The organism is Flavobacterium sp. FlaQc-47, from assembly GCF_044006475.1.
Lineage (GTDB): Bacteria > Bacteroidota > Bacteroidia > Flavobacteriales > Flavobacteriaceae > Flavobacterium.
The window spans coordinates 288,357-337,273 of sequence record NZ_JBIPCQ010000006.1 but is presented as its reverse complement, the minus strand read 5'-3'; the positions used below and the strand labels follow the sequence as shown (position 1 = coordinate 337,273).

Annotated in this window: 37 protein-coding genes and 1 pseudogene (1 of these 38 only partly in view); 29 read left to right on the top strand and 9 right to left on the bottom strand. The window is 35.1% G+C overall.

The features are described from left to right. Positions 1-883 precede the first annotated feature (883 nt). From ACHRVX_RS19585 to ACHRVX_RS19570, 4 genes are all read left to right on the top strand, one after another. Positions 884-1,954: a glycoside hydrolase family protein gene (locus ACHRVX_RS19585; RefSeq protein WP_395335311.1), complete on the top strand. Its 1,071-nt coding sequence runs from the start codon at positions 884-886 to the stop codon at positions 1,952-1,954. 131 nt (positions 1,955-2,085) lie between these two features. After that, on the top strand, positions 2,086-2,415 hold the full coding sequence (gene rhaM, locus ACHRVX_RS19580) for an L-rhamnose mutarotase (RefSeq protein WP_395335309.1): 330 nt from the start codon (positions 2,086-2,088) through the stop codon (positions 2,413-2,415). Between the two features lie 1,086 nt (positions 2,416-3,501). Then, positions 3,502-4,830, top strand: a complete 1,329-nt coding sequence (locus tag ACHRVX_RS19575; protein WP_395335307.1) for a glycoside hydrolase family 28 protein — start codon at positions 3,502-3,504, stop codon at positions 4,828-4,830. Positions 4,831-5,147: 317 nt separating this feature from the next. Then, positions 5,148-5,324 carry a histone H1 gene (locus ACHRVX_RS19570; RefSeq protein WP_213294129.1) on the top strand — a complete coding sequence of 59 codons (177 nt, stop codon included), beginning with the start codon at positions 5,148-5,150 and terminating at the stop codon, positions 5,322-5,324. Between the two features lie 358 nt (positions 5,325-5,682). Here ACHRVX_RS19570 and ACHRVX_RS19565 read toward each other — a convergent pair whose 3' ends face one another. Further along, the gene (locus ACHRVX_RS19565; protein ID WP_395335305.1) at positions 5,683-7,185 is read right to left on the bottom strand and encodes a rhamnogalacturonan acetylesterase; all 1,503 of its coding nucleotides are present in this window, start codon (positions 7,183-7,185) and stop codon (positions 5,683-5,685) included. 177 nt (positions 7,186-7,362) lie between these two features. Further along, positions 7,363-10,233: a glycoside hydrolase family 2 TIM barrel-domain containing protein gene (locus tag ACHRVX_RS19560; RefSeq protein WP_395335302.1), complete on the bottom strand. Its 2,871-nt coding sequence runs from the start codon at positions 10,231-10,233 to the stop codon at positions 7,363-7,365. A 340-nt stretch (positions 10,234-10,573) separates the two neighbouring features. Here ACHRVX_RS19560 and ACHRVX_RS19555 point away from each other — a divergent pair, with 340 nt between their 5' ends. The 3 genes from ACHRVX_RS19555 to ACHRVX_RS19545 all read left to right on the top strand — a co-directional run bounded on the left by ACHRVX_RS19555 (position 10,574) and on the right by ACHRVX_RS19545 (position 18,894). After that, the gene (locus tag ACHRVX_RS19555) at positions 10,574-13,927 is read left to right on the top strand and encodes a DUF4450 domain-containing protein (protein WP_395335300.1); all 3,354 of its coding nucleotides are present in this window, start codon (positions 10,574-10,576) and stop codon (positions 13,925-13,927) included. Positions 13,928-14,430: 503 nt separating this feature from the next. Then, on the top strand, positions 14,431-16,557 hold the full coding sequence (locus tag ACHRVX_RS19550) for a hypothetical protein (protein WP_395335298.1): 2,127 nt from the start codon (positions 14,431-14,433) through the stop codon (positions 16,555-16,557). 486 nt (positions 16,558-17,043) lie between these two features. Further along, a complete protein-coding gene (locus ACHRVX_RS19545; RefSeq protein ID WP_395335295.1) occupies positions 17,044-18,894 on the top strand; it encodes a rhamnogalacturonan lyase in 1,851 nt (616 codons plus the stop codon). A 46-nt stretch (positions 18,895-18,940) separates the two neighbouring features. On the opposite strand, the pseudogene ACHRVX_RS19540 reads toward ACHRVX_RS19545, so the two are convergent. From ACHRVX_RS19540 to ACHRVX_RS19525, 4 genes and pseudogenes are all read right to left on the bottom strand, one after another. After that, positions 18,941-19,390, bottom strand: a pseudogene (locus ACHRVX_RS19540) (transposase); the annotation flags it as partial. Positions 19,391-19,505: 115 nt separating this feature from the next. Further along, entirely contained in the window at positions 19,506-19,883 is a 378-nt protein-coding gene (locus ACHRVX_RS19535; RefSeq protein ID WP_395335294.1) for a hypothetical protein, read from the bottom strand. Between the two features lie 308 nt (positions 19,884-20,191). Then, complete coding sequence (locus ACHRVX_RS19530) at positions 20,192-20,596, bottom strand: helix-turn-helix domain-containing protein (RefSeq protein ID WP_395335292.1); 405 nt, start codon at positions 20,594-20,596, stop codon at positions 20,192-20,194. Between the two features lie 82 nt (positions 20,597-20,678). Beyond that, positions 20,679-21,719 carry a GntR family transcriptional regulator gene (locus ACHRVX_RS19525; RefSeq protein WP_395335290.1) on the bottom strand — a complete coding sequence of 347 codons (1,041 nt, stop codon included), beginning with the start codon at positions 21,717-21,719 and terminating at the stop codon, positions 20,679-20,681. A 387-nt stretch (positions 21,720-22,106) separates the two neighbouring features. On the opposite strand from ACHRVX_RS19525, the gene rhaT reads away from it, so the two are divergent. The 10 genes from rhaT (at position 22,107) to ACHRVX_RS19475 (ending at position 34,948) form a co-directional block, all read left to right on the top strand. Next, on the top strand, positions 22,107-23,156 hold the full coding sequence (rhaT, locus tag ACHRVX_RS19520; protein ID WP_395335288.1) for an L-rhamnose/proton symporter RhaT: 1,050 nt from the start codon (positions 22,107-22,109) through the stop codon (positions 23,154-23,156). Between the two features lie 21 nt (positions 23,157-23,177). After that, the gene (locus ACHRVX_RS19515; protein ID WP_395335286.1) at positions 23,178-25,319 is read left to right on the top strand and encodes a bifunctional aldolase/short-chain dehydrogenase; all 2,142 of its coding nucleotides are present in this window, start codon (positions 23,178-23,180) and stop codon (positions 25,317-25,319) included. A 398-nt stretch (positions 25,320-25,717) separates the two neighbouring features. Beyond that, positions 25,718-26,992 (top strand): TIM barrel protein, encoded by a 1,275-nt coding sequence (locus ACHRVX_RS19510; protein WP_395335284.1) that lies wholly within the window; start codon positions 25,718-25,720, stop codon positions 26,990-26,992. A 352-nt stretch (positions 26,993-27,344) separates the two neighbouring features. Continuing rightward, positions 27,345-28,706 (top strand): FGGY-family carbohydrate kinase, encoded by a 1,362-nt coding sequence (locus ACHRVX_RS19505; protein ID WP_395335282.1) that lies wholly within the window; start codon positions 27,345-27,347, stop codon positions 28,704-28,706. A gap of 315 nt (positions 28,707-29,021) precedes the next feature. Beyond that, complete coding sequence (locus tag ACHRVX_RS19500) at positions 29,022-29,762, top strand: (Fe-S)-binding protein (protein WP_395335279.1); 741 nt, start codon at positions 29,022-29,024, stop codon at positions 29,760-29,762. Positions 29,763-29,910: 148 nt separating this feature from the next. Further along, positions 29,911-31,311, top strand: a complete 1,401-nt coding sequence (locus tag ACHRVX_RS19495) for a lactate utilization protein B (protein WP_395335277.1) — start codon at positions 29,911-29,913, stop codon at positions 31,309-31,311. Beyond that, on the top strand, positions 31,304-31,891 hold the full coding sequence (locus tag ACHRVX_RS19490) for a lactate utilization protein C (RefSeq protein WP_395335276.1): 588 nt from the start codon (positions 31,304-31,306) through the stop codon (positions 31,889-31,891). Before ACHRVX_RS19495 ends, ACHRVX_RS19490 begins: the two co-directional genes overlap by 8 nt. Before the next feature lie 817 nt (positions 31,892-32,708). After that, positions 32,709-33,605 (top strand): carbohydrate kinase, encoded by an 897-nt coding sequence (locus ACHRVX_RS19485; protein ID WP_395335274.1) that lies wholly within the window; start codon positions 32,709-32,711, stop codon positions 33,603-33,605. Between the two features lie 323 nt (positions 33,606-33,928). Next, the gene (locus ACHRVX_RS19480; protein WP_395335272.1) at positions 33,929-34,381 is read left to right on the top strand and encodes a hypothetical protein; all 453 of its coding nucleotides are present in this window, start codon (positions 33,929-33,931) and stop codon (positions 34,379-34,381) included. Between the two features lie 180 nt (positions 34,382-34,561). After that, positions 34,562-34,948 (top strand): helix-turn-helix transcriptional regulator, encoded by a 387-nt coding sequence (locus ACHRVX_RS19475; protein ID WP_395335269.1) that lies wholly within the window; start codon positions 34,562-34,564, stop codon positions 34,946-34,948. A gap of 74 nt (positions 34,949-35,022) precedes the next feature. On the opposite strand, the gene ACHRVX_RS19470 is transcribed toward ACHRVX_RS19475, so the two are convergent. Then, positions 35,023-35,355, bottom strand: a complete 333-nt coding sequence (locus tag ACHRVX_RS19470) for a YegP family protein (protein ID WP_395335267.1) — start codon at positions 35,353-35,355, stop codon at positions 35,023-35,025. Between the two features lie 237 nt (positions 35,356-35,592). On the opposite strand from ACHRVX_RS19470, the gene ACHRVX_RS19465 reads away from it, so the two are divergent. Further along, positions 35,593-36,075 (top strand): copper resistance protein NlpE, encoded by a 483-nt coding sequence (locus ACHRVX_RS19465; protein WP_395335264.1) that lies wholly within the window; start codon positions 35,593-35,595, stop codon positions 36,073-36,075. Positions 36,076-36,093: 18 nt separating this feature from the next. On the opposite strand, the gene ACHRVX_RS19460 is transcribed toward ACHRVX_RS19465, so the two are convergent. Then, on the bottom strand, positions 36,094-36,972 hold the full coding sequence (locus ACHRVX_RS19460; RefSeq protein ID WP_395335262.1) for an AraC family transcriptional regulator: 879 nt from the start codon (positions 36,970-36,972) through the stop codon (positions 36,094-36,096). 185 nt (positions 36,973-37,157) lie between these two features. On the opposite strand from ACHRVX_RS19460, the gene ACHRVX_RS19455 reads away from it, so the two are divergent. The 8 genes from ACHRVX_RS19455 (at position 37,158) to ACHRVX_RS19420 (ending at position 44,863) form a co-directional block, all read left to right on the top strand. After that, positions 37,158-37,850 carry an RraA family protein gene (locus ACHRVX_RS19455; protein WP_395335260.1) on the top strand — a complete coding sequence of 231 codons (693 nt, stop codon included), beginning with the start codon at positions 37,158-37,160 and terminating at the stop codon, positions 37,848-37,850. A gap of 80 nt (positions 37,851-37,930) precedes the next feature. Continuing rightward, positions 37,931-39,097, top strand: a complete 1,167-nt coding sequence (locus ACHRVX_RS19450) for a mandelate racemase/muconate lactonizing enzyme family protein (RefSeq protein ID WP_395335257.1) — start codon at positions 37,931-37,933, stop codon at positions 39,095-39,097. Positions 39,098-39,194: 97 nt separating this feature from the next. After that, positions 39,195-39,968, top strand: a complete 774-nt coding sequence (locus ACHRVX_RS19445; protein WP_395335255.1) for an SDR family NAD(P)-dependent oxidoreductase — start codon at positions 39,195-39,197, stop codon at positions 39,966-39,968. Further along, complete coding sequence (locus tag ACHRVX_RS19440) at positions 39,969-40,859, top strand: SMP-30/gluconolactonase/LRE family protein (protein WP_395335253.1); 891 nt, start codon at positions 39,969-39,971, stop codon at positions 40,857-40,859. It abuts the gene before it with no gap. Between the two features lie 178 nt (positions 40,860-41,037). Further along, a complete protein-coding gene (locus tag ACHRVX_RS19435) occupies positions 41,038-42,690 on the top strand; it encodes a sodium:solute symporter family protein (protein WP_395335251.1) in 1,653 nt (550 codons plus the stop codon). A 10-nt stretch (positions 42,691-42,700) separates the two neighbouring features. Then, complete coding sequence (locus ACHRVX_RS19430; RefSeq protein ID WP_395335250.1) at positions 42,701-42,886, top strand: hypothetical protein; 186 nt, start codon at positions 42,701-42,703, stop codon at positions 42,884-42,886. Between the two features lie 263 nt (positions 42,887-43,149). After that, on the top strand, positions 43,150-44,271 hold the full coding sequence (locus tag ACHRVX_RS19425; protein WP_395335248.1) for an XdhC family protein: 1,122 nt from the start codon (positions 43,150-43,152) through the stop codon (positions 44,269-44,271). 1 nt (position 44,272) lies between these two features. Next, positions 44,273-44,863: an NTP transferase domain-containing protein gene (locus ACHRVX_RS19420; RefSeq protein ID WP_395335247.1), complete on the top strand. Its 591-nt coding sequence runs from the start codon at positions 44,273-44,275 to the stop codon at positions 44,861-44,863. 468 nt (positions 44,864-45,331) lie between these two features. On the opposite strand, the gene ACHRVX_RS19415 is transcribed toward ACHRVX_RS19420, so the two are convergent. Continuing rightward, positions 45,332-46,468 carry a cysteine desulfurase family protein gene (locus ACHRVX_RS19415; RefSeq protein WP_395335245.1) on the bottom strand — a complete coding sequence of 379 codons (1,137 nt, stop codon included), beginning with the start codon at positions 46,466-46,468 and terminating at the stop codon, positions 45,332-45,334. A 175-nt stretch (positions 46,469-46,643) separates the two neighbouring features. On the opposite strand from ACHRVX_RS19415, the gene ACHRVX_RS19410 reads away from it, so the two are divergent. The 3 genes in view from ACHRVX_RS19410 to ACHRVX_RS19400 are tightly spaced (at most 8 nt apart) and all read left to right on the top strand, a layout consistent with a single transcriptional unit that may run on beyond the window. Then, on the top strand, positions 46,644-47,285 hold the full coding sequence (locus tag ACHRVX_RS19410; protein ID WP_395335244.1) for a (2Fe-2S)-binding protein: 642 nt from the start codon (positions 46,644-46,646) through the stop codon (positions 47,283-47,285). Continuing rightward, a complete protein-coding gene (locus ACHRVX_RS19405; protein ID WP_395335241.1) occupies positions 47,282-48,262 on the top strand; it encodes an FAD binding domain-containing protein in 981 nt (326 codons plus the stop codon). Before ACHRVX_RS19410 ends, ACHRVX_RS19405 begins: the two co-directional genes overlap by 4 nt. An 8-nt stretch (positions 48,263-48,270) precedes the next feature. Next, positions 48,271-48,917, top strand: the beginning of a protein-coding gene (locus ACHRVX_RS19400) for a xanthine dehydrogenase family protein molybdopterin-binding subunit (RefSeq protein WP_395335239.1). 1,564 nt of this gene lie beyond the right edge of the window; only the first 647 of its 2,211 coding nucleotides appear in the window; the start codon lies at positions 48,271-48,273; its stop codon lies beyond the right edge, outside the window.

Below are 48,917 nucleotides of genomic sequence, written 5' to 3'. Positions count from 1 at the left end.
AAAGTAAAAAACATTGCGATTATTTAAACACATAGAAACATAGCTTATAGAACTTTTAAAAAAAGGCATTTCATTTATTTTTAATTCACATAGCTATGTGAAAGAAATGAGTTTCTTTTAAATACTCCTTAAATCAAACATAAAATCTATGTTTCTATGTGTTTAAATTTTTATCTTCAAATAAATCTCAATTGAATTAAAACTAATATGAATAGAAGAAAATTTATAATTGAAAATTAAAACAGACAAAAAGTAAAAAACATTGCGATTATTTAAACACATAGAAACATAGCTTATAGAACTTTTAAAAAAAGGCATTTCATTTATTTTTAATTCACATAGCTATGTGAAAGAAATGAGTTTCTTTTAAATACTCTTTAAGTCAAACAAAAAATCTATGTTTCTATGTGTTTAAATTTTCACCCATATTTTTTAAACTTTGCGTCTTAGCGCCTTTGCGAGATTAATTTTATTTTAATCCTTAGAATCTTTGGCAAAAAAAATAACACATAGTTATCTTCAAATAAATCTCAATTGAATTAAAAATAACATGAATAGAAGACAATTTATAATTGAAAATTAAAACAGAGAAAAAGTAAAAAACATTGCGATTATTTAAACACATAGAGGCATGGCTACAGGACTTTAAAAAAAGGCATTTCATTTATTTTTAATTCACATAACTATGTGAAAGAAATGAGTTTCTTTTTAATACTCTTTAAGTCAAACAAAAAATCTATGTTTCTATGTGTTTAAATTTTTCACCCATATTTTTTAAACTTTGCGTCTTAGCGCCTTTGCGAGATTAATTTTATTTTAATCTTTGGCAAAAAAAACAACACACAGTTATCTTCAAATAAATCTTAATTGAATTAAAACTAACATGAATAGAAGACAATTTATAATCGGAAATTCTCTTGCTGTTATGGCGCTGTGTCTTCCATTTTCGGCGAAAGCCATTAATTTATTGGATGATCCAAAGCTTTCTGATTTCGAAAAAAAACTTCGGCCAGTAGGACGCGCTTTAGAATTTGAAGATTATTACGTTTGGTGCAACAGTCCAATAGAGGGCCCTGACGGAAAAATTCACGTATTTTTTTCAAGATGGCCAAAAGCAAAAGGAATGAGCGGATGGATCAATAGCTCAGAGATTGCCCACGCCGTCGCCAATAATCCCGAAGGGCCGTATGAATATATCAGTACGATTTTAGCGCCAAGAAGCGAAGGTTTCTGGGATGCCACAACTTGCCATAATCCCAGTATTCATTTTGTAGACGGAAAATATGCCCTGTTTTTCATGGGAAATTCAAACGGCAAAATGAACACAAAACGAATTGGTTTAGCGACTTCGGATTCACTTTACGGACCATGGGAACGACCGGATCAACCGTTGTTATTGCCTGGAAAAGAAGGTTCCTGGGATGATCTTTTAACCACAAATCCGTCATTTTTAAAACATCCAAACGGCGAATACTGGCTGTACTATAAATCATTAGATACAGAAAATTATGAGCATCCAAAATTTCCCGTAAAAGGCAACAGGAAATATGGACTGGCAATTGCAAAATCACTTCACGGACCTTATGAAAAATACGAACACAATCCTGTAATTGATTTCTCGAAATTAGGAAATAACAAACAATGTGAAGACTCTTTTGTATGGTACGAAAATAAGAAATTCAAAATGCTGGCAAGGGATATGGGCGTTTTTGGGATCGATTACGGTTTGTATATGGATTCTGACGACGGCAAACATTGGAGTAATCCCCAAATTGCTTATCAGCCCTTAAACAAATATATTAGTCAGCCCGAAGCACCAAAACATTTAAACAGATACGGAAGAGTTGAGCGTCCGCAATTATTGTTTCAAAACGGAAAACCAACGTATTTGTTTACTGCTTCGCAGGGTGGGAAATATGAAACGGCTTCGGCATTTATTTTTAAAATAGTTTGAAAGAGGTGCAGAGGGACAAAGGGACAAAGCTATTTGAATTTAAATCAGTGAAACGCCTTTTTTGAGATCCAATAAACTATGTCTCTATGTGTTAAATAAATTACGCCAACAATAATAAATTCATTTTAAATATGGAAAATAATAATACAATTAGAAATGCTTTTACAATGAAGTTAAAACCCGGTTTTGAAACCGAATACAAAATTCGGCACGATCAAATCTGGGCGGAATTACAAACATTACTTTCAGAAAGCGGTATACAGGATTATAGTATTTTTTTAGATGAAGCAACGTTGACGCTTTTCGCAATCCAGAAAGTAAGTAAAGATTTTGATCCGGATCTTTTGCCCAATCATCCCATTGTAAAAAAATGGTGGAGTTATATGGCTGATATTATGGAAACAAATCCGGATAATTCACCCGTAACAATTCCGCTGAAAGAAGTTTTTCATTTAGATTAAATGATTAAATTGTTTTAAAAATAGAAAAACAGAAACAGATGAAAACCAGAATCCAAGAAATACGTTGATGCGCCGCAGGTACGCAACAAATGATAACTATTGCGTACCTACTGCACACTGGATTTATTCTGATTTATAATTAATTACCAATATTTAATCTCTCAGAGATAAGTCGTAAAGTTGCTATTTAGGAGTTACATATTGGCAGAAAAATTAGAGTAATGCGAATCCAAATTTGAAATGTGCCGTTAGGCACTAAACATTGGTAGTTAATGTAGATTTAGAAATACGTTGGCGTGCCGTAGGTACGCAACAAATGATAACTATTGCGTAACTACTGCACACTGGATTTATTCTGATTTATAATTAATTACCAATATTTAATCTCTCAGAGATAAGTTGTAAAGTTACTATTTAGGACTTACATGTTGGCAGAAAAATTAGAGCAATACGAACCCATATTTGAAATGTGCCGTTAGGCACTAAATATTGGTAGTTAATGTAGATTTAGAAATATGTTGGCGTGCCGTAGGTACGAAGCAAAATCATAACTATTGCTTACCTACTGCACACTGGATTTATTCTGATTTATAATTAATTACCAATATTTAATCTCTCCGAGATAAGTCGTAAAGTTGCTATTTAGGAGTTACATATTGGCAGAAAAATTAGAGCAATGCGAATCCAAATATGAAATGTGCCGTTAGGTACTAAATATTGGTAGTTATTATAGATTAGAAATATGTTGGCGTGCCGTAGGTACGCAACAAAATGATAACTATTGCGTACCTACGGCACGCTTTCTTTATTATGATTCAATTAACTACCAATATTTAATCTCTCAGAGATAAGTCGTAAAGTTGCTATTTAGGACTTACATGTTGGCAGAAAAATTAGAGTAATGCGAATCCAAATATGAAATGTGCCGTTAGGCACTAAATATTGGTAGCCTAACGGCACAAATTGGAGAAATGAGACCCAAGCAATTGCGAACAGAAGAAGTTAATCCAACAAAAAATACCGAAAATGATTGACCGCAAATTATTGTACAAAACAAAGCAACAACTATACTAACAGAAACCAAAAATGAAAAATATCTTAAAAATTTTAATCTGCGTCTTCACTATTTCGCAATCCACATTTTCGCAGGATTACAAAAATGACAAATTCCCTGACGGAACTGAAATCACCAGCTGGTTCAAGGATTATTCTAAAATTCAATTGAAAGATCTGGGCAAAAAATACACCATAACAGATTTTGGAATAGTAAAAGACAGTACTAAAATCCAAACCGTTGCCATCCAGAAAGTAATTGATAAAGCTGCTGCAAATGGAGGAGGAGTCATTGTGATTCCAAAAGGAGTTTTCCTGAGCGGAGCCTTATTTTTTAAACCCAAAACGACTTTATATGTTTCTGAAGGCGGAGTTTTAAAAGGTTCAGATAATATTGCCGATTTCCCAATCATGCCATCAAGAATGGAAGGGCAAAATTTAGATTATTTTCCTGCATTAGTAAACGCTTACGGAGTTGATAATTTTTCGATTTCGGGAAAAGGAACCATCAACGGAAACGGAAGAAAATATTGGGAAGCCTTCTGGCAGCGCCGCAAAGAAAATCCAAAATGTACCAATCTCGAAGTTTCAAGACCAAGATTGATTTTTGTATGGAACTCTAATAATGTGCAGTTTCAGGACGTAAAACTGATTAATTCAGGATTCTGGACCAATCATTTTTATAAATGCAATAATGTAAAACTGCTTGATCTCTATATTTTCTCCCCACATATTAGCATAAAAGCCCCAAGTACAGATGCTATTGATATTGATATTTGCACCAATTTTTTGGTTAAAGGCTGTTATATGTCTGTTAACGATGATGCGATTGCCTTAAAAGGAGGAAAAGGACCCTACGCAGATCAGGATCCCAACAACGGGCCTAATGCCAATGTCATTATAGAAGACTGCAATTTTGGATTTTGTCATTCTGCACTAACAAACGGAAGCGAATCTATCCACAACAGAAACGTAATAATGCGCAATTGCAAGATTGATGGCGCGTCGAGATTATTGTGGTTGAAAATGCGACCTGATACACCACAGCGATACGAATATATAAGAGTAGAGGATATCAAAGGCGAAGCAAAAACGGGTCTGGCAATTTTTGCCTGGAAACAATTTTTTGATATGAAAGGTCGCCCTGATGTGCCATTATCTTATGGAGACAATGTGACCTTAAAAAATATCGATTTAAAATGTGATACTTTTTACGGAGTAGAAAATGATCCTAATGTGCGCTTATCGAATTTTACATTTGAGAATTTAAAAATTGAAACTGTGAAACCAAATATTGATAAAAGCTTAATAACGAACGTAAATTTTAAAAATGTATACATAAATAAGCAAAAAGTGGAATGATTTTTTAGCATGTTTTCAGCTAATCTCTTCTTTTCTCCCGTTCAAAGTGTAAAATTTCTGACTGTTTTTGATGATTTAAAAAAATATAACAAATTATTTTTCATCTCTGTCTATACGTTCTAAAGGCATGTTATTTTATAAATTAAAAAATAAGTAGTTGATTAGTAGCGGATTGGTTCTTTTATTGAAGGAGAAAAAAAGTGAGGTAAATTTAATGTTAAATCAAACGTTAAAAAACGCCGATAATTTTAACGTCAAATATGTTGTAACTATCATTCAAACTTTTATTTTTGCGCCTTAATTTAATAATTATAAGCATGAAAGATCTATTAGTAAAAATCAACGCCGAAATTGAAACATTTAAAACAGAAGCTGACTCTTTAACAGAAAAAGGTGTTAAAGCTGCTGGAGCAAGAGCTCGTAAAGCTACTTTAGAAATTGAAAAACTTTTAAAAGAGTTTAGAAAAGTTTCTATCGAAGAATCAAAAAAATAATATTTTTAGTCAAAATAAAACCTCGTTTAATTCATTTTAAACGAGGTTTTTTTTATTTGTAAGAATGATGAGGAAAGAAGCAAAGATGTAAGAAGCAAGATGTTAGAAGCAAGATATGAGAAGCAAGATATGAGAAGCAAGATATGAGAAGCAAAGATGTAAGAAGCAAGATATGAGAATCAAGATATGAGAAGCAAGATGTTAGAAGCAAGATATGAGAAGCAAGATATGAGAAGCAAGATATGAGAAGCAAGATGAAAGAGTATAGAGTTAAGGTTACAGACTTTTTGGGACAGTGTCTTAAAATTTGCAATCAAACATCTTGCTTCTCACATCTTTCATCTTACCTCTATCCTCTTTACTCTATCCTCAAGTAACTCTTAAGCTCACAATCCTTCAGTTTCTTGATACTTTCCGCGACAGTTTTTGCATTAAAATCAGCGCCTTCTGTACCTGTATGTGTGTGGTCTTTTGGGAAAAACGCTTTTACTTTTTCTTTGCCTAATTTTTCATATTCCATCGCAACGATTTCATTAAGATCAATATAAAAGGTATTTTGTTTCTCAGCGGCTTCTTTTGACCATTTTCCGTAGGTATCGCTTCGTCGTTCTACTTTTTCGTTTGGCCATTCGTTTCTGGGTGTCTGACTTAAAACAATTGGGATAGCACCTTTTTCTTTCGCCTGACCAATAAACTTTTCCAGATACCAGCCAAAAGTATGTACCGTTTCTTTAGAGCCGTCAGCCAGGGTTACTTCCTGAGTTTCATCGCCATTTCCTTTAATAGAACCTCTGAATTTTTCTTTGTCAATTGCTCCGGCATCATTATGTCCAAACTGAATCAATATAAAATCTCCCGCTTGCAATTGATTTTTAACTTCCTCCCAAACACCTTCATGGTCAAAAGTTCTGGAGCTTCGACCACTTCTGGCTTTATTAATTACCTCAATGCGTGTTGTGTCGCAATAAGCAGGAAATGCAACTCCCCAGCCCACAGCATTTACATCGTTGTTATTAGCCATAGTCGAATCGCCAATTAAGTAAACTTTTTTCTTTTTAGGAAGTACAATTTCAGGATCTTTTAAAATGAAATTTTTCAAAGAGTTTTGGCTCTCTTTCAATTGATTGATAATGACCGAAGCCGAAAGCACAGCACCTTTTGATGATGTATGCGTATGGTCTTTTTTATAAAAATAAGTTCCCGTTACTTTTTGTTCGCCCAAATTTTCCATTTCAAGGCTCATTTCATCATTCAAATTAATAAAAGTCACCTTTTCCTTGTGCGCAATCTGTTTCGCCCACAAACCATACGATTTGTCGTTACGAGGCACTTTTCCATCTTTCCAGTCGTTTCTGGGAATCGGTGAACAAACAATCGGAATCGCGCCTTTAGATTTTGCTTCACGAATTATTTTCTGAATGTACCAGCCGTAAGTATGAACAATTTCGTGCTTTTTAGTTAAGATATTATCTATTTCCTGGGTTTCTTTTCCAATGCCTTTAATCGTTCCGCGTGCGCGAAGACTGTCGTTTAAAGGTCCGTTATCATTATGACCAAACTGAATCAGAACATAATCCCCTTTTTTGAGTTTATTCAAAACAACATTCCACAAACCTTTATCCTGAAAAGTACGACTGCTTGTTCCGCCCAAAGCATGATTTTCAATATTTACTTTTGTAGTGTCCAGGAACTGACCAATAAAATCTCCCCAACCCCAAAGCCCACCCGAACCATCGCCTTTGCCATTTTTTACAGTCGAATCACCCACCATAAAAACAGTGGGTTTAAAATCTTGTTTTATTGTGAAATTGAAAAACAGTAAGCCTAATAAAAGGGCTGAAAATATTTTAATTGATTTCATATTTTTGATGTAATTATCAAGCTATATTAAAGTTTAAAAAGAAATAAATCTGCGAGAAATTAAAAAGCTAATCCGAAAGTATTTTAATTGATTTCATATTTCTGATGTAAAATATCAAGCTTTGTTAAAGTTTAAAACCTGGGAAACCTCAAACCTGAAACAAAATAAAACCTGAAACTAAATTCCACCCCTAAAATCAAACCACAAATTCATTTCAATCCCGTCGTCACCGCTTTTAATCCTGATATTCGTGGGCTGACTCTGCGGACCTTGCTGTTCAAGGGGTTTAAAATCCCTCATTGCCGGAATTTCATACATAAACGAAATATCACCTTCCGGAAAACCAGGTTGCGGATAACTTCCCGCGAAAGCATTTTTAGGCAAATCAGGCGTGAATAATCTCAGGAATAAATGATCATTTTCGCTGAAAACCTTAAATGATGAGGTTCCCGCTTTTAGATTTGCGCATAATAAATTCGCATGGTAACCTTTAAATTCCGGATAAATCAAATTCTCAAAACTTTCACCCGTAATAGTGTTGTTATAATCCTTTTCCCAAAAGCCGAAAGTAGTTCCTTTAATGCGGTTTTTCCAGACATGATAAGGACCTCTTCCAAACCATTTAATACCTGTAACTTCCTTTTCCGGAAAACTAAAAGTAATGCCGAAAGCGTTGATTTTATCTTCAAAAAAAGCACCATCAAAACCGGCACCGCCAGAAGCATTTTTAAGCGCCAGCAATTCCATTTTAAAACGTCCGTCGGGTTCCATAATCCATTTTATAGAAGATAATCCGCCTGAATAATTGACCTTACAAACCGCTTTTTCACCTTCTTGCGAAATCTGGATATCCTTTAATTGGGCTTTCATTCCAATAGGTCGCGGACCATTTGTAAGCGGGATTATCGAAGTCGCATTTTTAACAGATATAATTTCTCCAGTCGTAATGTCTAAAGTTACCATGACATTATTTCCCTTCAAAATGATTTCATTGGCCGTTTTTGTAACCGAAGCTTTTACTTTAATGTCCTGAACAGTTAAAAATTTAGCAGCATAATATTTCGCTTTATGAATGGGCCATGTCCATGTATAAATTTCTTTATCAAAGCGATCAAAAGCCGAAATTGATAAAATATCCCCTTCAGAAAAATTATCGGGAACAGCCAATTTGATTTTACGGGTTTCCCCGGGATCAATACTTGGAATCTCAATTTTTCCTGAACTTATTGCAGTAGAATTTCCACTTGTATACAAAATAGTAGCATCAGCTTTCAAAACTTTAAAATCCATTTTACAGGAATTCAAATTACTAAACAAATAATCATTGGTAATCAAAAATGATCCGTCAAAATCTTCAGTAACTTGTTTCGGCTGAAACTGAATTGGCGCCCAAACCTCCTTAACCGTATAATAACTTCCTTCCCTTTCACGATGAGGTCCAAGAATTCCATCCGCAGCAAGCGAACCTTTCGAATCAAATTTTACATCACCCGTCCAGTCAGATCGTTTTACCGCTTCGTCAAGCATCGCCCACATAAAACCACCCGCAAAAAGCGGACTTTCCTTATAACGGTTCCAGAAATCTTCTAAAGCTGCGCCATGTCCGTTATCGTAAGTTCCGTGCATAAATTCAGTTGGAAAAAATACATTTTCACCCGAATTAAAACGATGCATTCCCGTTAAATAAGTCGGATAATGATGCGTATCCCAACCGTTAAAATCAGCCCACGGATGAATCACAATTCTTTTTTGCGGATCATTCTCGCTAAAAACTTTATCTACATTATAATTCCAGCCGCCTTCATTGCCATTGTCCCAAATTATTACCGATGGATGATTGACGTCTCGCGTCACCATTTCCTCTACCAGTTTGGTTCCCGTTTCAGTATCATACGAGTTTTGCCAGCCCGCCAGTTCATTCAAAACAAAAAGACCTAAAGAATCACAGACATCCAGAAAGTGATCGTCAGGCGGATAATGCCCGCGAACCGCATTCATATTCATATCCTTCAATAATTTCCCGTCTAATTCACTGATCCTTTTGCTCGTACTTCTTCCGCCTTCCGGCCAAAACGAGTGACGATTAATTCCCTTCATGATAATTTTGGTACCATTTACATAAATGCCGTCCTGTTTTTTAAATTCCAAAGTTCTAAAACCAATTCGTTTATTGTATTGATGAAGTACAATCCCATTTTGTTTTAAGATTAATTCTAATTCATACAAATTTGGCGTTTCAGGATTCCAGGGTTTTACATTTTTCCATTTCGCCGCAATTGATGCTACAGTAGTTTTAGCTTTAAGCGGAAAACTAAATACTTCAAAATTTTCTCCGTTCAAACCTTTAAGTTTTGCTTCGAGAATACTATTTTTAGGAATATCTTTAAGATTCAGATCAACCGTAATCGATCCGTCCATTTTAGCATTTACGGCAATATTTTCAATATGGGTTTTAGGCGAAACCTCTAACCAAACCGGACGATAAATGCCGCCAAACAGCCACCAGTCCGCACGTCGTTCAGCCGCATTTACTGATTTATTAGCAGAATGTTTCCAGACATGCACTTCTAAAATATTCTTAACACCAAACTTTAATAAAGAAGAGATATCATATTTAAATTCATAAAAACCACCCTGATGAATCGCCCCCGCTACCTTGCCATTGACTTTCACTTTAGTATCCGTCATCGCGCCGCCAAACGCAATTAGAACCTCTTTATTTTTATAATCTGCCGGAATTTCAAATTCATATTTGTACAAACCTTCTTCCTTACTCGGTTCTTTTTGATTCAGTTCCTTGTACCATCGACCATAAGTATATTCGCCAAAACCCTCTAATTCCCATTGCGACGGCACATTGATTTTAGACCAGACTTTGCTTTTATTTCCGCCCGTGCAATAAAAATCCCATTGTACAGGATGTTCAAAATCTTTTCCGGACAAATAGACTTTCTCAGTTTGTTGCGCATTGCTTTTTTGTAAAAACAAAGCAAAGGCAATAATCATATATTTTTGAAGAATGTTTTTGAATGTCATAGTTAATTTCATGTTATTTCAAAACTAACAGTTCTGTTTTTATATAGTATCCTGTACTATGATGTTAAAATATTGAAAGATTATAAATTATCATTTTGATAAAATCAGGTAGGTACAGGATACTATACCACTAAAAAACAAAGAAATTGCATCTGTATTAAGGAATTAATAAATAATACAGAATAATTGTACCGTTAATAAAATGTAACAAATACATAGAAACATAGATTTAAAACCTATGTTTTTAGGTGAGTTGCATTTTAAAATTTAAAGAATAATTCATTTTTACATTAATATGAAAATTAAAAAACAAACTATTCAAATTCTCATTGGCATATTTTTAATTTGTTCAATGGCAACATTTGGACAGGAAAATAAGGCCATCCGTAAAATACATTATGTGCCCGAAGGAAATAGTTTTGTTTTGAAAAACGGTACCCGAAAATTCAACAGAGCCTTATATGGTTCTAATACAGGATTTAGGGTTGAAACTGGCGATTTGCCTGAATTTGCAATGTATATGCCCGGAATGGGAGGGAATTTTAAGTTAGGTTTAGTAAACGAAAAAGAAAGCAAATGGATTACCGAAACCAGCAAAATTGATACGAGATATGTTTTAGGAACAATGCAGTACACAATTGAAGATCCAATATTAGGAAACGGAAAGTTGTTTGTTGATGTTGTAGCTTTAAAAGAAAGTGAAGGTTTTATTGTAAAAGTGTACGGAAAAAATATCTCAAAAACTACTGATTTAATTTGGGTTTTTGGCGGAGCAACCGGAAAAAAGTTCAGTCGCGACGGAGACATTGGCGCAGATCCTGAATCGGTTTTTTATTTGCAGCCGGAATATTGTACCAATAATAAATACACGATAAAAAAGGAATCATTTGTATTAGAATACGGTTCAGAAAGCAACAAACAAAAAACAGGAAATAATAAAAATATTAGCGGATTTTTCCCCGAATCAGTTCCTCATTTAGCCAATGCAAAGAAGCAAAACAAACCATTGGAACTTTTTAATTCAAATCCCGAATCACTGCCTTTAATTACAGGAAAAATAAAATCAATTACAGAAAAAGCCTCTTATTGGCTGTTCCTTCCTGAAGATTCCAAAGCCAGTTACAACCAAAAAAATATCGCACAACTTTATGAAAAATCAGTTCAGGAAACAACACTTTTAGCGCAGCGCGTTAAAGTTTCAACTCCTGATCCGTACATCAATACTTTAGCTGCTGCACTTTCAATCGCAGCCGATGGAATTTGGGAAAGTCCTGCTTATCTACACGGGGCAATTGCCTGGAGAATGTATCTAAATGCCTGGCGTGGTGCTTATACCGCTGATCCTTTAGGCTGGCATGATCGTGCTAAAACTCATTTTACGAGTTATAGCAACTCTCAGGTTACAAGTCCTGAAACGGGTCCTGTTGTATTGGATGAAGAACGAAATTTAGCCCGACAAAAAGAAGAAATTGGAACCTCAATGTTCAGCAGCGGTTACATTAGCCGAAGTCCAAACAAAAATACTGTCGCACATCATTATGACATGAATTTGGTTTTTATTGATCAAATGTTACGACATTTTAAATGGACCGGCGATACAACTTTTATCAAAGAAATGTGGCCCACAATCCAGCGACATTTAAAATGGGAAAAAAGAAATTTTGATCCTGACAATGATGGATTGTACGATGCTTATGCGTCAATATGGGCGAGCGATGCTTTGCAATATAGTGGTGGAGGAGTCATACATTCATCAGCTTATAATTATTATGCGAATAAAACGGTGGCAGAGATTGCAAAGAAAATTAATGAAGACCAAAACCCGTTTGCAAAAGAAGCAGATAAAATCCTGAAAGCCACAAATAACCAACTTTGGGTCGCCAATAAAGGAATTTTTGCGGAATATAAAGATGCTTTAGGAAACAGATTATTACACGATACACCCGGAATATGGAGTATTTATCACACGATAGATTCTGAATTATCAAATCCTTTTGAGAGTTATCAAATGCTGGATTACGTGAATAATCAGATTCCGCATATCCCAATTTCAGCCGAAGGACTGGACAAAAAAGACCTTTACGTAATTAGTACCACAAACTGGCAGCCTTATACGTGGTCGACAAATAATGTAGCTTTAGCCGAGCAATTGCATACTTCATTAGCTTTTTGGCAAGGCGGACAATCTGAAAACGCGTTTAAAATGTGGGAAAGTGCCTTGGTCGAAAGTATGTATTTGGGCGCTTCGCCGGGAGGTTTTGAGCAGCTTTTGTATCAGGATGCCATGCGTGGCGAATTGTATCGTGATTTCGCTGATCCAATTGGTATGGCTTCCCGAACTTTAGTCGAAGGACTTTTTGGGATTCAGCCCGATGCTTTGGCAGAAGTTTTAACCATTAAACCCGGTTTTCCTGAAAAATGGAATCAGGCTTCTTTAGAAATTCCCGATATTTCAATTGATTTTAAAAGAGAAAATAAAGAAGAAAAATATGTGATCAAAAATCAGTTTTCGGCTAAAATGAACTTGAAATTAGTTCTGAATTCTTCCTTTGAAACTATAGAAAATGTTACTGTAAACGGAAAATCGGTTTCCTGGAAAATTGTTCCCGAAAACATTGGAAAACCCAAAATAAGTATCGAAGTTCCATACAATTCCAGTTATGATATTTCAATTAAATGGAAGGGAAATGCTGTTGAAAAAATGGAATCAAAAGAAAATTATACATCAAATGAAATTTTGGATTTGAAAACTCTTAAAGCCAAAATAATTTCGGTTTATGATCCGCAATTGATTTTAAGTGAAATTTCAAAAACGGATAATTCACTCAGGGCAAAAGTGAATTCGGCAGGAAATAAACTCTTTTTTATCGAATTAAAACAAGGCGAATTATCCTGGTGGCAGCCCATTCACATTAATGTAAAATCTGAAATTGAATCAAATGCAAGTGTTACAAATTGGGATATTCCGCTGGATAAATCTGCTCGTGCAGAACCAATTCCGCTTTCGTCATTTTTTAATTCAAAAGTAACAGATATTTTCAATTATGAATATCTTTCACCAAGACCGCAAACGGTGACATTGCAACTTCCGAAACAAGGAATCGGTAATTGGTGTTATCCTGTTATTTCGGTAAAAATTGATGATTCTGGCTTACGCGAAAAAGCAAAATCAAACGGGCAAATTATAACGCCAAACGGAATCCCGTTTCAAACACCTTCAGAGGTAAATCAAAAGAATATTATTTTTACATCAATGTGGGATAATTTTCCGGAAAGTATTACTATTCCGTTAAACGGAAAAGCTTCGCACGCTTATTTTATGCTCGCAGGAACCACAAACCCAATGCAAAGCCGAATCACAAACGGAGAAATAATGGTAAATTACACTGATGGATCATCGGATATTCTGCCTTTGAAAAATCCGGAAAACTGGTGGCCAATCGAACAGGATTATTTTATTGACGGTCTTGCTTTTACAACCAACGCGCCAAAACCGCCAAGAGTCTATTTTAAAACAGGAGAAATTTCAAGAGATTTTAAGGATTTTAAAACCATAAAAGGATTCACGAGTTATGGAATTGATGGCGGCGCAGGAACGATTTTAGATTTGACCTTGAATAATAATAAAACGCTAAAAAGCCTGACGCTTAAAACTATTGCTAATGATGTTGTGATTGGGTTGATGAGTTTGACTTTGGTGAGATGATTTTAGAAGCAAGAAGCAAGAATAAAGAGAATATAATAAAGAGAATAGAATAAAGAGAATATAATAAAGAAGCAAGATAATAGAAGCAAGATTATAGAGCAAAGAGAATAGAAGCAAGAGAATATAATAAAAGAAGCAAGATTAAAGAAGCAAGATTAGAGAGCAAAGAGAATAGGAAAAAAGGTAAGATGCTCCGTTAGGAGCTAAATATTGGTAGTAAAAAAAAATCAATTCCCACATTTCAGAGTCCTGTGGGGACGGCATATAAATCGGGCAATAAGAAAATTAGATAACCTATTAAATAAAAACATGAAACCGATTAAAATTTTACCGCAAAGCACACAAAGTTTTTTATTCTTGCGTGTTGTATGACAAAACAAAGTTCGCAAAGCTTTGTATTGATAAAGCTTTGCGAACTTAATGATTTATATATAATTAGATAAGAAAACCTTGCGCACTTTGCGGTTAAATTTTTATCTCAACCTGAAACTAAATTTAACCAAATGAAAAAATATCAATTAATTACTGGATTTCTGTTTACCATATCCATTTTTGCTCAACAGAAAATTGATCGAAAAGCATTAGTAACCAGACATAATGTCCAAATTACGGCTATAGATACTTTGGCTTCTTTAACTGTTGGTAATGGTGCATTTGCTTTTACGGTTGATGCGACGGGATTGCAGACATTTCCTAAAAAATACGAAAACGGAATTCCGTTGGGAACGCAGTCAGAGTGGGGTTGGGACAGTTATAAAAACACCAATAATTATAAATTCTCTGAAACCCTGAGAGATTATAAGCAATACGGCAGGGATATTTCGTACACGGTTCAGATCAAAGAACCAGCGAGAAAAGTCGAGGCTGTAAACTGGTTTCGACAAAATCCGCATTTATTGCAATTGGGAAATTTGGGTTTTGAGATTACCAAGAAAGACGGAAGCATCGCAAAACCGGAAGACATAAAATCGATTGCTCAAAAATTGAATCTTTGGACAGGAGAAATTGAAAGTTATTTTGAAGTAGAAGGAATTCCGGTTACAGTTTTGACCGTTTCACATCAGGAAAAAGACGCGATTGGCGTAAAAGTAAAGTCGGATTTACTGCAGCAAAAACGCTTAAAAATCAGTTTAAGAATTCCGTTTCCAACCGGCGATTGGGCAGATATGGGAACAAAGTGGGAAGGAAAACAAGATTATAAAAGCACATTGATTGAAAAGTCAAAAACAGAAGCGGTTGTAATGCATGTAATGGATAGTATTTCATATAATGTCAATTTGAATTGGAAAGGAAATGCGCAGATTAAAAAAGTTTCAGATCATTATTTTGTGGTAGAAGCATCCAATACCAACACTTTAGAATTAAGTTGTCTTTTTGCTTTAGCAGATAAAAAAATACCGAATTCATCATTTGCAGATATTGAAAACAGCAGTATAAAAGGCTGGGAACAATTCTGGAAAAGTGGGGCAGCAGTAGATTTTTCAGGAAGTACAGATTCTCGCGCCAAAGAATTAGAGCGAAGAGTAATTTTGTCGCAATATTTGACCAAAGTGCAATGTACAGGAAAAGTTCCGCCTCAGGAAACAGGTTTGACCTATAATAGCTGGTACGGAAAACCGCATCTGGAAATGCATTGGTGGCACGGCGTTCATTTTGCACTCTGGAACCGACCTGAATTGTTAGAGAAAAGTCTTCCGTGGTATCAAAAGGTTTTTGATAAAGCCAAAAATATTGCCAAAAGACAAGGTTTTGAAGGTGCAAGATGGCAAAAAATGACAGATCCGGATGGTAATGAAAGTCCGTCATCTGTAGGATCATTTTTGCTTTGGCAACAGCCCCATTTTATTACCTATGCCGAATTAATTTACCGTGCCAAACCAACAACAGCAACTTTAAATTTATACAGCGAACGTGTTTTTGAAACCGCTAATTTCATGGCTTCGTTTGCGAATTACGACGCTAAAAATGATCGTTATGTTTTAGGACCGGGCGTGATTCCGGCGCAGGAACGCTTTAAAGCGATGGAAACTTTTAACCCCACGTACGAATTGGCGTATTGGAACTGGGCTTTGAAAACCGCGATTGCATGGAAGAAAAAATTAAACCAGAAAGTACCTGAAAAATGGGAAACCGTTTTGGCTAAATTATCTCCGTTACCAATTGCAGATCAGGTTTATCTGGCTACAGAAAGCGCAAAGGATTCATACACAAATCCTGAATTCAAAACAGATCATCCGTCGGTTCTGGGAACATTTGGGATGCTTCCGGAAACGTCTCTTTTAGATAAAAAAATCATGAAAAATACGTTTGATCTGGTTTGGAAAACGTGGTCGTGGGATAAAACCTGGGGATGGGATTTCCCGATGACCGCAATGTCTGCAGCACGTTTAAATATGCCCGAAAAAGCCGTTGATGCGTTATTTATGAATGTAACGACAAATACCTATTTAAAAAACGGACACAATTATCAGTCAGACAGATTAACGCTTTACCTTCCCGGAAACGGAGGATTATTAACCGCCGTTGCCATGATGTGCGCAGGTTGGGACGGAACCACAGAACAAAATCCGGGTTTTCCAAAAGATGGGACTTGGAAAGTGAAAAGTGAGGGATTTGCGAAGATGTTTTGATGCGATATTGCCCACGGATGATACGGGTTTTGACGGGTATACACAGGTTTGTTTTTTTGTCATCGATCAAGGGAGAAATCACACAAGAAAAGATTGCCCACGGATGATGCGGGTTTTGACGGGTTAACACAGGATTCTTTTTTTTGTCATTTCGAGCGAAAGGAGAAATTACACAAGAAAAGATTGCCCACGGATGATACGGGTTTTGACGGGTTAACACAGGATTCTTTTTTTTGTCATTTCGATCGAAGGGAGAAATCGCACAAGAAATTCCGTATAGAATTTCGCCAATCTTAGTAGAGTTGCGAGTGTGATTTCTCCCTTCGGTCGAAATGACAAACTTGTCCTAAAACAAATCAAATCAAAACCAAACCAACCTAAAAACTTTGCGCCTCTGCGACTTTGCCGACATAAAATAAAACCAGCGAGAAACCGTCCAAAACCCGTATAATCCGTGTGCCATGACAATCCCTAAAAACAACAATTATGAAAAATAAAATGTTACTATTATTTCTTTTATCCAGTTTATTTTCATTCCCACAAAGACAAATGGAAAATCTTGACCGAGGCGTTATTGCAGTAAAAAACAACAATCAGTTTTTTGTAGGTTGGCGTGTTTTAGGAACAGATTCTGATGATTTGGCTTTTAATTTATATCGAAAAAGCGGTACTAAAAAAGCAGTTAAACTAAATGATAAACCCATTTTTGGCGCAACAAAGTTTATTGATACAAAGGCCAGTACTCAGGAAGAAAATACTTGGTTTGTAAAAACAGTTTTAAAAGGAAAAGAAACCGATGCAAGAGGAAGTTTTACGATTCCTGCACAAAGTCCGGATAAAGATTATTTGTCTATAAAACTAAAACCAGTTGCAGGATATATCCCGAATGATCTTTCGGTTGGCGATTTAGACGGTGACGGGCGATATGACCTGATTGTTCATATGACAGGAAAAAGTCTTGATAATTCTTTTAAAGGAATTACAGATCCGCCTATATTTCAGGCGTATACATTAGACGGTACTTTTTTATGGCAAATTAATTTAGGAAAAAACATCCGCGAAGGCGCACATTATACCCAATTTATGGTGTACGATTTAGATGGCAACGGCATTTCGGAATTGGTGTGTAAAACTGCCGATGGTACAACAGACAGTCAGAACAATGTTGTTGGCGATGCTACAAAAGACTGGCGCGACGTCGATCCTGATTCTCCTACTTATGGTAAAATTTTAAAAGGTCCTGAATATCTTTCTGTTTTTAACGGAAGAACAGGAAAGCTGATTACGACCACTGAATATATTCCGGAACGAGGCGATCTTGCAGGCTGGGGCGGAAGAGGAGGAAGCGGAGGAAATGACACAAAAGGAAACCGAGTAGATCGTTTTACGGCTTGTGTTGCGTATTTAGACGGAATTCATCCCAGCGTTGTAATGTGCCGTGGATATTACGGAAGAACCGTTTTGGCGGCTTGGGATTTCAAAAATGATCAATTAATTTCGAGATGGGTTTTTGACAGTAAAGATGCTGAGAATCCGTATTCCGGAATGGGAAATCACGGACTTACGGTTGCAGATGTAGATAACGACGGAAAAGACGAAATCATTTACGGCGCCATGTGTGTCGACGATGACGGAAACGGATTGTATACAACTGGTTTCAGGCATGGCGACGCTTTGCATGTTTCTGATCTTGATCCTGATATTCCGGGCTTGGAAGTTTTTGGAATTCATGAAATAGAAAACGGAACAACGGGTCCGGGAGTTACTTTATTTTCTGCTGCTGATGGAAAAGTTTTATTTACCGGTTCTCTTAACGAAGATGTGGGTCGTGGCGTTGCAGATAATATCGATCCAACCCGAAAGGGCGCACAATGCTGGTGGTCAGGATCGCCGTATTTGCATGATATGAAGGGAAATGAAATTGGGAAAGCACCCACGTCGACTAATTTTTTGATTTATTGGGATGGAGATTCTTCCAGAGAATTGCTGAACTCTAATTATATCGATAAATACAATGCAGGCAGATTATTTACGGCAACAGGAGCAGTATCTAATAATGGAACAAAATCCACGCCGGCACTTTCTGCCGATATTTTAGGAGATTGGCGAGAGGAATTAATTTTAAGATCTGAGGATAATACTGAATTACGAATTTATTCTACCACAATTCCTACCGAAATCAGGCAATATACTTTAATGCACGATCCGCAATACAGGTTAAGTATCGTTTGGCAAAATGTAGGTTATAACCAGCCTCCACATACCAGTTTTTATATGGGAACAGGCATGAAATTGGCTCCTAAACCTAATATTGTTCTGGTTGAAGTAAAAAAGTAATTAAAGATTTTGAAAAGGAAATAATTTAAATTTCAATACTATCCAATTCCTTATTTTTAGTAAAAGTGAGTTTTCCTATTTCGTTCAAAAATTCAGAATCAAATTCAGTATAAGCGCGTAAAGTATATTTTTGATCTCTTTTGTACATGACAAAACGAATTTTCTGAACCATTAACCAGATCGGTTCGTATCGTTTGTGTCCTAATAAGTATTGAATTTGCAGTATAGAAAACCTTCTTTTTGAGAGTGTCATTAATTCGATACAAATCATCCAGTATTTTATGGGTAAATTTGAGTTTTCCATAACGGTACCGGATCGAAGACCAATTCTGTTTTTACAATTTTTGCACTGAAATTTCAAATCAGATTTCCGAAAAGAATGCGCATTATGCGAGCATTTTTTGCAGATCAAACCATTTTGCAGACGCATTTTTTTAAATTCTTCAATGCAGATTTCTTCATTCGGATATTTTTCGAAATATTCCCGTAATTCCATTTAACTATTTTCTGGGTTAAATATAGATAAACGAATCCTTCATCCAAAAAAAAGGCATAAAAAAAGAGAATATTCGATTTGAATATTCTCTTTTTTACAATTATAAAAAATGCAATTACAATTTTTCTGCTATTTCTTTTTTGTATTTATTAAGGATAGATTTTGTCATTCCTAAATTAGCTTTAGTAGAATCTACTGCTAAATAAATAAAGTATTCTCCATTGTCAGATACGTCAATAATATGAATCTGAGATGTAAGTGTAATCATTACATTGTCAACAGCTTGCCCTTGTAAATTTAATGCTTTGATCGCGTTCATTTTTGCTTTCACTACTTCAAGATTAAATGCAGAAGCTAATTCAGGATCGAAATCGCTCAACACAGATTCTGAATAATAGGACATTCCGCTTTTGATTTCAGCTACAGAAACTGCAATAAAACCAGGTACATTCTTTTTTAGATCTTCTCCAAACTGTTTTAAAAAATCAGACATAAGTTTTTATGGTATTTTAGGGTTTTGCAAATCCTTTGTTCTGGATTTCCGGCAAAATTATAGATATCAATCTATTTAATTATCCGCAATACGTACCCAAAACTTATTTTTTTGCAGTCAATAATCTATTTTTTAAAAGTTTATGAAATTCCGTAAAAAATTAAATAAAAAGTAAAGAATCTTCTTATTTTAAATCCCGATGCCTCGGATGTGCTCAACAATATCGCGTTAATTCTTTCCATACCAGTTTAAATAAAACTAAAAAAGAGACTCGAAAGTCTCTTTGAATTATAATATATACTGTAAAATTATTTATTGATTAATTTTTCAAGCCTTACCATCATCTCATCTTTTTCTTTCAGCATACGCTCGTATAATGCAATCTTTTCCTCATGCATCTTTAGTACTTGTTCTATGGGATTAAAAGTAGGATTATCATTTCTCTGATATCCAATACCATTATTACCAAAAGTATTTGCAATAACATTCACCACTTGTTCCTCATCAAAATTCTGAAAAGCTTCAACAGGAATTTTCAATGAGGTTGAGATTTGTTTCAGTAATTTATCTTCAATTACATCTTTTTGTTCCAGCATAGAAATTTTCTTTTGATTCCATTCATTTCCCAGATCAAAAGCCAATGCTTCTTGTTTGATACCAAGCATTTCTCTAAAGCGTTTTACGTTTCTTCCCTGATGTATTTTCTGTTCCATAATGAATATCAATTTTTTCTGAAGGCTCAAAGATAAAGCCATTTCGATTATAAATTCTGAGTTTCAAAGATAAATTAAAAATCTAAATCGAATTTCGATCGATAAAATTAAAAGGCACTTTTACCTGTCCTTTTTCTTTATTCAAAATCATTCGGGCAGCGATTTCGCCCATCACATTAAAATCAGTAGACATTACTGTGATTCCCAAAAGTTCTTTTAAAGGAGTATCATTATAAGAGATTATGCCAATATCTTTACCTAGAACATATTCTTCATCGCGAATTTGTTTCATTAAATTCACCAAATCAGATTCTTCTATGGTAATAAATAAATCACCTTTTTTTAGAATCATATCGTCATAAACTTCGCTCAGAATCTCAAAATTGATTTCGTGCTCGACACAAAACTTTTTAAATCCGTGTAAAATTCTTCGCGGATAAGGATAAACAGCCTTGTCCGGATACACTAAAATTAACCTCTTGTATTTGGTTATTTTCGAAAGTCCTTCCTTTAACGCATTATAAATATCATTTTCAAAATCCTGATAAATTTTGATAATTTCACCGTCCATTCCCAGTTTTATATTGTCCATTAAAACCAGTTTATCATCCGGAATTCTCTGGATTGCCTTTGCCACTTCATCCGTAAAACTCAAGTGTTTTAATTCATCTGTTTTAAAATGCGTTGTAATCACATAATAATCATAAGCGCCTTCAAACTTGTCTAATAAGTTGAGAAACAAGGTTTCATCACAATGGTAAATATGCAGGTCAACATGCGCATTTGCGCCAACGGTATTGATAAACGAGTTGTACGTTTTCATTTTATAAGCACTCAGTTTATTAAGCACAAACAAAATATTAACTTTAGATTCAAGTTTGGTTCGGGTAATATAATAGCCTTTTCCCCGAATAGATGATATTATTTTTCGCTCTTTTAGAATGTTGTATGCCTTTTCTACCGTATCTCGTGACATATAAAATTCTTCACTAAAGCTATTTATGGAGGGTATTTTTTGATTTATTTTTAAATTTCCGTTCGCAATATTCTGCAGGATCGAGTCTACAATTTGTTTGTATTTAGGAACCCTTGAATCTTCATCTATTTTAATAAGTTTAATCATTTTTTTGTGGCTTGTAAATTAGGAGACAGCTGGTTACAACATAATCTTACATCATAATTTGTATAAAATTTGAGCTTAAAATTATAGAATAAACCTGTCCGGTACTTTTCTCACAAAAGTTTTAAAATTAAATAAGGCTTATTTTATATTTTTTGCTGATTTGTTTATTTCTGGCAAATTGAGGATATAATAATTACGAAATCGATTGCTAAAATAGAAATTTTAAATGTATATTTCTACTATTTCGGCGCTCTTCTTTGTAATTATTAGCAGTTTTAACATACTTAGCAAAACTATAAAGGATAGTACAGGACAGTTTTCTTTTTTACATTCTATTATTTTACAAAACTAAATTAACTATCACAATAACCACAAAATAAATTATTAATGGAATCATTATTAGGAATTATTTTTCATTCTATCGGAGGATTCTCTTCAGGTAGTTTTTATATGCCTTTTAAAAAAGTAAAAGATTGGGCTTGGGAAAGCTACTGGATCATTGGAGGATTTTTTTCCTGGTTAATAGTACCGCCAATCGCAGCTTATTTAACGATTCCAAATTTTGCTGAAATCATTGCAACTGCTTCTCCATCAATAAAAGCATTTACATTTTCAATGGGATTGATTTGGGGAATTGGAGGGTTAACTTACGGTTTAGGCGTTCGTTATTTAGGAATGTCGTTAGGTAATTCTATCATTCTTGGATTTTGTTCTGCTTTTGGTGCCTTGGTTCCTTCTATTTATTACGATATATATCCTACTGCAGGTAAAATTTCATTCAGTCATATGCTTTCAAATCCGGGAGGACAACTGGTTTTAGCAGGAGTTGCGGTTTGCCTTTTAGGAATTGCAATTTCCGGAAAAGCAGGAATTTTGAAAGAAAGAGATTTTGCATCCGGACACGAAGACAGAGACAAGGATTTCAGTTTAGTAAAAGGTCTGATAATCGCAGTAATTTCAGGGATTTTAAGTTCGTTTTTTAACTACGGAATCGAAGCTGGAAAACCAATGGCAGAAACTGCTGTAAGCTACGGTTGTAATCCGCTTTTTCAAAATAACGTTACTTATATCGTTTTGATGTGGGGAGGTTTAACCACCAATTTTATCTGGTGCATGTACCTGAATTTCAAAAACAAAACCTTCTCAGATTATACGAATAAAAATACACCAATTTCAAAAAACATCCTTTTTTCGGCAATTGCGGGAACAATGTGGTTTTTACAATTTTTCTTTTACGGAATGGGCGAAAGCAAATTAGGAAACGGTGCAAGTTCATGGATTTTACACATGGCGACCATTATCCTGACAGCCAATTTTTGGGGATTTTATTTGAAAGAATGGGCGGGAGTTTCTAAAAGAACCCTTAGAACATTTGCCTGGGGAATTGCATTAATCATGCTGTCAATTGTTTTAGTTGGAATTGGAAATTCATTATAAACAAAATATAACATAACAACAATGTCGAATATAAATATAAATAATATGACTTTTAAGCATGTAAGCTATCTTTGGGATGAGGCTCAGGCAGCAGCATTGGCAGGAGATGAAGTGGCGCTTTTCATTTATCGTTCTAATTTATTAGGAGCTGATTTACGATTGACTAACTATGGCGGTGGAAACACATCGGTAAAAATTACTGATAAAGATCCGCTAACCGGAGCAAGCTCTGAAGTGATGTGGATCAAAGGCTCTGGTGGAGACATTGGTACACTGACAAAATCAGGTTGTGCGGCACTTTATCTGGACCGACTACGCAATCTTGAAAATGTGTACAGAGGAATTGAGTTTGAAGATGAAATGGTTGAATTATTCAATCACTGTATTTTTGATTTGGCTTCAAAAGCACCTTCTATAGATACGCCTTTACACGGTTTTTTACCCTTTAAACATATCGATCACTTACATCCTGATGCAGCAATTGCAATTGCAGCGGCCAAAGACGGAGCTAAAATTACCGATGAATTATTCAACGGCGAAATTGGATGGGTAGGATGGCAGCGTCCGGGTTTTGACTTAGGACTTCAGTTAAGAACTTGTCTGGAAGAAGCAGAAAAAAAAGGCAAAAAATTACGCGGGATCATGTTAGGTTCCCACGGATTATTTACCTGGGGAGATACTGCTTATGAAAGTTATATCAACACGCTTGAAGTAATCGAAAAATGTGCAGAATATTTAGAGAATAACTTCGGAAAAAAACGTCCTGTTTTTGGAGGTAAAAAAATAGAAAGTCTTCCTGTAGAAGACCGTAAATTAAAAGCAGCAAAAGTAGCCCCAATTTTAAGAGGTTTCTGTTCATCAGAGCGTCAAATGATTGGACATTATACAGATGATGCGAGAGTTTTGGAATTCATAAATTCAAATGATTTGTCAAAATTAGCGCCGTTAGGAACTTCTTGCCCGGATCACTTTTTACGTACCAAAATAAGTCCTTTGGTTTTAACCTTAGAACCCAACGAAGATTTATCAGATGTTGCGGCAATCAAAGCAAAATTAACACCCGCTTTTGAGGCATATCGCGCCATGTATAAAGACTATTACAATACTTGCAAAAAGTCGAATTCGCCGGCAATGCGTGACCCAAATCCTGTAGTGATTTTATATCCGGGAGTGGGTATGTTTACGTTTGCCAAAGATAAAACAATGGCACGACTGGCATCAGAATATTATATCAATGCAGTCAATGTAATGAAAGGTGCCGAAGCAGTTTCAGAATATACTTCGTTACCGCGTCAGGAAGCTTTTGATATTGAATATTGGTTGCTTGAAGAAGCAAAACTGCAGCGTATGCCTAAACCAAAAGCATTGTCAGGAAGAGTAGCTGTAATTACAGGTTCTGCGGGCGGAATTGGTAAAGCAATTGCGAAGAAATTTGCTCAGGAAGGCGCTTGTGTTGTTATCAACGATATCAACGAAGAACGTTTAGAAACCGCTACATCTGAGTTTATTAAGTTATTTGGTAAAGATGCTGTATCAAGTACATTGCTAAATGTGACGGATGAAAAAAGTACAGAAAAAGCATTAGACGAAGCTTGTCTTGCTTTTGGCGGTGCAGATATTATAGTGAATAATGCAGGAATTAGTATTTCTAAATCTATTGCAGAACACACACTTGACGAATGGGATAGATTATATGATATTCTGGTAAAAGGACAATTTATTGTTTCTAAAGCAGGAATTGAAGTAATGCGCAAACAGGGATTTGGCGGAGACATTGTAAATATTGTTTCTAAAAATGCAGTTGTTGCAGGGCCAAATAATCCCGGTTACGGTTCAGCAAAAGCAGCTCAGGCACATTTAACACGTTTGATGGCTGCCGAATTAGGTGCCGATAAAATTCGTGTAAACACAGTAAATCCCGATGCAGTAATCTCAGACTCCAATATTTGGTCCGGAGGCTGGGCAGAAGGTCGCGCAAAAGCATACGGTATCACGGTGGAAGAGTTGCCGGCTTATTATGCAAAACGCACGTTATTGAATGAAATTATATTGCCGGATGATATTGCAAACGCCTGTTTTGCCTTTGTTGGTGGTTTACTGGGTAAATCAACAGGAAACGCCTTAAACGTAGATGGCGGCGTATCAATGGGCTTTTACAGATAGATTGTTAAGTTTTTAAGTTTGTTTAAAGCAAAAGTGGTTTTTTGTGGTCTAGCGTTCGATATCATTCGGACGTTAGATTTTTTTTAGACATGCCACATCGCATAACAAGCGCATAATAGCATAAAATAGTAAAGTTAAACCAGAGTTCAGTTTATATAATTTTAACTTGTTGGTTTTATTCAATTTAAACACATAGTCCCGATAGCTATCGGGACATAGATTTAAATGTGTAAAAAGAATACAAAAAGAAACTCATTTCTTTTCACATACCAGCTTTGTGTATTTAAATAAGTGAAACGCCTTATTTTTAGAAAAAAAGCTATGTTTCTATGTGTTAAAAATAATTAGCCAAAGCAGTAAATTATATATATTGTAATCTCTATTAAAATAAAAATAATATGTTAATCGAATCAAACAATATCGCATCTCACAACGACGATTTATTAAAAAAACATCAAAATAAATTTGCTTTTACAGTATCAGAAATTGGTGATACAGAATCGATTATTCAAAAGTTAATCGATTTTCAAATCGCAATTCCATCGTGGGCTTTAGGAACAGGCGGAACCAGATTCGGGCGTTTTGCCGGAGGTGGAGAACCCCGTTCAATAGAGGAAAAAATTGAAGATGTAGGTTTGCTTCATGCCTTAAACAATGCTTCGGGAGCGATTTCATTGCATATTCCGTGGGATATTCCGCAAGATTATAAAGCAATAAAAACTCTTGCGGCACAACACCATTTAAGATTTGATGCCATGAATTCAAACACCTTTCAGGATCAGTCAGGTCAGGAGAATTCGTATAAATTCGGATCGTTACAAAACGTAAACAAAGCAGTTCGCAAACAGGCAATTGCTCATAATATAGAAGTAATTCAACACGGAATCGAATTAGGATCAGAATCATTAACAGTTTGGTTAGCAGACGGATCTTCTTTTCCGGGACAATTGAATTTTCGTAAAGCATACCAGAATACATTAGAAAGTTTAGAAGAAATCTATGATGCTTTACCTTCAAACTGGAAATTATTTTTAGAATACAAATGTGCTGAGCCTAACTTTTATTCAACGACTGTAGCTGATTGGGGGCAATCTTATTCGTATGTTAAAAAGTTAGGCGACAAAGCGCAGACATTGGTTGATTTGGGACATCATTTGCCAAATGCCAATATTGAGCAAATTGTTTCCTTATTATTAATGGAAGAAAAATTAGGAGGATTTCACTTTAACGATTCAAAATACGGAGACGATGATTTAACTGCCGGAGCTTTAAAACCATATCAATTATTCTTGATTTTTAATGAATTAGTAGAAGGAATGGACGCTCGCGGAATGAATCACGCCAAAGATTTAGGCTGGATGATCGATGCATCGCACAACATCAAAGATCCTTTAGAAGATTTATTACAATCTGTTGAAGCCATTATGATTGCCTATGCTCAGGCACTTTTAGTAGACAGAAAATCACTAGAAATTGCACAACAGGAAAATGACGTGGTAAAAGCGCAGGAAATTTTGCAGGATGCTTTCCGTACAGATGTTCGTGCCTTAGTTGCCGAAGCTCGTTTGCGTTCCGGCGCGGCATTAAATCCGGTTGGATTGTATCGCAGTCTTTCCATCAGAAAAAATCTAATTGGCGAAAGAGGATTAAAAACGTTGGCAACAGGATTGTAAATTATGAATTATGAATTAGCCTTGTTGGGTGTAATTTTTTTAACACATAGAAACATAGATTTTTTTAGCTTAAAAAAGGCGTTTCACTTATTTATAATACACAAAGCTAGCTCTGTGAAAGAAATATATTTCTTTTTTGAGATCTTTTTAAAGTTTAAAATCTATGTTTCTATGTGTTTAATTCAACTTTTATTAGTTATACCCAACGCGTTGATTAATAAAATAGTGCTTTATATGTTTTAATATAAACAACTAAAAGACTTTGCTTAACAACATTGAACTATTAACACGAAAATCTAAATCCTTTAACTCATAACCTATAACTCATAACTCAAAACTCAAAATTAAAGGAATGAATGTAGTTGCAATTTTTGACATTGGTAAAACCAACAAGAAAGTATTTTTATTTGATGAAAATTACAAAATTGTTTGGGAGAAATCAGTAAATCTTGACGAAACCGTTGATGAAGATGGTTTTCCCTGCGAAGATATAGAAGTGCTTAAAAACTGGATTTTCGAGCAATTATCAGAAATAAAAAACGGGACAGATTACGTTTTAAAAGCCATCAATTTTAGTACCTATGGTGCCAGTTTTGTCTACATTGATGAAAAAGGAAAAGTTTTAACTCCCCTATACAATTATTTAAAAGAATATCCGGAGGAGTTAAAAAACGACTTTTATAATAAATACAAAGGGAAAGAAGCTTTTGCAGTCAAAACTGCTTCACCCGTTTTGGGAAGTCTGAATTCAGGAATGCAAATTTACAGACTGAAAGAAGAAAAGCCGGAATTATTCAATCAGGTAAAATACTGTTTGCATTTACCGCAATATTTGAGTTTTTTATTAACAAATGAAGCTTTTTCGGATATTACAAGTATTGGATGCCATACCAATCTTTGGAATTTCAAAAAGATGAAATATCATAAATGGCTCAAAAACGAAAATATTTCGGCTAAAATTCCACCGCTTCATTACGGAAAAGACATCATCAAGCAGCAAGACGGATTAGCCATTGGCGTGGGTTTACACGACAGTTCATCGGCAATAATTCCGTACACGATCAATTTTACAGAACCTTTTGTTTTATTATCCACAGGAACATGGAGCATTTCGCTCAATCCGTTCAATACTAAACAATTGACTTTTGACGAGTTGCAACACGATTGTTTGTGTTACATGCAATACACAGAAAAGCCTGTAAAAGCAGCCCGATTATTTTCAGGCAACGAACATGAAATACAAACCAAAAGATTAGCAGCACATTTTAAAGTTCCGGTAGATACCTATAAAGAAGTTTATTTCGACAAAAAGATAGTGTCAAATCTAAGAGCCTTAAATTTTCAGATTATTTATCCAAAGAAATATGATTTTGATATTTTAAAAGAATGTCCCTTTCAAAAAAGAGATCTCAATAATTTTAAAAGTTACGAAATTGCCTATCATCAATTAATGCTCGATATCGTAGAACAACAGTTTTTTTCGACTAATTTAGTGCTTCATAATAGTCCTGTAAAGAAAATTTTTGTCGATGGTGGTTTTAGTAAAAATTCTATTTTCATGAATTTACTGGCAGAAGCTTTTCCGGATATCGAAGTTTATGCAGCGTCGATGGCGCAAGCAAGTGCTTTAGGCGCAGCATTGGCAATTCATGAAAACTGGAATCCTAAACCGATCCAGAATGATTTGATCGATTTGAAGTTTTATAAGCACTAGAGTTTGAATTAAAAATTTTGAATTAAAAATTAAAAATAATAGCCACAGATTAAAAATTTTTCACGCAGATTTGGCGTATTTAAGCAGATTTTAATTTTTAATAATCATTCCTCGTTTCTTGGAATGACAAAAAATGAGGATTAAAAAGATAAAAATATTCGCCACGAATTGCACAAATTCCCGCTAATTAATTCGTGCTGATTGTTGAAATTCGTGCCAGAAAATAAAAACAGAAAAATCTGTAAAACCAGTTCAATCCGCAAAATCCGTGGGCTAATACTCCACAGATAAAAGGATTAAATAATTACCCAGAATATGAAAATCGGATTATTTATACCGTGTTATGTCGACCAGTTTTATCCAAAAGTAGCCATTGCAACCTATGAACTTTTGCAGAAATTAGGCTGTGAAGTTCATTTCCCGATGGGGCAAACCTGTTGCGGACAACCTATGGCAAACAGCGGATATCAATATTTAACCAAAGGCTGTGATGCCAACTTTATAGCCAATTTTTCCGGATTCGATTATATCGTTTGTCCGTCCGGAAGTTGTGTTTTGCATGTTAAAGAACATTTACATGACGAAAAACAAGAGGAACTGGCAGCAGCAATGCGCAGTAAAGTTTTTGAATTGACTGAGTTTATTACCGATATTTTAAAAGTAGAATCTATTGAAGGAAATTTTCCTTACAGAGTCGGAATGCACGTAAGCTGTCACGGTCAACGCGGATTAAAGCTTTCGCAGATGACAGAATTAAACGCACCATTTTTCTCAAAACCGGAACAATTACTTCATAATATAAAAGGTCTGGATTTAGTTTCTTTATCCAGAAAAGATGAATGTTGTGGTTTTGGAGGGACATTTTGTGTGACCGAAGAAGCAGTTTCGGTCAAAATGGGACAAGATCGAATCAAAGATCATGAAAACCATCACGTAGATTATATTACAGGTGGAGATATGTCGTGTTTAATGCATTTAGAAGGAATTCTGAAAAGACAAAAAAGCCCGATAAAAACCATTCATATCGCCGAAATATTAAATTCACTTGAAAATTAAAAAATAAGTTTGAGTGTGATTTTTAACCGCAAAGAAAAAAAACGCAAAGTCCGCTAATATTAAATTTAGCTTTGCGGTTAAATTAATTGCCAATAATTAAGATTTAGAAATTTAATTAATTTCAAAATTGACTTTTAAATAATTAAAAATGTCATCAGAAAAAGTTATACCGCACAGCGAAGCCGCAACACGTTTTAACAAAGATGCAGAACGCGTAAACTGGCACGACGAAACACTGTGGTTCGTTCGTGAAAAGCGAGACAGAGCGGCGCACCAAATAAACGATTGGGAATTACTTCGTGAAACAGCTTCCCAAATTAAAAATAACGTGCTTTCAAATATTCACGATTATCTTATTGAATTTGAAGCTAATGCACAAAAAAACGGCATAAAAGTACATTGGGCTGCCGATGCACAGGAACACAATGAAATCGTGCATTCGATAATGGCAAAACACGATGTAAAGCAAATGGTGAAATCAAAATCAATGCTTACAGAAGAATGCCATTTAAACGATTATTTAGCTGAAAAAGGCATAGAAGTCATCGATTCAGATTTAGGAGAATATATTGTTCAGCTTCGTAAAGAACCACCCAGCCATATTGTTTTGCCTGCAATTCACCTAAAAAAAGAAGATGTAAGCGAAACTTTTCATGAACATCTTGGTACAGAAAAAGGAAACATCGATCCTCAATATTTAACCGAATCTGCACGTTTGAGTTTACGAAATACATTCCTAACCCGTAAAGTAGCTTTAACAGGAGTCAATTTTGCCATTGCAGAAACGGGCGAAATTGTAGTTTGTACCAATGAAGGAAATGCCGATATGGGCGCACATTTAGCCGATGTTCATATTGCGTGTATGGGATTTGAAAAGTTAATTCCGCAACGCAAACATTTAGGTGTTTTTCTGAGATTATTGGCACGAAGCGCAACCGGACAACCCATAACCACTTTTTCAAGTCATTTTAAGAAACCCAGAGACGGAAAAGAAATTCATATTGTGATTGTGGATAACGGCAGAAGCACCCAATTAGGAAGAGAAGATTTTAGAAATTCCCTAAAATGCATTCGTTGTGGAGCGTGTATGAATACGTGTCCCGTTTACAGACGCAGCGGCGGACACAGTTATCACAACGCTGTTGCAGGACCAATTGGAGCGATTTTAGCACCCAATTTAGACATGAGCAAAAATGCCGACTTACCATTTGCAAGTACACTTTGTGGTTCATGCACTAATGTTTGTCCGGTAAAAATTGATATACACGACCAATTGTACAAATGGCGTCAGGTTTTGGTAAAAGAAGGACATACGCCAACATCAAAAACAATTGCAATGAATACGATGGCAAAGGTTTTAGCGAATCCCACGATTTTTAATATTGCCGGAAAATCAGGTCGTTTTGTAATGAAAAATATTCCCGGATTAGTACATAATAAAATGAACAAATGGTACGATCAACGCGAAATGCCAGAAGTTCCCGAGGAATCTTTTAGAGAGTGGTACAAGAAAAATTCAAGAGAATCAAAAGCAAAAAACAATGAGTAGTAAAGCGGATATTTTAAATAAAATAAAGCAAAACCAACCTGCTTTTGTTACTGAATTACCTAACCTGAATGTTTTAGGTTCAGAGCAATTTGATATTCTGGAAACCTACAAAACAGTACTTAAAAATATTGGAGGAGATCCTGTTGAAGTTTCTGATTATACTGATATTTTAGAATATATCAAAAAAAATTATGCGATTGAAAAACGCATTATTACCACAATTCCGGAACTTTCTGGAATTGCCGCTTTAGACTGGACAAATGAGGATCCGCATTCACTTCAGGATGTAGAGTTAAATATTATAAAAGCTCATTTTGGCGTTGCCGAAAATAGCGCGCTTTGGGTGACAGATGATCTTTTGGGACAACGTATTTCACCCTTTATCGCCCAATATCTGGCAATCGTAGTACATAAAAAAAATATTGTAGCCACAATGCATCAGGCATATGAAAGAATTGGAAATCAGGAATATGGTTTCGGGACTTTTATTGCAGGACCATCAAAAACCGCTGATATTGAACAATCATTAGTTTTAGGAGCACACGGCGCAAGAGGTTTAATTGTTTTTTTATTGGATTAAAGAATAGCTTTAGGAGTGTAATATTTATAGCATAAATTATTTGCGTTATTTTCAATAGATCCATCGGAACTATATATATCACCCCGATGGGGTTTTTGTTGAATGCGTTTGTGAATTTCTATAAATATAACGTCACGCTGTGACTATCTTATAGAAATATTATAAATTTAAGATTACGGCACTAGACAATTAATTATTTTTTTATTAGAAAGAAGAAAGCTCCAGCGGAGCGCAATATTTATAGCATAAATTATTGGCATTATTTTCAATAGCTCCATGGGAGCGATATATATCACCCCGATGCGGTTTTGTTAAATAAATTATGGATTTCTATAAAGATAACGTCACGCTGTGACTATCCTATAGATTAATAATAAGGCATAAATTGGAGAGATTACGTCGCCAGAGAATTAGCAATTTTTTGCTAGAAAGAGGAGAAAGCTCCAGCGGAGCGCAATATTTATAGCATAATTACAGGCATTCTTTTCAATAGCTCCATCGGAGCGATATATAATCTGGATTCAATAGATTTTTATATGTCATCTCGCCCGTAGGAGACCCAAGCGGTAGCGAACCTATAAAGTAGGTCACATCCCAATATTCGACACAGATTTACGACATTCTTTGCGGAATTTTTAATGTGATTTATCTCGCTCAGCTTCGGGATTGAAATGATAAGATTGTACTTTTGGTAAACCTAAATTCTTCTTTTAAAATCGTCTTTTTACTCATTAGACATTCTCAATTTTTTAGCACGGCAAAAAATAAAAGTCTAACTTTATAGTTAGAACCTATATTAAATATAAAAAAGTTGAGCATGAATATAAAAAAAAGCCTTAAAGCAGTAGCCTACGGAGAAGTACTTTGGGATGTTTTTGATGATGAAAAAAAAATTGGCGGCGCACCTTTAAATGTCGCTTTACGAATGAAAACATTAGGTTGTGATGTCGCCATGATAAGTTGTGTAGGAAATGACAAAGACGGCGAAGACATTATCAATCACGTAAAAAAATTAGGACTTGAAACTGATGTTATCATACAATCAAAGGAGTATCCAACAGGATTAGTCGAAGTGACATTAGATAAAAAAGGATCTGCAAGCTATATTATAAATTATCCATCGGCATGGGATAAAATTGTGTTGAATGATCAGGCTAAAAATATAGTGAAAGATGCAGATGTACTAATTTACGGAAGTTTGGTTTGCAGGGACAAAGTATCAAGGAAATCTCTCGAAGAATTATTAGAAACAAATGTATATAAAGTTTTTGATGTCAATTTAAGAAAACCACATTATACGTATGAAATTCTGGATAAATTAATGCAATCTGCAGATTTTATAAAATTCAACGACGATGAATTGTTAGAAATTGCTTCGGCTTTAAAATCACCTTTTACACCTTTAGAAGACAATATCCATTTTATAATCAACCATACAAGAGCAACGGGAATTTGTGTTACAAAAGGCAAACACGGAGCTTTATTATTCTGGGAAGGAAAATTGTATGAAAATAAAGGATATCCCATTAAAGTTGCGGACACAGTAGGAGCGGGCGATTCCTTTTTAGCAGCATTGACTACTTCATTACTTACAGGAAAAGATCCTCAGACAGCAATAGATTTCGCCTGCGCAATAGGAGCTTTAGTTGCCGAAGCTCCAGGTGCAAATCCCGAAATTTCAGATGCTAAAATTCAGGAATTGATGTCGAAATAAATGTAATCCTGCCGATTTTAATTTTCAAACAAAAACAGGGTATTCAAAAACACCACTAAAATCTTTTTCAAATCCACAGAATTAGCCATTAATTGGATAGCAGAAACTTTAAATGTTACTAAATCGTTTTTGTAGATTTTTGACAAGAAATATTGTCCAAGCTAAATTCTGACGCAAAAGAGTAAAAAAATAAGTAAAAATTGATGTTTTTAGATTTAATTACAACTTATAGTTATATTCTATAAGAGGGTTTGTAAGAAAAAAAAATGAGATAATCGTAATATTGCTCTACCAGTAATGTTTTATATTAATCCCAAATTATTATGTTCCTTACCCTAACACAAGACCAGGTCGACTTTCAGTACGGATCAAATAGATGGCGATACAGTTTTAATGAAATTTTAGAACTTGGTTTACTCAAAAAAAAGAAGACTTACTTTCTTGAAAATTCCGCTTTTATTTTAGTTACAGCTTTGGCATATTATTGCATGGTTTTCTCCAGTTTAATGGAGTTGTATTACATAGGTCCAACTTTACTAATATATACAATTCTTATTATTTTGAGATTTTACAATGATATCGAATTTGAATATTATGTCATAGTGAGAGACATTTATAAAAAAGAAACCAAAGTAAAAATCAAAATCGCAGATCGGCCTTTGGTAGGCAAACAGATTGATCAGTATTTACATCACAACTTTGACCGACTTTTAAAACACACAACTAACCCACAAATTGAACAATGCTATTACGAGCAATCTCCCAATATGATTTAGTTTTGATAGCAGCTGCTATTTTATATGGTTATTTTATTACAACTAAAAAAAAATGAACAAATACTGCACAAACCTACCATTGAAGTAGTATAGATATTACACATTTAAAAAATTATAGCTGTAATACTAAAAGTTTAATACCGGTCCGTTTTAGCTATAAAAATACCCCTAAATAAAATTATGACCTCTTCAATAAAAAACAAAATCAAAAGCATTAGAGAATTAAAAAATTATACCCAGGAATATATGGCGGATCAACTAGGAGTTACACAGGCAGGTTATAGTAAAATTGAAAAAGGAAAAACGATCCTGTCTTACATAAAATTGGTCGAAATTGCCCGTATTCTCGAAGTCAGCGTCGAAGATGTTATTAGTTTTGACAGTCAGAGATATTTTAATAGTTTCAATAAAGTAAGAGGAAATAATAACGGAAGCATCCAGATTAACTCTGATAATACAGCCACTTTAAAGGCACTTTATGAAGATAAAATAAAACTGTTAGAAAAATTATTAAACAAAACAGAAGAAGAATTATCTCGATATAAAGATAAATACGGACAACTTTAAATAAGTTTTGTAAAATAAAAAAGCAAAAAAACGGGATTTTTATAATCCCGTTTTTTTAATATTGTAGAATAAATTTATACTGTTTGATCGTCTGTAACCGCGTCAGCGGCGTTTGTTTTTACAGATTCAATTCCGTTATCTCTTCCGCTTACACTTTCATACATTTCGCTCGAACCAATTATTTGCCCGTTAGTGGCTTTTAAATTGAAATACCATTTTCCGCTTTTAGATTCCAGTTTTTCAAATTTGGTATCATCTTTCGAATTTTTTTGAACAGATTCAATTCCGTTTTCACAAGCCGATTTCGAGCTATAGCCTTCACTGCTTAAAATTGTCTGACCATTTCCTGCTTTTAAATTAAATTGGAATTCACCATTGGTTCTTTTAGTAATTACAAATTTTCCCATAAGGTTTTTATTTTAGTTAAATTATTTATTTTGGTACAGATAAAAATACAAAACTTCATCATATAAATCATACAAATACTAAAAATATTAGATACACTATTAGATATTTACAAAGTAGAAAAAATGGTATGCCCTATTAAATGTCTTTCTAATTTATTTCAGAAAAAAGCTAAAACAAAAGCCATTACTGAATTTAAATACAAGAATATTCTTATATTTGTTTTAAAACTATATTCTATGAAAAAGTTAATTTTAATGCTCATTTTTGCCTGTGTATTATTGTCTTGTAATTCTAAAAACAAAGAAGAAACCGGTCAAATATCATCTCCGGAAACAGATAATGAAAATACAGAAGATGCTTTAGATAAAGTATCTGTATATGAAGGATTACTGCCGTGCGCAGATTGTGAAGGAATCGAAACTGTATTGAAAATTTATCAGGGTGATGGTACGATGGAAACACATAAATTTGAATTAATAACAATTTATAAAAAAAAGCAACCGGAAAAAAAGAGAGTACAAAAAGGAAATTACAATCTGGAGAGAGGATTAGGGAATGACCCCGACGGAACAATCTATGTACTTAATTATGATAAGCCGGAAGCAGATCAAATATTTTATGGATATTCTGCCACAAATCCGGATAAGATATTTCTATTAAACAACAAGCGGGAAAAAATAACATCTAAATTAAATTACTTTTTAATGCTGAACGAATAAAAATTCCTGTATTTAAATTTAAAAATTACTTATTATCAAAAATTCTTTGCGATACGTACTAGGCGTCTTTCCTATTAGTTGCTTAAAATATTTATTGAAATTCACAAAATTTTGATAACCACTTTCATAGCATACATCTGATATGGATAATTTTTCATTTTGTAAAAGCTTGCAGGCATGTCCGGTTCTTAATTCATTTAAAAAACGTGTAAATGACTTTTGAGCCCTCTTCTTAAAAAAAGTGCAAAAAGCCGGAGGAGTCATGTGAGCTATGGAAGCGATAGTTTCTAATGAAATAGGTTTTGTAAAATTCATCATGATGTAGTTATAAACTTTATTCATTCTTTCAGTATCTTTTTCATTATAGGAATAGCTGTAACCCAAACCTGCCAGAAATTCATATTCATCTGTATGAAGCATAATATTCACAATTTTAAAAAACTCAATTACCTGAGAAAGTCCCTCCATAATTGTCATTTTTTCTAAATGCTTTGTTATTTTTTTCTTTGTTTTCCCACTAAAACGCATTCCTCTGTTTGCTTTTTCAAAAAGAGTTCTTTTTTTGGACAAATCCCCAACATCATTGCATACTTTTTCAAAAAAATTAAGTGGAAAATAGATTACAATCGCCTCAACAGATTTATTCTTGTGAGGATGATTACCTGTTACATCTTCATACCACATATGAGGAAGATTTGGACTCATAAGTACTAAATCTCCATCATGAAAACTCGTAATACTGTCCCCGATAATTCTTTTTCCGTTGCTTTTTTGAACAAAACTTAATTCACAGAAATCATGAAAGTGAAACGTGGCGTCAAAATCATGCTTCTTTACTTTTTTAACAGTAAGCAGAGAAGATTGATGACAGGGTAATTCAATTAATATGGCTTTCATAATAGAGTATATAAAGGTTGAGGGGATAAACTTAAACAATATTAAATATAATTATCACACGAAAAGACTAAGTGATTAATATAGTTTAAGTATCAGTTAACTTAGTGTAAATACCCAAAATGGTTTATGCTATACTTTTGAGAAAAGAAATTTATAAGACAATCAATAAATAAAATTTGAAAGTAATGGAAACTATATTTTGGAAAAATGACGAGGAACTTTTTGATATTGTACGTAAAGAACTTTATACGGCAGTAATAGGAGATATTATGGATAAGATGGATTTGCTGAACCAGTTTCTTCCACCTCAAATACAGCCATTACGAGATGATATGTTTATTGTAGGCCGTGCCATGACAGTACTGGAAGCAGATGTTGTTTCAAATTTCAGCAATAATAATCCTGTTTTGAACAGACCATTCGGATTAATGCTTGAAGCACTGGATGATCTTAAAAAAAATGAAGTCTACATCTGTACAGGTTCATCACCATCTTACGCATTATGGGGAGAACTAATGGCAACCCGCGCTCAGATATTAGGTGCCGCAGGGGCAGTCGTTGACGGTTATTCAAGAGATACAAAAGGAATATTAGATTTAGGATTTCCTTCCTTCTCCTACGGACGTTATTCACAAGATCAGGCGCCGCGAGGTAAAGTAATTGACTTTCGAGTACCAATTGAGATAAAAGGCGTAAAAATTAATTCAGGAGATATTATAGTAGGAGACATAGACGGTGTTTGCGTTGTACCACAGGAAATTGAAGTAGAAGTTTTTCGGTTAGCTATCGAAAAAGCAAGAGGAGAAAAAATAGTACAGCAAAAAATTCAGGAGGGCATGAGTACCAGAGAAGCATTTGATACCTATGGTATTATGTAAGATAATTTGTTAGAACTGAAATTTTGGAAAGCATATTATTTTAAATAAGAGAATACAATCAAGATATTAATACAACAGAGATGAAAATTATAGATGTAAAAGTATGGCTGGTAGAAGGAGTTAAATACAACTGGACACTTCTAAAAATATATACAGACACCGGACACACCGGAGTGGGAGAAGCCACAAACTGGCCGGGAAGCCCAATTGTTTACAATGCAGCAAAACACATTGGAGAACGAATCATTGGACTTGATCCCATGAAAACTGACTTTATCTGGACAAAATTATACCGTGATTTAAATTGGGTTGGACCTTACGGAGCAAGCTTATGTGCCATTAGTGGAATTGATATGGCTTTACTCGATTTAAAAGGGAAGGTATTAGGAACTCCTTGTTATGAGTTGTTGGGTGGTTCCTTTAGGAAAGACATCTTATTGTACGCCAATTATTGGTTTACCGGCGGAGGACATAATGCTCACGATTATGCTGCCCAGGCACTAAAAGTAAAAGAAGCAGGATTTACAGGATTAAAGTTCGACCCATTTGCACACACCAATTATTTATATGGTGAAGACTTATCGTCAAACCTCACCCTTACATCTGCACAGCAGGATTTAGCTTTCAATGTAAGCAAAGCAGTTCGTGACGCAGTAGGACCGGATTTTGACATTATGATCGAAACCCATGCTATGCTAAATTACAGAGTGGCAGTAAAAATGGCACAACGATTATCAACCTTAGATATTACCTGGTATGAAGAGCCGGCAGGTCCTGAAAGTGCAGATACTTTACGGGCAATGAGAGAACGTATACCATCAAATATTTCAATATGTGTGGGAGAAAGACATTATACCAGACATGGAATTCGCCCGGTATTAGAAAAAAACATTTGTGATATTATGATGCCCGATATTACCCGTTGCGGAGGACCATCTGAAATGAAAAGAATGGCAACAATGATGGAAGCCTATAATGTTTTGTTAGCACCGCATAATCCAAACGGTCCCTTGTCTACTTTGGCATCAGCGCATGTATGCGCTTCAGTTCCAAACTTTTTCCGTCAGGAATTTATGTTTAACGATGTACCATGGAGAGATACTGTAATTACACATCCTATAAAAGATATGATTCATAACGGACATTTGCGTTTAAGCGAACGACCAGGTTTGGGAGTAGATTTAGTAGAAGAAGAAATGGAAAAACATCCCGGAATATTGATTCCGAGACCTGGTTTTTATGTCTGATTTTATGCTGTGTTACTGGACAAATCAGCTAAGTCAGTAACATAAAGTGAATTTCAGCCGGAAAGCTGCTCAATATAAATTTGATTATAAAATAAATATGTTTCAAATAGATTTTACAGGAAAAACAGTTTTGATAACCGGCGTAACCACCGGAATTGGTGCTGGGATTGCAAAAATGTTTACAAAAGCGGGAGCAAATATTTCCGGTTGTGCCACATCTCAAAGCAGCGGTGAATTTATTCAAATATTAAATGATAAAGCTGTCAGGTCAATATATACACAATGTGATGTTACAGTAGAGGAAGACTTAAAAAATCTGGTTAAAAATACGATTGACAAATTTGGTAGAATTGATGTATTCGTTTCAAATTCCGGACAAAATGTGTTTGAAGGTACAATCAATTGTGATGAACAACACTGGCAGAAAAATATAAATCTTAATCTTGCATCGCACTGGCGATTGTCGAAATTGTGCAAACCTTATTTAGAAAAAAATAACGGAGTAATTATCATCATGACATCAAATCATGCTTTTTCTACCATTCCGGGTTGTTTTCCCTATAACGTGGCAAAAACTGCGCTGACAGGATTAGTTCGAAGTTTAGCAATAGAATGGGGACCGGAAATAAGAACTGTAGGCATTGCTCCAGGTTTTATTGATACACCGGGAAATCAAAAATGGTTTGATTCTTTTCCAGATCCATCAATTGAAAAACAACGAACAATTGATCTGCATCCCGTTAAAAAAATGGGATCGCCGGAGGACATAGGAGCGTGGTGTGTTTTTCTTGCAAGTAATTATGCATCATTTGCAAGCGGAGTAACCTACTTAATTGATGGAGGAAGAAATGCCCTAATGCAGGATCAGTAAATGCAAATCTGGAATGCTATTTCATTAAAAAATCCAAAACTAATTCTGGGAGAAGGAGCAATTTGGGGCACATTTCATAATGCCTTTTTTTATATAGATATAGAAGGGCAAAAAGTTGGCACAATTGATCTGGCTTCTAAAATCACAAAAGAGCGGCAGCTTCACGAGAAAATAGGAACAGTAGTTCCCACAGAAGATGGAAGACTCATTTTAGGTTTGGAAAACTCAATTTCAATTTTCGATTTTGATTCAGGAGAATTACAAGAGCTTATAAAACTCGAAGCAGATATACCAACAAACAGGTCAAATGATGGAAAATGTGATGCCAAAGGCCGACTTTGGATAGGAACAATGAATAAGGAAGCCAAAGGAACAACCGGAACATTATATAGTTTTGACGGCACAGAAATTATAGAAAAAATTCCAAATCGAAAAGTTTCAAACGGAATTTGCTGGAGCAAAGACAATACTAAAATGTATTATATCGACTCTTTCGATTATACTATTAAAAGCTATGATTTTGACTTAAGTAGAGGCACGATTTCAAACGAGGCTGTTATTGTTGAAATGAGTCATAAAAACGGTACACCAGACGGCATGACAATCGATCATGAAGGAATGTTATGGGTCGCCATGTGGGGAGAAGGTTATGTAAATAGATACGATCCAGCCTGCGGCAAACTGCTGGGACAAGTAGAAGTTAATGCTCCAAATGTTAGCTCTTGTGCATTTGGAGGAAGTAATATGACACAATTATTAATAACAACTGCAAGTACAGGATTAACTGAAGAACAGTTAAAACAATTTCCTGACAGTGGCACTTTATTTTTAGTAGATCTGGAAATAAAAGGAATTGAAATGAACCCCTTTAAATTCCGAAATACAATATAATTCATAAAAATACAAAACTATTATTAACTCAACCACAATAGTTTGATACCCGTTTTTTATGGTCGATTCATTTGTATAAAGTTGCGCCATTAACAAATTAATTTACCCGTGTTAACGCCGCTTAAAACCGGGAAATAAATCAAGCGTTTATTAAACTATTATCAAACAAACTATTACTATGAAATTAGAATTGATTGATTACCTCATTATCGCCATTTACTTTGTCTTTGTGATAGGCATTGGTTTTTTGCTCAAAAGACAAGTAAAATCAGCAAATGATTTTTTAATGAGCAATCGCAGCATTCCGTTGTGGATCACAAGTCTTGCTTTTATTTCTGCTAATTTAGGCGCACAGGAAGTATTGGGAATGGCTGCAAATGGAGCTAAATATGGCTTGTATACGGCTCATTACTATTGGCTTGGCGCAGCTTTGGCGATGATTTTTCTGGGCGTTTTTATGATGCCGTTTTATTACGGAAGCAAAGCCAGAAGCGTTCCTGAATACTTAAAACTTCGTTTTGATGAAAAAACAAGAACTTTTAATGCATTAAGTTTTGCAGCAATGACAGTTTTCTCATCCGGCGTTTCGTTATATGCATTAGCGATGTTAATGGACGTTATTTTAGGTTGGAATTTTGATCTTTCCATTTGGGTCGCTGCGGCAGTAGTATTTGTTTATATTTTTATGGGCGGTTTAACAAGTGCCGTTTACAATGAAGTGCTTCAGTTTTTTCTTATCGTTTTAGGAATTGCTCCACTTGTTTTTATTGGTCTTTACAAAATAGGAGGATGGGAAGGAATTGTGGCAAATGTAGCAGACTATAAACTGCATATGTGGAAAGGATTAGACGATCCGTCCCATAATCCTATGGGAATTGATGCCTTTAGTATGGTTTTTGGACTGGGATTTGTTTTGGCTTTTGGATATTGGTGTACGGATTTCCTTGTAGTACAACGAGCCATGATCAGCAAGAATTTATCTGATGCACAAAGAACCCCAATTATAGCCGCTATTCCTAAAATCTTAATGCCTGCAATTGTTATTTTACCCGGAATAATAATTCTTGCATTGCAAAATAAATTTCCCGGATTTGAACTCCCGGTAAATGCAAATGGAGATACCAATTACAATATGGTACTGCCAATATTATTGCAGAAATTATATCCCAACGGAATTTTAGGAGTAGGTATAACAGCATTAATCGCTTCGTTTATGAGCGGAATGGCAGGTAATGTTACTGCATTTAATACCGTATGGACATTTGATATTTACCAATCCCACATTAAGAAAAACGCATCTGAAAAACATTACTACTATGTGGGAAAAATTGCCACAATAGCCGGAATTCTAATTTCAATTATGACAGCCTATGTTGCCCGTGGTTTTAATAACATAATGGATTTACTGCAATTGGTATTCAGTTTTGTCAATGCACCGCTTTTTGCAACATTCTTTTTGGGAATGTTCTGGAAAAGAACAACAGGGCATGGCGCTTTTTGGGGATTACTTGCCGGAACAGCGACAGCAACAATTACACACGGTCTGACCGTAGCCGAGGGAAAAGGAGGATGGATAGCAAATACTCACGAGTATTTTTCAGGTACAAGTCAGGCGTTTAATATTGCATGGATTTCTTTCCTTGTATGTGTTGCCGTAACCGTTTTAATAAGCTTGTTTACAAAACCAAAACCAGAGGAAGAATTAGTTGGATTAGTGTACAGTCTTACACCAAAACAAACAGATTCCAGTAAAGTATGGTATAAAAATCCGCTATGGATGGGGGTTGCCGTTTTAATAGTTACACTTATGTTTAATATTATTTTCTTTTAATAAATCAGCTATGAATAAATTATATGATTTGCGTTTTGTAATTGGAATTTTCTTTCTAATTGTTGGTGTCCTTTTAATAGGTTATGCATTTATATCCGAGGGGCTTTTTGAATATAAAATGAAAATTAATTTGGCTTGTGGCGTACTCTTTTCGTGTTTCGCAGCAATAATGTTGGCATTAAAAAATCAGGAGTAATTCAGACTAAGCTGAGTGTTATTCATTTAATATCCAGTCTTTCAGTTTTTACCTTGTTTACCAGTAGTTTTTAGTAATTTTTTTGGTTAAAGCACTGTCATATACAAAATATGGCGGTGCTTTTTAATTATATCCGCAACATTATTTAAAATTTTACCATCATTATTAAAGACGTTATTTTATAAAACAGACCTATTCAATCTTATTAAAATCTGAGGTAAAAATCAAAAAAAGCCCTATTTTTGTTAGGAACGATTATAAGTATGAAGGAAATAAGCGAAATTTTAAAAGCATATTCAGCAGCAAAAGCAGCGGGAAAAAAGACAGCACTTGCGACAGTTGTCAAGGTTGAAGGCTCGTCATACCGTCAGCCCGGAGCACGTATGTTAGTAACCGAAGATGGTTTGCTAACAGGTGCCATAAGCGGAGGCTGTTTAGAAGGTGACGCGTTGCGAAAAGCACTTTTGTCAATAAATCAACAACAAAATAAACTCATTACCTATAACACAAGTAATGAAGATGACAGCGAAGTAGGTTTGCAGTTAGGCTGTAACGGAATTGTACATATCCTTTTTGAGTATATTAATGATGAGGTCCAAAATAATCCTGTTCATCTTTTACAGCAATTAGAACTTAAACGAAAAGAAGCCGTAGTTGCTACTATTTTTTCCCTTGAAAGACAAGCCACACAAATAGGAACCATATTATTTTTTCGGGAAGATATTGAGCCAATTTACAGCAATGCAATCGCATTGAATATTCTCGAAGAGGTAAAAGCAACAATCCAAAACAAAACTACAGTTGTAAATAAAATCGAAGATAACGATCACAACGAAGCCCTTCTGGCCTATATAAATCCTCCTGTTTCACTTGTTATTGCAGGCGCAGGAAATGATGTTCAGCCACTTGTAAGAATTGCATCATTATTAGGCTGGGAAATTACAATTGGCGAAGGCCGCGCCACTCACGCCACAAAAAAGAGATTTCCCGATGCAAAAAATATACTTGTTGTAAAACCGGAACAATTATTAGAAAATATTATCATAGACGAACAGACTTATTTTGTATTAATCACACACAATTACAAATACGATTTAGCAGTTTTAAAACTTCTTTTAGAAACCAATTGCCACTATATTGGAGTTCTTGGACCAAAAACAAAACTCAACCGTATGCTTGACGATTTGCAAAATGAAGGAATTCATGTGAGCGATGAAAAGCTCAATACTATTTACGGACCAATCGGGCTTGATTTAGGTGCAGAAACATCAGAAGAAATTGCCTTATCGATTGTATCTGAAATAAAAGCGGTAATGAGCGCCAAAAAAGGAAGTTCGCTAAAATACAAAACCGAGAAAATTCATAGCATAAATAATCTCGCATAATATGAAAGACAAAATTGGAATCGTCATTTTAGCAGCAGGAAACTCATCACGATTGGGAAAGCCCAAACAATTGCTTTCGTATAAAAACACAACTCTTTTAAAAAATACAATTTTACAAGCTTCTTTAGTTGAAAACACTGCAATTATAGTAGTTACAGGAGCAAATCATGAATTGGCAGAGAGAGAAATCACAGCTTCAAAAGCCACAGTAATTTTTAATCCGGATTGGCAATCCGGAATGTCAACTTCGATATCAAAAGGTTTAACCGAAATATTACGCCTTTATCCGGAAATCGAAAAATGTATTTTTTCCGTTTGTGATCAGCCATTTGTAACTACCGCTATTTTTGAGAATTTAATCCACGAACACCATACAACCAATAACGGAATTGTAGCATCGGCATATTCAGAGACGTTAGGAACTCCGGTACTTTTTCATAAAAAATATTTTAATGAATTACTGAATTTAAAAGGACAGGAAGGTGCAAAAAAAATCATTAACAAATTTTATGATGATACTGCTTCAATCTCTTTCGAAAAAGGAAATATAGATATTGATACAGAAGAAGATTATTTGAAACTTATTTCTTGAAAAAAGGTTCAGAGGGACAAAGCGACAAAGGTGAAGAGGTTTTTTGACGCAATCTTGTCATTTCGATCTCAAAGCATCGGAGAGAAATCACAATAGTGAACAGACAAATATTGGCGATATTCTTTACGGAGTTTTATATGTGATTTCTCCTTCGTCGAAATGACAAAGCGGCGCGATAAACGAATGGTAGAATAAAGTGTTCCGTTTGAATAAAAAGAGCGCCCTGTAATCAAAGCTCCATCGGAGCATAATATTTATAGTAATATTATTTTAGTCTTGGCGATTTAGCTCCATCGGAGCGACATATTTATAAGCAACATAAACATATCGTCTGTGAATACAAATATTAAGCTCCTCCAAATCTTCTTTAAAATAAAACTTTGCGACTCTGCTACTTTGCGCGATTATTTTTTTTCCAAAAAATCATGACTTAAAACAAAAAATCTGCGACTTTGCCCGATGATCTTTTTATAATCTTAGCTGTCTTACTAAACCCAAAACCCGCTCAATAGCTTCCTCAATCTCAACTTCAGTTGTAAATTTTCCTAAACTAAAACGTATTGAACTCAAAGCATTTTCATCAGATAAACCCAAAGCTTTTAATACATGGGAAGGTTCAGAAGTAACGGAAGAACAAGACGCACCATTAGAAACCGAAACATGCTGCAGAGCAAGAATCAACCTTTCAGAATTAACTCCCGGAAAGCAAATATTCGTAGTATTGCAAACTCGGTTTACAGCACTGCCGTTTACAAAAGATCCTTCAATTTGCAATAAACCTTTTTCAAGATCATCTCTAAGTTTGCTGATTCTTTTTTGATCCCATTCCATTTCCGCATGAACGATTTCACAAGCTTTTCCAAGTCCAATAATTCCCGGAACATTAAGCGTTCCGCTGCGTAATTTGCGTTGTTGACCTCCGCCATGTATTTGCGGAATCAGTTTTACTTTCGCTTTAGCGGAAATATACAAACCACCAATTCCTTTTGGACCATAAAACTTATGTGCCGAAAGAGCTAAAATGTCAATTCTTAGCTTTTCGACATCAACAGGAATTCTTCCCACAGCCTGAGTTGCATCGCACATAAAAAGAGCGTTTTTAGCATGAACTATTGCTGATATTGTATTAATATCCTGAAGAACCCCAATTTCATTATTCACCATCATAACAATCACTATCAAGGTTTGATCAGTAATAGATTCATTTAATAGATTTAAATCTAAAATTCCGTCAGAACCAACAGGTAAATACGTAACCTCAAAACCTAGATTTTCCATAAAGTGGCAAGTATCAAGAACCGCTTTATGTTCTGTAGCAACCGTAACAATGTGTTTCTTGTTTTGATTTGCCAATCCTTTAATCGCCAGATTAATCGATTCTGTAGCGCCGGAGGTAAAGATAATTTCCTCCGCTTTTGCACCAATTAAGTTCGCAGTTTGCCACGCAACATTTTCAACCGCTTCATGAATCGTTAATCCCGCCAAATGATTACTGCTTGCATTTGCATACGAGTTGGTAAAATACGGAAGCATAACGTCAAGTACCCGTTTATCAAGTTGGGTAGTTGCATTATTATCGAGATATATGATGGGCTTTTGAGACATGCTTTAATTCTTAATAAAGTAAAAATACAATTTAGGAATTTAATTTTTGCTTTTTTAATCATTCTAAATATGCATTTTAAATAGAGTTTATGTCAATTATGTAACTTTTTGTCACATAGGATTCTTAAATTTGTTAGAGTAACATTTAGACTTTTACTAATTTAAAACAGTATTCATGGCTGCCAAAAGAACAATTAGAAATAAAGCGATCGAGGAAGAATCCGGTTCTTCACGACGCGATTTTATAAAAAAGTCAGGTTTATTGACTGCACTTGCTTTGGCTCCGCCTTCACTGGTCATGGCTTCTGAAAATAAATGGGATGAAAAAATCGCCGAATATCTGGAAACAGTTCCGCTTTCGCTAGAAGTAAATGGCGTAAAACACACTTTGAATATAGAACCCAGAACCACACTGTTAGATTTATTAAGAGAACAATTATTACTTACCGGAACTAAAAAAGGCTGTGATCACGGGCAATGTGGCGCGTGTACAGTGCACGTAAACGGCACCAGGATATTATCGTGTTTGTCATTTGCATCCATGCAGCAAAATACTCAAGTGACTACAATCGAAGGACTTTCTCAAGGAAAAAAACTTCACCCAATGCAGGAAGCTTTCATTAAAAATGACGGTTTTCAATGCGGATATTGTACTCCCGGACAAATCATGTCAGGAATTGCCTGTATTAAAGAAGGTCACGCGAACAGCAGAGAAGAAATTAGAGAATATATGAGCGGCAACATCTGTAGATGTGGCGCTTATCACAATATAGTAGATGCAATTACAGAAGTTAAGGAAGGAGGAAAGGCATTATGAAAAACTTTCAAATAATAAGAGCATTATCATCTAAATCTGCCGTATCAAGTATTGCCAAAGAAAACTCCGCCATGTTTATTGCAGGCGGAACCAATCTTGTCGATTTGATGAAGAAAAATGTTGTCGCGCCTGATAAACTGATAGACATTAATGGAGTTGATTTAAAACAAATAGAATTCCTGACAGGAAAAGTTTCCATAGGCGCATTGGCAAAAAACAGTCAGGTTGCCGAAGATAAATTAATAGGGGAAAAATATCCTTTACTGGCATTGGCATTAGCCGCGGGAGCCTCGCAACAAATCAGGCATATGGCAAGCATAGGAGGAAATATGCTACAGCGCACACGTTGTTCTTATTTTTATAATACAGATATGCCCTGCAATAAACGTGTTCCTAAAAGTGGCTGCGGAGCGATTGGCGGATCGAATAGAATGCATGCTATTTTTGGTGCTTCGGATAGTTGTATCGCTGTTCATCCCAGTGATATGTGTATTGCGCTTGCCGCTTTAGACGCTGCGGTTTTTGTTGAAGGACCTAAAGGAAAAAGAGAAATTAAATTCACAGATTTTCATCGCCTTCCGGGAAATACGCCCGAAAAAGACAATACACTTTTAGAGAAAGAAATCATTACTTCAATCGAAATTCCGACTAATAATTTTACCAAAAATATTCATTACCTAAAAGTTCGTGACCGAAGCAGTTATGCTTTTGCCTTACTATCTGTAGCCGTTGGTTTAGATATTCAGAATAATACAATTCAGGAGGCAAGACTTGCAATGGGCGGAGTTGCACACAAACCGTGGCGACTTACCGAAGCGGAAGAATTCTTGAAAGGAAAAACAGTTTCTGAAACAACCTTCAAAAAAGCTGCCGATTTAGCCATGAAAGGTGCCAGAAGTTACGGTGATAATGATTTTAAACTGACGCTTGGACCAAATGCAATCACAGAAGCATTGACAATAGCAGCATCTAAATAATTCGAATTATGAGCAAGACAAGTAATATAAACAGAGTTGACGGATTTGCTAAAGTAACAGGTTCAGCGACTTATTCAGCCGAATATAAAACACCGGGCATTACCTATGCATGTTTGGTGGGAAGTACTATTGCCAAAGGAACAATTAAATCCATAGATACTAAAAAAGCCGAATGGGCGCCGGGAGTTTTGGCGGTAATTACTCATTTAAATGTAGACAAACCCGCAGGATATGAACAGCCCAAAAAGCGAGAAAATTTAGGTCAGCCTTTACAAATATTCAAAGATAATTCCGTTCGATATTATGATCAGCCCATTGCCCTTGTAATTGCCGATACTTTTGAGCGCATGCAATATGCGGCGAGTCTTATTAAAGCCGAATATTTGAAAGAAGAACATACAACCGAACTTGAAAAAGTAAAAGATAAGGGAAAATTACCCGGCGGAGAACGCGCAAAAGATTATAATCGAGGAATTGAGGACGGTTATAAAAATGCCGAAGTGGTTCTGGAAGAAGAATATACGATTCCTACCGAAGTTCATAATCCGATGGAATTAGCCAATATTATTGCGAAATGGGAGGGCAACAAGCCTGTTTTATATACAAAAAGCCAGGGTGTTGAAGGAACCAGAAAAAGCGTAGGAAACGTGTTTGG

Excerpts from the sequence above, each read along its gene's own strand:
- ACHRVX_RS19585 (WP_395335311.1), top strand. The coding sequence starts at position 884 with ATGAATAGAAGACAATTTATAATCGGAAATTCTCTTGCTGTTATGGCG.
- rhaM (WP_395335309.1), top strand. The coding sequence starts at position 2,086 with ATGGAAAATAATAATACAATTAGAAATGCTTTTACAATGAAGTTAAAA.
- ACHRVX_RS19575 (WP_395335307.1), top strand. The coding sequence starts at position 3,502 with ATGAAAAATATCTTAAAAATTTTAATCTGCGTCTTCACTATTTCGCAA.
- ACHRVX_RS19570 (WP_213294129.1), top strand. The coding sequence starts at position 5,148 with ATGAAAGATCTATTAGTAAAAATCAACGCCGAAATTGAAACATTTAAA.
- ACHRVX_RS19565 (WP_395335305.1), bottom strand. The coding sequence starts at position 7,185 with ATGAAATCAATTAAAATATTTTCAGCCCTTTTATTAGGCTTACTGTTT.
- ACHRVX_RS19560 (WP_395335302.1), bottom strand. The coding sequence starts at position 10,233 with ATGAAATTAACTATGACATTCAAAAACATTCTTCAAAAATATATGATT.
- ACHRVX_RS19555 (WP_395335300.1), top strand. The coding sequence starts at position 10,574 with ATGGCAACATTTGGACAGGAAAATAAGGCCATCCGTAAAATACATTAT.
- ACHRVX_RS19550 (WP_395335298.1), top strand. The coding sequence starts at position 14,431 with ATGAAAAAATATCAATTAATTACTGGATTTCTGTTTACCATATCCATT.
- ACHRVX_RS19545 (WP_395335295.1), top strand. The coding sequence starts at position 17,044 with ATGAAAAATAAAATGTTACTATTATTTCTTTTATCCAGTTTATTTTCA.
- ACHRVX_RS19535 (WP_395335294.1), bottom strand. The coding sequence starts at position 19,883 with ATGTCTGATTTTTTAAAACAGTTTGGAGAAGATCTAAAAAAGAATGTA.
- ACHRVX_RS19530 (WP_395335292.1), bottom strand. The coding sequence starts at position 20,596 with ATGGAACAGAAAATACATCAGGGAAGAAACGTAAAACGCTTTAGAGAA.
- ACHRVX_RS19525 (WP_395335290.1), bottom strand. The coding sequence starts at position 21,719 with ATGATTAAACTTATTAAAATAGATGAAGATTCAAGGGTTCCTAAATAC.
- rhaT (WP_395335288.1), top strand. The coding sequence starts at position 22,107 with ATGGAATCATTATTAGGAATTATTTTTCATTCTATCGGAGGATTCTCT.
- ACHRVX_RS19515 (WP_395335286.1), top strand. The coding sequence starts at position 23,178 with ATGTCGAATATAAATATAAATAATATGACTTTTAAGCATGTAAGCTAT.
- ACHRVX_RS19510 (WP_395335284.1), top strand. The coding sequence starts at position 25,718 with ATGTTAATCGAATCAAACAATATCGCATCTCACAACGACGATTTATTA.
- ACHRVX_RS19505 (WP_395335282.1), top strand. The coding sequence starts at position 27,345 with ATGAATGTAGTTGCAATTTTTGACATTGGTAAAACCAACAAGAAAGTA.
- ACHRVX_RS19500 (WP_395335279.1), top strand. The coding sequence starts at position 29,022 with ATGAAAATCGGATTATTTATACCGTGTTATGTCGACCAGTTTTATCCA.
- ACHRVX_RS19495 (WP_395335277.1), top strand. The coding sequence starts at position 29,911 with ATGTCATCAGAAAAAGTTATACCGCACAGCGAAGCCGCAACACGTTTT.
- ACHRVX_RS19490 (WP_395335276.1), top strand. The coding sequence starts at position 31,304 with ATGAGTAGTAAAGCGGATATTTTAAATAAAATAAAGCAAAACCAACCT.
- ACHRVX_RS19485 (WP_395335274.1), top strand. The coding sequence starts at position 32,709 with ATGAATATAAAAAAAAGCCTTAAAGCAGTAGCCTACGGAGAAGTACTT.
- ACHRVX_RS19480 (WP_395335272.1), top strand. The coding sequence starts at position 33,929 with ATGTTCCTTACCCTAACACAAGACCAGGTCGACTTTCAGTACGGATCA.
- ACHRVX_RS19475 (WP_395335269.1), top strand. The coding sequence starts at position 34,562 with ATGACCTCTTCAATAAAAAACAAAATCAAAAGCATTAGAGAATTAAAA.
- ACHRVX_RS19470 (WP_395335267.1), bottom strand. The coding sequence starts at position 35,355 with ATGGGAAAATTTGTAATTACTAAAAGAACCAATGGTGAATTCCAATTT.
- ACHRVX_RS19465 (WP_395335264.1), top strand. The coding sequence starts at position 35,593 with ATGAAAAAGTTAATTTTAATGCTCATTTTTGCCTGTGTATTATTGTCT.
- ACHRVX_RS19460 (WP_395335262.1), bottom strand. The coding sequence starts at position 36,972 with ATGAAAGCCATATTAATTGAATTACCCTGTCATCAATCTTCTCTGCTT.
- ACHRVX_RS19455 (WP_395335260.1), top strand. The coding sequence starts at position 37,158 with ATGGAAACTATATTTTGGAAAAATGACGAGGAACTTTTTGATATTGTA.
- ACHRVX_RS19450 (WP_395335257.1), top strand. The coding sequence starts at position 37,931 with ATGAAAATTATAGATGTAAAAGTATGGCTGGTAGAAGGAGTTAAATAC.
- ACHRVX_RS19445 (WP_395335255.1), top strand. The coding sequence starts at position 39,195 with ATGTTTCAAATAGATTTTACAGGAAAAACAGTTTTGATAACCGGCGTA.
- ACHRVX_RS19440 (WP_395335253.1), top strand. The coding sequence starts at position 39,969 with ATGCAAATCTGGAATGCTATTTCATTAAAAAATCCAAAACTAATTCTG.
- ACHRVX_RS19435 (WP_395335251.1), top strand. The coding sequence starts at position 41,038 with ATGAAATTAGAATTGATTGATTACCTCATTATCGCCATTTACTTTGTC.
- ACHRVX_RS19430 (WP_395335250.1), top strand. The coding sequence starts at position 42,701 with ATGAATAAATTATATGATTTGCGTTTTGTAATTGGAATTTTCTTTCTA.
- ACHRVX_RS19425 (WP_395335248.1), top strand. The coding sequence starts at position 43,150 with ATGAAGGAAATAAGCGAAATTTTAAAAGCATATTCAGCAGCAAAAGCA.
- ACHRVX_RS19420 (WP_395335247.1), top strand. The coding sequence starts at position 44,273 with ATGAAAGACAAAATTGGAATCGTCATTTTAGCAGCAGGAAACTCATCA.
- ACHRVX_RS19415 (WP_395335245.1), bottom strand. The coding sequence starts at position 46,468 with ATGTCTCAAAAGCCCATCATATATCTCGATAATAATGCAACTACCCAA.
- ACHRVX_RS19410 (WP_395335244.1), top strand. The coding sequence starts at position 46,644 with ATGGCTGCCAAAAGAACAATTAGAAATAAAGCGATCGAGGAAGAATCC.
- ACHRVX_RS19405 (WP_395335241.1), top strand. The coding sequence starts at position 47,282 with ATGAAAAACTTTCAAATAATAAGAGCATTATCATCTAAATCTGCCGTA.